A 55940-nucleotide genomic window follows, 5' to 3' on the forward strand; every position below is an offset into this window, starting at 1 on the left:
GCCAGCCATGACGTGTTGGCCGACGGAGACCGTCGCGGTGTTGACGTGCCCGTAGACCGTGATGTCGCCGTTGGCGTGCTGCAGGCGCACCCACATGCCGAATCCGGACGCCGGTCCGGCCGAGATGACGGTGCCGTCCTCGACCGCGTAGATGGGCGTCCCGATCGGGGCGGCGATGTCGACGCCGAGATGCTCCACGCCCCATCGCGCGCCGAAGCCGGAGGTGAAGAGGCCGTTGGCGAACTTCGCGAACATCGGCCGCAGCTTGGCGTTCGCCTGCGCCTGCAGGCTGGCCGCGAATTCCTGGCCGTGCTGCAGGATGTTCTGATACTGGCTCGGATCGGCGACGGGCGCGAGGTCCAGGACCTGCGGCGACTGCCCCTGGCCGGCGGCAGCGGGCGAGGTTGCCGCGATCTGGCGGATCGCGGTCGTCTGTGCATCTGCCGACGCGGTCCGGTGCGATGGGCCCTGGTGTAGTCCGGCTTGGCCGGCGGCGACCACCGCGCCCGCGGCGACCGCGACGACGGCCGCGCGACCCTTGAGCGCCGCGGGCGGTGCGGGCACGCGATGCGCGCCGGCTGCGCGGCGGGCGGCGGCCCGTCCCGTGCGTGGCGCCGGGGCTCCGAGATCGGCCAGCTTGACCGGCTCGTCGTCGGCCTCGGACATCGGATCGTCGTCCCAGGCGTTCCAGTCCTGGTCCTCGGCGGGCCAGGCCTCGCCGGAATCCGCTGGATCCCAATGGTTCAGTACCGGATACTGCCCGGAATTCCACTGATCGTGCGCCGGATCCGGGTGTTCCTGTGCCGCATGCCATTCGGGCGGGGTCGAATTCCACGCCCCGGGTGCGGGGGCATCCCAGGTGTCGGCCTCGGGGGTGTGCCAGGCATCGGCGTGAACATCGCCGGCCGCGGCGGTCTCGGCGCCGAAGGGGCTCTCGCCCCGGGACGGGCCGCCCCCGAAAGAGGAGTGACTGTCGAATCCCTCGGCGTCTCGGTAACGCCGCGCGGGGCGCGCCCGATGTCCGGGTTGAAGAAGATCGGCGCTCATCGCTGAATACCCGAATACAGACGGTGTGACGAGGTGAACGGGTCGCCCGCGACGCGGCTCTTTATCTGCGGAGCGCTGTGCTGCAACAAGCCTGCCGTCCTCCTGTGCCCGTCAGTGGCGGTCGTGGAAATCCAGTGCCATCCCTGTATGGGATACGCCAGGCTACCGCCTGCGGTCTCCGCATTCACGCGGTCTCGTGACCGTGTTGTGACATCGACCTCATTGACGGTAACGAAACGATTTCGACCCGGCAAGCGTTGCAGGTGATCCCGCCGCACATGTGAGATTGATCACACTACATTGCGGGAATATGTGAACTTTCGATGTCCGGCCGACAAGCTACCCGTGAGTAGGTGTGGCCAGGCGTTTTTCCTCCCGGATGCGAGCCCGTGACCTGCGCCACTTAGGCTGTATGCGGCTGATTTCCCGTCGCTGTCAGTGATTAGAGTCCGATCCGACCCGCCCAGGTACGACGGGCCACCAACCAAGTCGTTGTCACCACAACGCAGACGAGACGGTGAGTACATGGATCTCTTCGAATATCAGGCGAAGGAGCTCTTCGTGAAGCACGGAGTGCCCTCGTCGGAAGGCCGGGTCACGGACTCGGCCGAGGATGCGCGTGCGATCGCGACCGAAATCGGTAAGCCGGTCATGATCAAGTCCCAGGTCAAGGTCGGCGGCCGCGGCAAGGCCGGTGGCGTGAAGTACGCCGCGACCCCCGAGGACGCCTTCACCCACGCCCAGAACATCCTGGGCCTGGACATCAAGGGGCACGTCACCAAGAAGATCCTGGTGGCCGAGGCCAAGGACATCGCGGAGGAGTACTACATCTCCTTCCTGCTGGACCGGTCCAACCGCACCTACCTGGCGATGTGCTCGGTCGAGGGCGGCATGGAGATCGAAGAGGTCGCCGCCACCAAGCCCGACCGCCTGGCCAAGGTGCCCGTCGACGCGGTCAAGGGCGTCGACCTGGCCTTCGCCCGCTCGATCGCCGAGCAGGGCCACCTGCCCGCCGACATCCTGGACACCGCCGCGGTCACCATCCAGAAGCTGTGGGAGGTGTTCATCGGTGAGGACGCCACCCTGGTCGAGGTGAACCCGCTGGTCCGCACCCCCGAGAACGAGATCCTGGCCCTCGACGGCAAGGTCACCCTCGACGAGAACGCCGAGTTCCGCCACAAGGAGCACGCGGAGTTCGCCGACAAGGACGCGACCGACCCGCTCGAGCTCAAGGCCAAGCAGCACGACCTCAACTACGTCAAGCTCGACGGCCAGGTCGGCATCATCGGCAACGGCGCGGGCCTGGTCATGTCGACCCTGGACGTGGTCGCCTACGCCGGTGAGAACCACGACGGTGTCAAGCCCGCCAACTTCCTGGACATCGGCGGCGGCGCCTCGGCCGAGGTGATGGCCAACGGCCTGGACGTCATCCTGGGCGACGCGCAGGTCAAGAGCGTGTTCGTGAACGTGTTCGGCGGCATCACCGCCTGTGACGCGGTGGCCAACGGCATCGTCAAGGCCCTCGAGATCCTGGGCAGCGAGGCCAACAAGCCGCTGGTCGTGCGCCTGGACGGCAACAACGTCGACGAGGGCCGCCGGATCCTCGCCGAGGCCAACCACCCGCTGGTGACGCTCGCGCAGACAATGGACGAAGGCGCCGACAAGGCCGCCGAACTGGCCGCGGCCAAGTAAGGAAAAACAGGGCAATGTCTATCTTCCTCAACAAGGATTCCAAGGTCATCGTCCAGGGCATCACCGGCGGCGAGGGCACCAAGCACACCGCGCTGATGCTCAAGGCCGGCACCAAGGTCCTCGGCGGCGTCAACGCGCGCAAGGCCGGGACCACCGTCAAGCACACCGACAAGGACGGCAACCCCGTCGAGCTGCCGGTGTTCGCGACCGTCGCCGAGGCGATGGAGAAGACCGGCGCGGACGTCTCGATCGCGTTCGTGCCCCCGGCGTTCTCCAAGGACGCCATCATCGAGGCCATCGACGCCGAGATCCCGCTGCTGGTCGTCATCACCGAGGGCATCCCGGTGCAGGACAGCGCCTACGCGTGGGCCTACAACGTCGACAAGGGCGCCAAGACCCGCATCATCGGCCCGAACTGCCCCGGCATCATCACCCCGGGCGAGTCGCTGGTCGGCATCACCCCGAACAACATCACCGGCAAGGGCCCGATCGGACTGGTCTCCAAGTCCGGCACCCTGACCTACCAGATGATGTACGAGCTGCGCGATTTCGGCTTCTCCACCGCCATCGGCATCGGCGGCGACCCGGTCATCGGCACCACCCACATCGACGCCATCGAGGCGTTCGAGAAGGACCCGGAGACCAAGGTCATCGTGATGATCGGTGAGATCGGCGGCGACGCCGAGGAGCGCGCCGCGGCCTACATCAAGGCCAACGTGACCAAGCCGGTCGTCGGCTACGTCGCGGGCTTCACCGCGCCCGAGGGCAAGACCATGGGCCACGCGGGCGCGATCGTGTCCGGTTCGGCCGGTACCGCCGCGGCGAAGAAGGAAGCGCTGGAGGCCGCGGGCGTGAAGGTCGGCAAGACGCCGTCCGAGACCGCCGCGCTGGCCCGCGAGATCCTGGAGAAGGCCAGCATCACCGCCTGAGCTCGGCTGCCCCGCCTCTCCGAGATTTCAGCGTGCCGCTGCGTGCCGCGAGATTTGCTTGTCGGGCCGGCGGTTGACGGCCCACTCCTGGTGGGCCCGTCTCCGGTGAGTTACCCATGTGCTTACGAGATCAGTTGTTGCGTGGGCACAGCTTCGGCGGGTGCAGGATCGGGATATCTCTGCTGAAGGCCGCCTTCCGAATTGGGAAGGCGGCCTTCGGCCTTTCCGGTGTGTGCCGCAGGATCCGGGCCGTTCACCTGGTGTATCGCGCACACCGAGCGGTATGCGTTGGCAGTGACCCGGGCGCTCTGGTGCAGTAGCGTCAGGAGGGCATCCAGTTGTGAAGACGAAGGATCCGACAAGGAGACGACAACATGTCCTACCCGTCCGGGGGCTCCGGGTACAACCAGCCCGCGACGCCCTCCTCCGCACCAAGCTTCCCCCCACAACCGGGTAGCTCCACCGGTGCCGCGGCAGGCACCCCGGGATCGAGTACCTCGGGGCCGTCCGCCCTCGCCGGGTCCTCGAACGGCGCGGGCCTGCCGCTCTATCTCACGGTCGGTGTCGCGGTACTGGGCGTCATCAACTTCTTTCTGGGCTTCACGCCCCACATCACCGAGAACAGCCAGGACGTCGGCATGGGTGTGCACACCCAGGAGGTCACCCGGACCTTCTTCGCCTTCCCGGGTGGCGCGGCGCCGCTGATCGTGCTGCTGGCCGGTGGTCTGCTGGCGGCCATTTCGCTACTGCCGAAACAGAATTGGCTCGGTGCCTCGGCGGCCGCGTCGGCGGCCGGTTTCCTGGGACTGTTATTCGTCTCGTTCACCATGCCCGACGGATACAGCGCCGCATGGGGTACCTGGGTGGTTGTCTTCCTGGGGCTGGTGCAGGCCGCGTCGGCGGTGGCGTCGGTGCTGTTCGAGAGCGGGATCGTGGTGGTGCCCGAGCCGAAACCGGCCGCGCCGCAGGCGCCCCCGCAGGGCGGCTACGGTACTCAGGGTGGCTACGGCCAGCAGCCCTACAGCCAGAGCCAGCCGAGTCAGCCCGCCGCGTACGGGCAGTACGGCCAGCAGCCCTCCTACGGTCAGAACCCGCAGGCACCGTCGCCCTACGGCCAGTCCGGCCAGCAGTATCCGCAGTACGGGCAGCAGGCGCAGTCGCCGTACGGCCAGGCCGGCTACGGGCAGCAGTACGGTGTGCAGCCAGGGTACGGCGCGCAGCAGCGCCCGGGTACCTCGGATGCGCCCGGCGACGCGGGTGCCACGCAGCACATCGGCGGCGGCGCGCAGCAGCAATACGGTTCGCCCAGCTACGGCCAGCAGGGCGCGAGCTCCGCGAATCCGTCCGCTCCGGCGGCAACGCCCAAGCCCGCCAATCCGTTCGGCGAGGAGCAGACCTCCAACCCGGCCGCGGATGCTACCCGGGCATTCCGTCCGGGCGAGGACGACAAGTAATCCCAGGTCGCCGAAATCCGTCGGTGAGTCGGGCGTTCCCCATACGGCGCGCCTGACTCCCCGCCGCGGCGGAAGGTGCCACGCTGGGGTGTCGTGGGCGAGCGTCACCAGCGTGTATCAGGCCGTATCCCGGCACAGCCCGGCGGGCCGGTCGAGCGTCACCTCCGGCCGGGCCATCCGAACGACGGGGGAGCGAGATCGTGAAGGCATCTCCGATCCGCTGGGATCCCCGCAACGCGCGCTCGCCGCAGGTCGATCCGGACCACGATCCCGGGCCCGAGGACAACCTCTTCCTTTCGCTGAGCCCCGAGCGCGCCCGGGTGCTGCTCATCGTCGCGGCCCGGGCGACCAGTTTCACCGTCGTGATCATCGTGGCGCTGGTGATTCTCACGCTGCTCGCCGCCAACAGCCCCATGACCGGGGCCTCGGGCGCGATTGCCGCGGGTTGGCTTGCGGTGCACCAGGTTCCGCTCGTTGTCGGCAAGACCACACTGAGCCTGCTGCCGCTGGCGCCCACGGGGCTGGTGCTGTGGCTGACCGCCCGCGATTGCGCCCGCGCGGTCGAATCCGACTCCTCGGGTACGGATCTGGGCTGGATTCTGGGCGCCGCACTGTCGGGTCCGCTGCTGGTCACGGCGGTGTGCCTGGCCGTGGCCGACGATGCGTCGTCGGTCGTCGCGCTGCAGCCGCCGCAGGCCTTGGCCGCCTTCGCGTGGGTGGTCGGGCTGCATCTGCTGGCCGCCGTCGCCGGTATCGCGAGCCGCCCGAATCCACTGCGGGACCGGTTGCTGGCGGAACTCCCGCCGTGGGCAGCGCCCGCGGCCCGGGCGGCCCGGCGCGCGGTGCGGCGCCTGCTGCTGGGCGGACTGCTGGTCACCGCGGTCTCGTTCCTGGTGCACTGGTCCCGAATCGGCGACACCTACCGCGCGGCGGGCAATATCGGCGGCGTGTTCGGCCTGACGCTGCTGTCGCTGGCCTATCTGCCGAACACGGTGATCGGCGCGGCGGCCGTGCTGGTCGGCGCCGACGTGCACATCGGCGCGGGCGGGCTGAGCGTGTTCTCCATCGCCGGCGCGCCGGTGCCGGCACTGCCGGTGCTGGCCGCGGTGCCCGCCGGTCCGGCCGCTGTGTGGTGGCCGGTGCTGCTGCTGGCACCCGCCGCCGTCGGTGTGCTCGCCGGCATGGAGTGCGCCCGCGAGTCCGGCGACCAGGCCCGCCGCCCGTGGGCAACGCTGAGCGCCGCGGGCCTGACCGCGCTGGCGATGCTGGTGGCCGGGGGAATCGCCGGCGGCACGGTCGGCTCCTTCGGCGACATCGGGCCCGGCATGCTCACCTTCGCCGGGCTGACCCTGCTGTGGCTGGCGATCCCCGGATATGTCGGCCTGCTGTGCACGGGGTGGTTCCTGCCCGCACCGGTGGGCGGTCGGCGGGCCGGGGACTACGCGGACAACGTCGACGAATACGACGACGATTACGACCGCGACTACGCGGAAGACGAGTACGCAGAAGACGAATACGACGACGAGTACGACTACGCCGACGACGAGTACGCGGACACCGACGAGGGCTATGACGACGATTACGCCGACCCCGACCGTCCTTACGCTGACGACGATTACGGCTACGACGATTACGACCCACACAACGCCTCCGACCCCGCCACGATCGATGGCGAACTCGTCGAGGAACAGCCCGCCCTCGACACTCGTCATAGGGCCGGCGGCAGAGCCAACGAGACCGACGACATTCTCGACGCCGAAGTGGTCGAGACCGACCCTCCGGGCCGTGGTGCGGCGGAGGGTCGTTAGGTGTCGACATTCTCGCCACCGGGGTGGGGCGGGACAGTCGAGCTTCTTCAACCCGAAGTCATGGAGCCGACCCGCCGGGCAGCGGTGAGGCGGACCGTCGTTGGGTTGCGGCGGATCTGGCGGACTGTGGTGAGGCTGGCCGAAGCGATTTCCGACGCCGAAGCGGTGGAGGCGGACCTGCCGGAAGGTGACGAGGTGGGAGGTCGTTAGGCTCTAGGGCGGCGGTCCTCGCATCCGCCGCAATCCTGCAGTCCCGACGCACAGGGAGTAGAGCGCTGACGACCCCGCCCGCCCAGTTGGTACCCGCGGCCGTGCCCGCGAGCCCGCGGCACGCACCGGCGGGCCCGAAGGAGGCAGCTTGCGTAACCACGTAGGGGACGGCGGGCCGACGGAGGTTGCGGAGTCGGCGGGGTGGGTGAACCCAGGGGACGGCGGGCCGACGGAGGTTGCGGAGTCGGCGGGGTGGGTGAACCCAGGGGACGGCGGGCCGACGGAGCTTGCGGAGCCGGCGGGGTGGGTGAGCTCAGCGCCCTCGGAAGCGCCGCGATCAACTATTGTCGTGCTCGCCTCGGGCACCGGGTCGCTGCTGCGTTCGCTGATCGCGGCGACCGCCGAGCCGGGGTATCCGGCACGAGTGGCCGCCGTCGGTGTCGACCGGGTCTGTGCGGCAACCGATCACGCGGATGCCGCCGGTATCGAGCACTTCCGGGTCGCGCTGGGCGACCACCCCGATCGCGCCGCCTGGGATGCCGCGCTGACGGCCGCGGTCGCGGCGTACGAGCCGGATCTGGTGGTGTCGGCGGGGTTCATGAAGATTCTCGGCCCGGTCTTTCTGGCGCGGTTCGGCGGCCGGATCATCAATACCCACCCCGCCCTGCTGCCCTCGTTCCCGGGTGCGCACGCGGTGCGTGACGCGCTCGACTACGGGGTGCGGGTGACGGGCTCGACCGTGCATCTGGTGGACGCGGGCGTGGACACCGGGCCGATCCTGGCGCAGCAGGCGGTCGCGGTGCTGCCCGGCGATGATGAGGACACCCTGCACGAGCGGATCAAGGTTGTCGAACGGCGGTTGCTGGCGCAGGTTGTCGCGGCCGTCGCGGCGCGAGGCATTGTCTCCGATGGACGAAAGGCAGTTATCCCAGAATGAGCGAGTTGTACGGTGACTGAGCGCAAGCCGATCAGCCGGGCGCTGGTGAGCGTGTACGACAAGTCCGGGCTCGTCGAGCTGGCCACGGGGCTGCACGCCGCGGGCGTGGAGCTGGTGTCGACCGGGTCGACCGCGGCGCGCATCGCTGATGCGGGCATCCCGGTCACGAAGGTCGAGGATCTGACGGGATTCCCGGAGACCCTCGACGGCCGGGTGAAGACGTTGCACCCGCGCGTGCACGCCGGCATCCTGGCCGACCTGCGCAAGCAGGAGCACGCGGATCAGCTGGTCGAGCTGGGCGTGGATGCCTTTCAGCTGGTGGTGGTGAACCTGTACCCGTTCACCGAGACCGTCGCGAGCGGCGCGAGCCCCGACGAATGCGTGGAGCAGATCGATATCGGCGGCCCCTCGATGGTGCGCGCCGCGGCCAAGAACCATCCCTCGGTGGCCGTGGTGGTCGATACGGGCGACTACGACAGCGTGCTGGCCGCGGCGAAGTCCGGCGGGTTCACCCTCGCCGAGCGAACGGCGCTGGCGGCCAAGGCCTTCCAGCACACCGCAAGCTACGACGTGGCGGTGGCGAGCTGGATGACCAACGTCCTGGTTGATGCCGGTGCGCCGGAAGGCGAAGCGGCGCTGAACTTTCCGGAGTGGCTGGGCGGCACCTGGGCCCGGCAGGCCGTGCTGCGCTACGGCGAGAACCCGCACCAGGCCGCCGCGCTGTACGCGAGCAACGGCGGCCAGCCGGGGCTAGCGCAGGCAAAGCAGTTGCACGGCAAGGAGATGTCGTACAACAACTACACCGACGCCGATGCGGCTTGGCGCGCGGCGTGGGATCACACCGCCCCCGCGGTGGCCGTGGTCAAGCACGCCAATCCCTGTGGCATCGCGGTCGGCGCCGACATCGCCGAGGCGCACCGCAAGGCGCACGCCTGTGATCCGGTCAGTGCGTTCGGCGGGGTGATCGCGGCCAACCGGGAGATCACCGTCGAGATGGCCGAGCAGGTCGCGGAGATCTTCACCGAGGTGATCGTCGCCCCCGGCTACGCCGACGGCGCGGTGGATGTGTTGCAGCGCAAGAAGAATGTGCGCATCCTGGTCGCCGACCGGCCCACCCGCGGCGGTGCCGAGCTGCGCCCTATCAGCGGCGGCGCCCTGCTGCAGCAGCGCGACATCATCGATGCCGAGGGCGACGATCCGGCCAACTGGACCCTGGTCTCCGGCGAGGCGGCCGATGCCGCGACGCTGGCCGATCTCGAATTCGCCTGGCGCTCTTGCCGTGCGGTGAAGTCGAACGCGATTCTGCTCGCCCACGACGGCGCCTCGGTCGGCGTCGGCATGGGGCAGGTCAACCGGGTCGACGCGGTGCACCTGGCGGTGCTGCGTGCGCAGGATCGGGCCAAGGGCTCGGTCGCGGCCTCGGACGCCTACTTCCCGTTCCCGGACGGGCCGCAGCAGTTGATCGCGGCCGGGGTGAAGGCCATTGTGCAGCCCGGCGGTTCGGTGCGCGATCAGCTGACGATCGACGCCTGCCGGGAGGCCGGGGTGACGATGTACCTCACCGGCGCACGGCATTTCGCGCACTGAGCGAGAACAACCGGAGAATGTAGTAGAGGCTCTGCGCGGAGCTGCGGTTCCCGCGCAGAGCCTCTATCGTCCGGTCCTCGGGCATTGGACATCCCGAATACCGGGTTTCGTCATCCCGGCGAGCGCCGGGAATCGGCCTGTGTTCCCCCTCTAATGCAGGGAACCTATCACTTCCGAATTGCGCCCGCTTCAGATCGTGACGCTATAAGGCCAGCTCCAGGGCTATTGTGATCGAGGTCACATGATGGGGCGAATCTATGTGGCACTGAGCACCTTTCGATTGCCCAAGGGTTGCTGCAGCGGAATATCGAGCGTGCCGAATACTGCGATCATTGTGCACATCCGTCCCATCGCCGCCGGCAGCTTGCCCGACCGCAGGGCGACCGTGACCGTGCTGCCGGTCTCGGTGGTGGTGGCGTCGACGCCGTAGCAGTCCGGCGAGCCGATCTGGAAATTCACCGCGATCCGATCGGGGGCGATCCGGCTCCAGCTGTCGAAGGGGATCGGCGACGCGCCGACGATCGCCGGATTCGCGGTGAAGGTGCGCCCGGGATTCGGCGGGTTCTGCTCGGTGGGCGCACTCGGGCCCGACGACGTCGCGTCCGCGGCACTGGTGGTCGTATTCGCCTGCGTGTCACCGTGGTTCGCCTGTCCACAGCCCGCGGCCAGCAGGGCCAGCAGCGCCGCGGCGGCCACACCGGCCCGGCGGGGTCCCGAAATCCCGTTCATGACGCCACACCCTACGGGGATGGTGAGCTGACGGAGCTTGCGGAGTCGGCGGGGTGGGTAAATGCAGCGGGATGGTGAGCTGACGGAGCTTGCGGAGTCGGCGGGGTGGGTAAATGCAGCGGGATGGTGAGCTGACGGAGCTTGCGGAGTCGGCGGGGTGGCGGGGGGGTATAACGAATGCGCCCTAATTCGTCCGGTGCGGACTACCACGCAGTATCGTCGGCAAACGATGAGCAAATCCAATCTGTGCCATTGATCAACCGACGAAGCACTTCCCCGAATCCCGAAAGGAAGTTCCCGTGGGCGATACGTTGCACGTAGGCGATGAACTCGGTCTGGGCCAGTCCCTGCAGGGTGGTGCATACGCGCTGACCCTGCAGAACGACGGCAATCTGGTGCTGTCCGAACCTGGTGGCGTGGTGTGGGCGACCAATACGCACGGCCAGGGTGTTGTTCGTGCCGTCTTGCAGGACGACGGCAATTTCGTGGTGTACAAGGATGATGGCGCGGCATGGGCCACGCATACCAACGGCATGGACGCGGATCGCCTGGTTGTGCAGGCGGACCGCAACGTGGTGTTGTTCGGCAGGGACGGCAGCCCGCTGTGGGCGTCGGACACCTTTACCGACAACCCGATCGCGGCCGCCGAGCAGATGAACATGGGTGCGCCGGCCACGCATACTTACACGGTCGCGGCGGGCGACACGCTGTGGGCGATCGCCGAACGCTTCTACGGCGACGGCAACCGGTACATGGATATCGCCATGGCCAGTGGCATCGACAACCCCGACGCGGTCAACGTGGGTCAGGTGCTGACCATCCCGTAATTCGCGAAAACCTCTGGTATACAACGCAAGAGCCCCGACGCCGCTGATCGGCGCCGGGGCTCTTCGCGTCCGGCCGCTATCGGCTGGTGAAGGGGAGCAGCGCCATCTCGCGCGCGTTCTTCACCGCGATGGCGACCTGACGCTGCTGCTGCGGGGTGAGCCCGGTGACGCGGCGGCTGCGGATCTTGCCGCGGTCGGAGATGAACGTGCGCAACAGGTTCACATCCTTGTAGTCGACCACCTCGACGCCGGCGGAAATCAGGGGGTTCTTCTTCGGCCGCCGCGCCTGCTCGGCCCTGATCTTCTTGGACGGTGCTCGCTTGACTGCCATATCAGCATCCTTTCTCGGCATGAGCTCTGATCTCTACGTGGTTACGCAAGTTGCCGCCTCCGAGCCCTGACCGCTCATGCCGGGGTTCCTTACTCGCTCACGAGATCCGGGTGTCTACCAACTCGATTTGTGCACACCGGGCAGCTCTCCGCGGTGGGCCATTTCGCGCACGCGTACTCGGGAAAGTCCGAATTTCCGTAGATATCCACGGGGGCGGCCATCCGTAGTATCCCGATTGCGTAATCGTACCGGACTGGCGTCGCGGGGTAGGCGCTGTAGGGCGGCATACAGTTCGGCCGCGTCCGGCGCGCCGGCGGCCGCGGCTCGGCGCGCGGCCTCCTTCAGTTCGGCACGCCGTTCGGCATGCCGCGCGGCGATGATCCGGCGCCGCTCGTTGCGTGCGATCTTGGATTTCTTGGCCATCAGTGCTCCCGCGTGTTCTCTTGTGCCGCCGGCCTTTTGCCTCGCTGGCCCGGTTTCGGTCCCGGCCGCGCGGTCATCAGCGCTCCTCCCGGAAATCCACGTGGCGGCGCACGACGGGGTCGTACTTGCGCAGCACCATGCGGTCCGGATCGTTGCGGCGGTTCTTGCGGGTGACATAGGTGTACCCGGTACCCGCGGTGGACCGCAGCTTGATGATCGGGCGAATGTCGGTCGACTTCGATGCCATCGGTCAGCTCCCTCAGATCTTTTCGCCGCGGGCGCGCAGCCGGGCGACGACCGCCTCGATGCCGTCGCGGTCGATGACCTTGATGCCCTTGGCCGACACGGTGAGCCGGATGCGGCGGTCCTCGCTGGGCAGGTAGTAGGTCTTGCGCTGGATGTTGGGGTCCCAGCGCCGGTTCGTGCGCTGGTGTGAATGCGAGACGGACTTGCCGAATCCGGGACGGCGCCCGGTGACCTGACAGTGTGCCGACACCGAATCCTCCTGAATTGAAGATGAAAACCGTTTTCGACAACGGCCGTCGAACACTGTAGCGTGAGCCCCCGGTAAATGAAAATGATTGTCGAAAGGGGTTCCGGTGGTGTCAGCTCCCGACCGCCGCACGCCCGTGGTGTTGCTGGCCGGTGCGTCCGTCCAGGCCGGGCCGGGCGGCTCGGTGCACGACGGCATGGATCGGGTCGCGCGCACGATGCTGGACACGCCCGGCACCGTCGTCGTCCGGCACGACCTGACGGCCCTGAACGAGGGCATCGTGCGCCGGACCGTCTGGTACGGCACACCCGTTGATCTCGACCCGCAGCGCGCCGGCCCGACGGACGGCAGTGCCGGGTTCACGGACAACGGTGCGGGGTTCATGGAGCCGGGCCCCGGGGCGCGCGGGAACGATCTCTTCGCGCACCGCGCCGTGACGACCGTGCACGAACTGGCGCACGGCTGCGTCTCCTGCACGCTGCGTGCCGACCTGCTGCCGCTGCTGTGCCTGCTTGCGACGCGAGATTCGGTGCGGCGCATCGTGATCGCTCTGGATCCTAGGTTCGAGGCGGAGGCGGAGGCGGTATGCCACGCGATCGAGCACGTCCCGGTGGTCGGCGTCGCCGGTCGTGTGGACGGGCCGGCGGGGCGCAACGTGCGCATCGGGGCGGTGATCACCGGGCTGGACGCGCAGGCGTGGCCCGTCGACATCCTCGGCGAGGACACCCTCGCGGACCGGGGTCTCGCGGCCGCCGACGACGAGCGCACGGTCGCGCAGGTGGCCGTGGGGCAGGTCGAATTCGCCGACGCCGTCCTGGTTTTCGCGCCCGATGCGCTCGGCGGTGGCGACCGGGCGCGCTTGGCGGCGATCCTGGACCGCCTGGTCCCGCTGGCCCCGGCCGAGTGGCTGGACGGCCCCGCCGGTCCGGACCGCGAACGCGTCGAGGGCCTGCTCGCCCGCCTGCCCGCCGGCGCCCGGCGCGGCCGGATCTTCGATGCGCACGCACCGCTGCTGCGCGGGCGTCCGCCGCTGCAGGCCGAATACGGTGTGCAGCTGGTCGAATTCGCCGCCTCCCGCCCCTTCCATCCGGCGCGCCTGCACGAGGCGCTGGATGTGCTGTTCGACGGCGTGGTCACCGCCCGGGGCCGGGTATGGCTGGCCACCCAGCCCGAGGAAGTGGTGTGGCTGGAGTCCGCGGGCGGTGGCCTGCGGGTGGGCGGCGCGGGCCCCTGGCTGGCCGCCATGAGCCCGGTGGAGTTCGCGGCCGCGGATCCGGATCGCCGCGCGCTGGCCGCGCTGCGCTGGGACGAGCACTTCGGCGATCGCGACGTCTCGCTGACGATTCTGATCTGCGCGGCCGATCCGGACGAGATCCGGCACGCCCTGCACTGGGCGCTGGTCGACGAGGACGAGCTGCGCCAGGTGCGCACCGCGCCCGGACTCGTCGCGCAGTGGGAGGACCCCTTCGGCGAATGGCACCGGGATCCCTGCGACACAACCGAATCCGAGGGCGCGACCGAGGCCGCGCTGCCGCACGACACGCACGAGTAGAAAGGCAGATCCATGAAGGCGGGTATCCACCCCGATTACCATCCGGTGATCTTCGAGGACGTCAGCACCGGCAAGCGCTTCCTCACCCGATCCACCGCGACCGGCACGCGCACGGCCGAGTGGACCGACGGCAACAGCTATCCACTGATCACCGTCGATGTCACGAGCGACTCCCATCCGTTCTGGACCGGCGCGCACCGCGTGCTGGATACCGCCGGGCGGGTGGAGAAGTTCGAACGCAAATATGGCAGGCGCGCGCGTCCCGGCGCCGCGCAGGCCGCCGAGTCCGAAGGCGAGGCACGCTGATGGCCGTTCCCAAGCGGCGCATGTCCCGATCGAATACCCGTAGCCGGCGGGCGAATTGGAAGGCGACGCCGCCCGAGCTGGTTCCGGTCACCGTCGGCGGCGTGGTCTATCGGGTGCCGCGGCGCCTCGTGGCCGCGGTGCGGCGGGGAGTAATCGATCCGGCCCGGCTGTGAGTTGTGCGATGCGCCTAGTTCGGTAGGGGATTTGGTCATCCACTCGCGAGACATTTGTCTGGATTCGGCGACGAGTTGGCAAATGCCACGCAGCGTCCGAGCTGGGGAAGTGTGGCCAGATCGGATCGCGAGGAGGTAGCTGAAAGATGAACTGCGCACTGGGAGTGGGTTATTGGGTGCGAAAAAGTCCGCGCGAAGTGATGTATTCGTGCCCTCGTGCCGGTAACCTCATCCGGGAGGGCGGGTTCCCACTGCAAGTCCGGGAACCCGCTCATCGCCACTTCAGGGGCGGTCGGGCTCGCGGCCCGGCAGGTCCGGCAGCAGCGATTCCAGCCGCGCCACCTGCTCGCCCAGCAGTAGCAGCGCCCCTTCGGCCAGCGAGAGCGGCCACGGCAGGCGGTGCGGCGACAGGTCCCGCACCTGGTGCTCCAGGTCGGCGACAGTTGCCTCCAGATCGCCTATTTCCGTACGCAGTTCGGCGATCTGCGTCAGTGCTGCCGCCAAGGCCTCCACTACTGTCCGGTGCCGCTCGCCGGTGTCGGAGCCCAGTTGCGGCCAGCCGGACAGCTCCGGCCCCCGCAACTGGATCTGGATATCGCGCAGGATGGCCTCGAGGTCGGTGGATGCGGGCGCCGCCTCCCCGTGGCCGGCATCGTCCGGGGCGAATTGCATGGACCCAACCCTAATCGCGAACCCGCCCACCGTGGCCCACCCGGGAGAACCGCGTGACCGCCGGCAGCGTGGACGGCGCGAGAGAGTTCGGCACGCAATTGTGCTGCCGGTGACGGATTTCCGGAGTAATCGTCGTCACATATGCGCACGCTGAGAGTTCGCCGAAACGTTCGCCCCACCCCGTCTTTGTCCAAATTTGCACGCTTTTAACATGAAGGGAATATTTTTGTCGGGTTATTGACGGGGTTTGTTACCGATTCGTAATCTGCACCGGCGAGTCTCTGTGAGGGCTCGAAATTTATGGCTCTGCGCTTCCTGGAGTGAGCGCATCAACTGAGAATCTGATGGGGTTCGTATGAAGAAGATGACGTACGCTGTGTCGCTCGCGACGCTCGCGACGACCGCCGCCGTTGCGCTCGCCACCGGCACCGCCTCGGCCGCCACCCCCGGCGCTGCGGCTCCCGTCGTGGATCCGCACGCCCTGAGCCTGGCGATCGCGCCGGGTGTCCAGTACAACAGCAACACCGCCGACGCCTCCACCGTGCTGAACACTCCGTTCGGCAAGCTGACCACCCTGGGTGGCCAGATCCAGGTCGCCGACGCCGCAGGTAAGACGGTGTACGGCCAGCAGTCCTTCGCCGCCACGCCGAAGGCCGCCCTGCCCGCGGCCGAGGCGGCGTCCGCCCCCGTCGACCCGATCACCACCCACCCGGCGGACGCGGCGATCAAGCCGGTCGACGCCCCCGCCCCGCACGACCCGACGGCCGACTTCAACAGCGCCCTCGGTGTCGCGGCCACTCAGTTCGGCCTGGCCACTGGCGTCGGCGGCATGGTCGGCGGCGTGGGCGGCGCCCTCATCGGCTGCCCGGTCGGCGCCCTCACCGGCGGCACCCTGACCGCGGCCACCGTGATCGGCACCCCGCTCGGCATCGTCGGCGGCTGCCTGCTCGGCGCCTCCACCATCGGCGGCGTCGGCGCCATCGTCGGTGGCGCGACCCTGGGCACCGTGGTCGGCATCGCGAGCGGTGTGCAGATGTACAACACCCTGCACGCCCAGGGCGACGTCTAGACCGAGCCCTGCCGGACGGCAGCGTCCCCTGTGAATTGAATTACCTGGGACACAATAGAATTCGGGCCGGATCACCCGTGTGGTGATCCGGCCCGAAGCATGTGGCGCACCGTTGCGCGGGAACTATCCGACCGGTTCCCGGCGGCGCGTGCCCGCGGGCCGGGTCGGGCGCGTCGGGCGCGGGCGGCGCTGCCGGGGCTTTCTGGGCTCGGGCTGCAGACGCCCGGCGCGGTCGGGGGCGACCAGGACTGCGGTGATCGGGATCGCCAGCGACATCACACCGATCGCGAAGACCGGGATGAAGACTGTGAACAGGTCCTGTCCACCGGGCGGCGGCATGGCCGGGTCGAGATGCACCTGCAGCCCGGACAGGGCCAGATAGTGCATGCCCACGATCGCGGCCGCGTACAGCATCGCCACCCCGAGCAGCGCGACCGTCGCCCGCAACCGCATCGCGTACAGCAGGCCGAACGCGACCACCACCGACAGCACGGTCACCCCGGCGATGATCGCCGGGCTGATCGAGACGGTGCCCTGGACTTCCAGCGCACTCAGTACGAAGTAATTCCCCGCACCCAGGCTCAGGCCCATGACCAGCGCCCCGACCGCCAGCCGCGGCAGCTGCGGGTTCCGTCCGACGATGAGCAGCGCGGCCAGCACCGCTACGGGCACCAGGATCAGGGCCGCCGCCCGGCGCAGCAGGTCGTAATGGACTGTGCCGCCGCCCACTCCGACGCCCAGCAGCGTGACGGACGTGCCCAGATGCGTGCCGATCGCGCCGATGCAGACCGCGGCGGCGGTCAGCCACACCAGGCGGAATTTCGCGGTCACCGACAGCGTGGACTGCCGGATGCAGATCAGGCCTACCAGGGCGCCGGCCACCGCCACACCGAGCGACAGGCCGAGCACCCAGGTGCCCATGGTGAAGTACTGCACGGGTTCCCCCTGGGATCGTATTTGTTCGGGTTCTGTGTTCCCACCCGCCGGTATTTCTATGTCACGGTCGGACAGGATGATTCGCCGCGGGGCCGTGAATTTCATTACGGTTCGGCAACTCTGCGGCCGGGACGGAACGATCTCGGGATCGCTCCGGCAGCCCTATATCGTTGCTGGGCAAACGAGATCGCGACCGGTACCGCCGATTTCCCTGTTGGTAGCCGGATTTCACCGCCGGCTCCGGCAATATGCCTGCCCGCCTGGCTGAATGAATCTGGTTGGTACCTTGTTGCCGCGTTGTCGCGGCGCCGAGCTCAGCGCTGGGCGGTCGCCGCGGGCTGCGAGCCTCCGGTCAGGCGCGCGATCGCGTACTCGGTGACCGCCGCCAGCGACTGGCGCACCTGTGCCGGGTCGCGGGCGTCGATATCGACGATCGGCACACCCTCGCGGATCGACAGCGCCTCGCGCAACTCCGCGGCCGGAAATTGCGGCGAGTCGGGAAAACGATTGACCGCCACCAGGAACGGCAGCTCGCGCGCCTCGAAGAAGTCGACGACCGCGAAGCTGTCCTCGATCCGGCGGGTGTCCAGCAGCACCACCGCGCCGATCGCGCCGCGGACCAGGTCGTCCCACATGAACCAGAACCGGCGCTGGCCGGGCGTGCCGAACAGGTACAGCGTCAGATTGCCGGGCAGGACGATCCGCCCGAAATCCATGGCGACCGTGGTGGTTTCCTTGTTCGGAATGCCCGTCAGATCGTCTACGCCGTCGGAATATCCGGTGACCAGCGCCTCGGTGCGGAGCGGCACGATCTCCGAGACTGCGCCGACAAAGGTCGTCTTGCCGACGCCGAATCCACCGGCCACCACGATCTTTGTCGAGGCGGTTCGGCTTTCGGGCGCGGTGAGCGTGGCGTCAGAGAGCGCGGAGTCCACGCAGGGTCCTCTCCATGAGCGAGCGGCGTTCGTCGAAGGTGGCGTTGTCGCTGAGTGTGGTGTGCACCCGCAGCGTACCGGCCACGACCAGATCGCCGATGACGACACGGACCATTCCCAGCGGGCGCTGGAGGTGGGCGGCGATCTCCGCCACCGACAGCCGCCGGCCACCCAGGCGGAGGATATCGGTGCGGACATCGCCTGCGGGCCAATCGAATCGGCTCGCGTAGGGGAGGGTCTCCACGACCGCCTCCAGCGGGAGGTCGATCGCGGGTTCGGTGCGCCCCGCGGTCAGCGCGTAGGGGCGGACTCGGGTGGTTGGCCGGGGGTCGGCTCCGGAGGAACTGGGCATCGGCTCGGACCGGTCCTGGTCAGACCGCCGCCGACCGGGCGGTGGCCTGCACGACCGCACCGACCCGGTCGACCAGAAGTGCCATCTCGTAACCGATCCGGCCGATGTCGTGCTGCTTGTTGGCCAGCACCGCCAGGTGCGACCCGTTGCCCACACTCATGACCAGGAGATAGCCCCGCTGCATATCGACGACCGACTGCATCACTTTGCCGCCCTCGAACAGCTGAGCCGCACCCGAGGACAGGCTCGCCAGTCCGGCGGTCACCGCGGACAGCTGTTCGGCGCGATCCGAGGGCAGATGCGGGCTCGTGGCCTGCAGCAGGCCGTCGGCCGATACCAGCACCGCATGCGAAACGCCCGGTACCTCGCGGGTGAAGCGAGTGACCAGCCAGTTCAGGTTTTCGTCGGTGGGGGGCTGCTCGGTATCGGTCATACATGTCCTCCGTCTGTGTACTGCGCGTCTTGATACTGGGCCGCGCCGCCGGACCGAGTTCCGTTGTACCCGTTTTCATCCGTGTACGACGTATTGGCTCGTCCGCTGCGCACCCCGCTCAGATGCCTGGACAGGTTGTTGCGGATCTCCTCCGGATCCGGGGCAGCGGATTCGGCGGCCGGGGGCAGGCTGCCGGGAACCAGCTGCGCGCCCGGGGCACGGATCGGCAGGCCGCCCGTGGTGCGGTGGACCGTGGTCGGGCGGCTGGCCTCCGCGGCCGCCGCCCAGCCGTCGTCGGCGGGGGAGGACCAGGCCTCGACCGGCTCGCTCGCCGACGGCTCGACCAACCATTCCGAGACCATCCGCTGATAGATCGGCGATTCGGTGACGGTCTCGCGCGGGGCGGGCTGCTGCACGGGCAGCGTGGCGGTCTGGGCCCACAGATCGGCCGCGTCCGTCGACCAGGACATCGTGTGTTCCGGTATATCCGCCTGCACCGGAACCGATTCCGCGGGCCGGCTCTCCTTCGGAGCTTCCGGTTCCGCCGGGTCGCGGCGCCGAATCGGCTGGGACAGTTGCGATGTCGGCCAGGAGTCGATGGACGGATCGGATTCGGGAATGCGCCACGAGGTGGTGGCCGGGCGGGCCAGGCTCCGCGCCGTGGGCTCGTCCACCTGTGCCCAGTGCTCGGTCTCGGATTCGGTGTCGCCCCAGGATGTTTCGGCGGACTCGTCGTCGTCCTCGCGCGCCTCGTCGAACGGGCGGAAGCCGATTACGCCGTCCCGCACCGGTTCCGGGGCGCCGAGGGCAGGCTCGGGGATCGGCGGCGCCGCGGATACCGAGGATCGTCCCGGCCGGCGCAGCGGCAGTCCGGCTCCGGGCGTGGCGAACAGCGAGCCGGGCTCCGGTGCGTCCGGGTCGGCGGCCACCGACAGGGACCGGCCCGGCGCCGCGGCCGGGAACGGGGCGCCCTGCGGTCCGGCGCTCTCGGACTGCGGGCCCGAGGTGACCAGGGAGGCGGGCAGGTGCACCGCGGCGGTGATGCCCGGCTGCTGCGCCATCGTGGACGTGCGCCGCAGGCTCACCGTGACGGTGTGCCGCTTGGCTAGCCGTCCGACCACGAAAAGGCCCATGCGGCGGGCGGTTTCGACGGTCACCTCGCCGCCGGAGGCCAGCCGGTCGTTGATCGAGCGCAGATCCTCGCCGGACATGCCCAGGCCGCGATCGGTGATCTCGATCAGATAGCCGCCCTCCGAGGCCGGGTTCACAGAGACCGCCACCGGCGTGCTGGGCGGGGAATAGCGCAGCGAGTTGTCGATCAGCTCGGCCAGCAGATGTTCGACATCGACCGCGGGCTCGCCGGCCACGATGCCGTCGGGCACCGCGCCGATCTCGACCCGCTGATAGTCCTCCACCTGGGACACCGCACTCCACAGCATGTCCGACAGCGGCACCGGGGGCAGGTGGCCGCGGCGCAGCGCGGTGCCCGCGAGCACCAGCAGGTTGTCGCCGTTGCGGCGCATGCGGGTGGCCAGGTGGTCCAGGCGGAACAGGCTCTGCAGCCGTCCCGGATTGTCCTCGTCCCGCTCGAGGTCCTCGATCAGCGTCAGCTGCTGCTCGACCAGGGACTGGCTGCGCCGGGACAGGGTCTCGAACATGCTGCTGATCAGCAGTCGCAGCCGCGCCTGGTCGGCGGCCAGGTGCAGCGCCTGGCGATGCATGTCGTCGACCGCGCGGGCCAGCTGGCCGATCTCCTCGGTGGTCTGCACGTCGACCGGGAGAATCTCGGGCGTCGCGCCGCCCTCGCGCACCACCGCGAGCTCGGCGGGCAGGTCGATGTGGGCCACCTGCAGCGCGCCGCGCCGCAGCCGGCGCACCGGGACGACCAGCGAGCGCGCCACCGCCAGCGCCAGCGCCAGGCCCGCGAGCAGCGTCACGACCACGGACGCCACGTCGCGCAGCACGGTGCTGCGGGCGGCGATCGAGGTCTGGGACAGGCCCGAATTGATCAGCTGGACCAGATGACCGGTGGCGTCGGTGTAGGTCGCGGTGCTCAGCTTCAGCGAATCACCGACTCCCGGCAGCGACATCGGCTCGGCGTTGTTCTGGCTCAACGCGTGCAGGCGGGCCTGCTGCGCCCCCAGCAGCACGTCGGGCTTGTACGCCGAGACGGGCTGCACCACCGCGTACTGATTGATCATGGTGAGCTCGGCGCCGGTGGCGGTGAGGGCCTGCGCCAGCATGGCCGGATTGTTGCTGATCTCGCCGCTGCCGATGAGCAGCTGCTGCTGAAGGAACATCCGGCGCGCGATGGTGAGATCGCCCAGCTGCGTGTAGTACCGCTCCAGGACCGTCTCCTGGGGCGTGGTGAGCGTCGAGAGTGCGTTGCTGATGTGCGTGGCGACCTCGTCGGACTGGTTGCCGATCACCAGCGGTGAGCTGCCGTGCAGGCTGTTGCGCAGGCTGCGGCCCGCCGACAGCGCGTCGGTGACCTCCGTGCTCACCTGCTGGTCGACAGGCGAGAGCTGCAGCGCCGATTGCAGATTCGCCGCGGCCTGGTCGAAGCGCGCGGAGACCTGGTCCAGGGCCCGATCGCCGGCGCCCCCGGTGCCGGCCGCGACGGCGAGATCCTCGGCGGCCGAAGCGTAGTCCAGCACCGGCCGGATGATCTGTGCTTGCTGGGCGGCCGCGTTGAGCTGTGCGATGGTGCCCAGCTCGTCCTTGATGCGCAGCACCGCGAAGACCGAGGCCAGGATGACCGGTAGCAGCAGTACGATGCCGACCTTGCTCGTTACCGAGAGGTTGGACAGCGATCGCTGCCATGGTCGCGGTGCAGTGCCCATCCTGCTTCCGTCGCCTCCGCTCGCGCATACGCCCCCGCGGCCCTCATCGCGGGCCCGTGCCCGGGCGGGCGGAGCACCCATGGCTCGCATGCACGTTCGCTCACTGCCGGGCAAATCCGAGCGCTCGAATTTGCGGAAAGTGAACTGACGTCTTACGGGTCCAACCGGCGGAGAACCGACTGCAGGTCTTCTTTTACGGCAGGCAACATACCGTGTGAAGTTGGTGACGGCAATTCGGACCCGGGTCGCGTTTTCCCATTGTTTAATTCCTCCGCGCGCAACATGTTTCGTGCACGGCGCACGTAACCGAGCAAAGCGACTGGTCATAGGCTCGCGGTGCTCCGGCGTGTCGGAGTGGGTCTTCTCAGTGGACTCTCAGTCGGTGCGGTCAGACTGGATCTCATGCGCATTCTGGTAGTCGACGACGACCGCGCGGTGCGGGAATCACTGCGGCGGTCGCTGACCTTCAACGGCTACACGGTCGAGCTCGCCGTCGACGGCGTCGACGCCCTGGACAAGGTGACGCTGCAACGCCCCGATGCGCTCGTGCTCGATGTGATGATGCCCCGCCTGGACGGCCTCGAGGTGTGCCGCCGGCTCCGCAGCACCGGCGACGACCTGCCGATACTCGTTCTGACCGCACGCGATTCGGTCTCGGAGCGGGTCGCCGGGCTGGACGCGGGCGCCGACGACTACCTGCCCAAGCCGTTCGCGCTCGAGGAGTTGCTCGCCCGCCTGCGCGCCCTGCTGCGCCGCACCATCGCCGACCCGGCCGCCGAGGCGTCGGAGACGATGACGTTCGCCGATCTGTCGCTGGACCCGATCACCCGGGAGGTTTCGCGGGGCGAGCGCGCCATCAGCCTGACGCGCACGGAGTTCTCACTCCTGGAGATGCTGATGGCCAATCCGCGCCGGGTGCTTACCCGCAGCCGAATTCTCGAGGAGGTCTGGGGATACGACTTCCCCACCTCCGGCAATGCGCTCGAGGTGTATATCGGATATCTGCGGCGTAAAACCGAGGCCGAGGGGGAGCCCCGCCTGATCCATACCGTGCGTGGCGTCGGATACGTGCTGCGCGAGACGCCGCCGTAGGAGTGTTCGACATCGTGGGAAGGAATGTTCCGCACCCGACCGGACTCGGCGCCAAGGGGCACGGTCCGGCCGGGCGGGGTACGACCGGGCGCGGCGGGAACAGCCGCTCGGAAAGGCGGTCGCGGGAGACGACCGGGCGCGGGCGCGACGGCGCGGCCGGGCACGGCGTCGCCGGGGTCGCCCAGCGCGCCGACCCGCACGATCTGCGCCCCCCGATGCCGCTGACCAGGTCGGTCTCGCTGCGCTGGAGGGTCACGCTGCTGGCCGCCTCGGTGGTGGCGATCGCGGTGGCCCTGACCTCGATCGCCGCCTACGCGATGGTGGCCCGGTCGCTGTACTCCGACGTCGATCAGCAGCTGAAGGCGCGCGCGGAGGTGATGATCAGCCAGAACCTCGACAGCCTCGGGATTCTGCCGACCCTGGCGATCGGCAGCCTGTACTCCAACGACATCGGGATCGCGCTGATCTTCCCGGACATGTACCCGCCGTACGTGCCGCCGCAGCCGACCGATCCGCCGGTCGGGGCGCCGGAGATGGCGGTGGCCAAGGGCCAGTCCTCGTTCTCGCTGCGCACCGCCGCCAACCAGCGGGTGCTGGCCGAGCGCATGAAGAGCGGTGCGACCCTGGTGATCTCGCAGCGACTGCAGCCGACGCAGGAGGTGCTGAACCGCCTGGCCTGGCTGCTGTTCGTGGTCGGCATCTGCGGTGTCGTGGCGGCCGCGGCCGCCGGGGCCGCCGTGGGCCGCACCGGATTACGGCCGATCGCGCGGTTGACCGCGGCCACCGAGCGGATCGCCCGCACGGACGACCTCGCGCCGATCCCGGTCACCGGCGACGACGAATTGGCCAGGCTCACCGAGAGTTTCAATTCCATGCTGCGCGCGCTGACCGAATCCCGGGATCGGCAGGGCCGTCTGGTGGCCGACGCGGGGCACGAGCTGCGCACCCCGCTGACCTCGCTGCGCACCAATATGGAGCTGCTGATCGCCTCGTCCCGCCCCGGCGCGCCGCACATACCCGAGCAGGACATGGCCGAACTGCAGGCCGACGTCATGGCCCAGATCGAGGAATTGTCCACGCTGGTGGGCGATCTGGTGGACCTCGCGCGGGAGGATGCCCCCGAGGCGGTCTACGACCAGATCGATATCGGCGACGTGGCCGCGCGGGCGCTCGAACGGGCGCGGCGGCGGCGCACCACGGTGGAATTCGTGGGGGACCTGCGCCCGTGGTTCGTCTATGGTCACGAGGCCGGGCTCGAGCGTGCGATCCTGAATGTGCTCGACAATGCCGCGAAATGGAGTCCGGAAGGGGAACAGGTCCGGGTGAGCATGCGCGAAACCGGGCCCGGACTCCTGGAATTCGCCGTAGACGATGCGGGGCCGGGTATTGCGCCCGCCGAGAGGGAGCTGGTTTTCGAGCGTTTCTACCGGACCACGGCCTCGCGGTCGATGCCCGGTTCGGGCCTGGGCCTGGCCATCGTCAAACAGGTCGTGACCAAACACGGCGGAACCATCACAATCGACACATCCGATCGCGGCGGTGCGCTCATCCGTATCGTCCTGCCGGGGGAGAGCGGACCATCCGCGAATCCCGGTGAACTGATGGTGAACTGATAGGCACGTCTCAGTCCGCTCTCAGTAGAGGTAACCACGCTGGTCGGCAGACGTGAGGAGAAAGAGAGAAATGACCCAGGACCCGAAGGACAGCCCGGATCCGCAGCAGCCTCCCGCGGGCCTGCCTCAGCCTCCCGGTGCCGTGCCTCAGCCTCCCGGTGCCGTGCCTCAGCCTTCCGGTGCCGTGCCCCAGCCTTCCGGTGCCGCGCCTGTGCCTCCCGCGGCTCCTTCCGCACCGTATTCCGCGGCGCCGGGTGCCGGGGCTGGGCCGTTCGCCCCGCAGCCGCCGATCCCGGGGGCGCCAGGGGGGTCCTACCCGCGTCCGCAGTACCCGACCGAGCAGCTCACCGGGCAGGGCGCGGTGCCCCCGGAGTACATGGCCTGGGCGCCGCGCGAGACGCCCACCCAGCACACCACCCCGATGCCGCCGTACCCGCACGCGTACGGCGGTGGCCAGCAGCCGCCCAGCGGGTCCTTCCAGGCCGTGCCCGGCGCCCCCTACGCGTCCGATCCGAACAACACCGGCGCCTTCGCCGCCGCGCCCTATGCGACGACGACCGCCACCAAGCCGCCGCGTGGCCGGGGCGGCCTGATCGCCGCCGCCCTGGCGCTGGCCCTGGTGGCGGGCGGGGTGGGCGGCGCGGTCGGCGCGCTGGTCGCCAACTCGGGCAGCGGATCCTCCGCCACCAACGCCCTGGACGGCCCGTCCTCCAACGCGAGGAACGCCTCGGTGACCGCGCCCGCCGGTTCGGTGCAGGCGGTGGCGCAGAAGGTGCTGCCCAGCGTGGTCATGATCAAGGTGGTCGGCGACCGGACCGAGGGCGAGGGCTCGGGGGTCATCCTGTCCTCCGACGGCCTGATCCTGACCAACAACCACGTCGCCAGCGGCGCGGGCGCCGACGCCAAGATGCAGGTGCAGTTCAAGGACGGCAGCACCGCCACGGCCTCGGTCGTCGGCGTGGATCCGGTCTCCGACATCGCGGTCATCAAGGCCGCCAACAAGTCCGGCCTGACGCCGATCGACCTGGGTACCTCCAGGGATCTGCAGGTCGGCCAGCCGGTCGTCGCGGTCGGCTCCCCGCTCGGGCTGGCCGGCACCGTGACCACCGGCATCGTCTCGGCGCTGAACCGGCCGGTGTCCACCAGCGGCGAGTCCGGCGGCAACGGCACGGTGATCTCCGCCGTGCAGACCGACGCGCCGATCAATCCGGGTAACTCCGGCGGTGCGCTGGTGGACATGAACGGCAAGCTGATCGGTATCAACACCGCGATCGCGACGCTGGGCGGCTCGGCCGACGGCAGCCAGCAGAGCGGATCGATCGGGCTCGGCTTCGCGATTCCGGTCGATCAAGCCCGCCGCGTGGCCGACCAGCTGACCAAGACCGGGCACGCGACCTACGCCCAGATCGGCATGTCCGTGCTGAACCAGGCGCCGGGCAATGTCGGGACCAGCGGTGCGGTCGTCAAGGACGTGACCGCCGACGGCCCCGCGGCCAAGGCCGGCATTCCGGCGGGAGTGGTCGTCACCAAGCTCGACGATCAGGTCATCGACAGCGGTGACGCGCTCGTCGCCGCGGTGCGCTCGCATCAGCCGGGCGAAAAGGTCTCGGTGACCTATACCGACACCAACGGTCAGAACCCCAAGACCGTCCAGGTGACCCTCGCCGGCGCGCCCGCGGACGGTGGCCGATGACCGAGCGCCGCACCCGCCCCCTGACCCTGCTGGGGGACCGCCGCCGGGACTCCGGGGGAACTGGGTCCTTGTCACCGCTGGACGCTACGGTTAGCGGCATGGAAATGGATGCCCCTGTGGCGGGCCGTGCGCTTGTGGTGGTTGTGGACGACCGTTCCGCCCACGGGGGGACCGATTCGATCGGTCCGCTGGTGGTCGAGCTGCTGTCGGAGGCCGGATTCCTGGTCGATGCCACCGTGCTGGTCGCCGCCGACGAGGTCGAGATCCGCAATGCCCTGAACACCGCCGTCATCGGCGGCGTCGATCTGGTGATCTCGGTCGGCGGCACCGGCATGTCGCCGCGCGATGTCACCCCCGAGGCCACCTCCGAGGTGCTGGACCGCGAGCTGCCCGGCATCAGCGAGGCGCTGCGCGCGTCGGGCCTGTCGGCCGGTTCGCTCGATGCGGGCCTGTCCCGCGGGCTGGCGGGGATCTCGGGCAGCACACTGGTGGTCAACCTGCCGGGCAGCCGCGCCGCGGTGCGCGACGGCATGGCCACCCTCGGCCCGCTCGCCAGCCGCGTCATCGATGAGCTGTCCGGATTGGACGAGTGAGTACGCCCTCGCACGACGACGAGAAGCCCCCCCGCCGGGCCACCGAGGCCACGGCGGGGGGTGCCGCGCGTGCCGCGGCGGCCGATGCCGCGCGCCTGGCGCGCATATTCGGCGATACCCTTCCGCAAACCACCACTGACGAACGCGGCCCCGAGGGAGAATCCGCCTCGTCGCAGAACTCCTCGGACGATTGGTTGCGGGCGCAGGTGCCCCCGCATCACGGGTGAGTCACTCCCCATCACATATGCGTCGCGATGACGTACTCGAGCCGTAACTCGCGACCTTTCTCTTTTCCGAACGCTCACAGCGTTTTTGGCGTTGTCGTGATTTCGCCGGATTCTCGATGTGATTTAGATCACATCGTGTTTACGTCTGCTTACGTTGTCAGCCGGTTGCCAGTGCGTTTAATGTTCGCCTTTGGGCTGTACCACCAGCGGTTCTCCAAGGCCCGGAGATGACGCTTCGGCGTCGGATCCGGCGGAACGTGGCCCGGTTCCGTCAAATCGGTCTGCCGAATGCAGCGGGATTTGCTGTCGGTTACACGACGGCAACACTCCGTTGCAAGGCCGAGTTGGGGTCTTACCCGAACCGTGATTTCAACCCCGGTGGTCGGGGTTGAGAACAGCCTCGGAGGTCGAGGCTGGGGACGCCGTCATCGGTGGTCGATGCCGAAACGCCCAGCGTTGATAGTCGAGGCTGAACTGCAGCTTCGGTGGTCGAGGCTGCCTGCATTAACCTGATGAGGGGAAGTATGAGCGAGAACCGCACCAGCGGTGTGCGTCGCGGTGCCCGGATCGCGGGCATTGGCGCGGCGGCGACCGTTGCGATCGGGCTTCTTTCGACCGGTGCTGCCAACGCAGACGCGTACATTCCGTTGCCGGACGGTACGACGGCGGGTCCCGACGGAGTTGTCATCCACCGCTTCGGCGAGCACGCGACCATTTCGCCATCCCTGGCAGCCAACGGTGCCGGCCGTACTGTCTGGGTCTCTGGTCGCGCCGAGGCCGATGTGCCGAACGCACCCAAAACCACTGTCGGCCCGAACAACGGCCAGCTGAACACGCCGGGGTCGAACAATTCGTCCACCCACGCCAGCTCCCAGATCAACACCGGATACATCATCGGCTGCCAGGTCAACATCGGCACCGACGCGATCTCGGCGGGCATCTCGGGCAGCGTCAGCCTGACCAGCGCCAACGTCGGTGGCTCGATCGGCCTGAACCTGGGCCCCGGCCAGGTGAAGTTCGTCCAGATCGATGACATGGACATCACTCACCCGGGCCACTGGGGCGTCGACTACCAGGACGCGGAGATGAACATCCAGGGTTGCGCGGGCTATGCCCAGGCGCGTGCGTACACGGTTGTCGAAGTTGTCGGCAACAACTACTCGAAGACCACGCTCTACGGGCAGCCGTTCAGCATCGGCTGACGTGGCCGTTCAGCGAACCCATTCTCGCGCATAGCGATTCACCCTCGAGGGAAACAAACATGGACATCCGTAAGACCTTGGCCCGCGCGGCCGGCGTCGGTGCTGTCGCCACCGCCGCTCTCGGCCTGTTCTCCACCGGTGCGGCCAACGCCGACACCTTCGTGCCGCTGCCGGGCGGCAACGTCGTGCAGACCTTCTCCGACGGCACCCAGGTGCACGGCTGGCTGGACCACGAGTCGGCCAACATCAACCCGTCGATGGGCTCGACCCCCGTGCACCGCAACGCCTGGGTGTCGGGTTCGGCGCACGTCCACCTGACCGGTGACTCCTCGGTCAACGGCGGCGCCATCTACCCGGGCTACGTGGTGGGCTGCCAGGTCAACATCGCCGGCGGTGGCGTCAACGCCTCTCCGAGCGTCGGTGGCAGCTGGGACAGCTCGGGCAAGGTCACCCCGTCCGCGGGTGTTAGCACCGGTGGCAACCTGAGCCTCGGCCCCGGCCAGGCGCAGGCGTTCTACATTCTCGACATCGAGAAGAAGGACGACTTCGGTCAGGACCACCACTCGACCCACACGTCCTTCACCGGTAACGACGCCTCGGTGTCGTGGAAGGACGAGACGATCGGCCTGACCGGCTGCGCCGGGTACGCCCAGGCGCGTTCGTTCGTCAGCTACGAAATCAACTCCTCCACCATCCAGGGCTGGGTGACCCTCTGGGGCGCCCCGTTCAGCATCGGCTGATCGGACCAGCTGATCCCGCTCCGGCCAATTGCGGCCGGGGCCAAGGGAATTGATTCCGGCATCCCCTTCGCTGGAATCACGGGAACTCGGTAGGAGGGTGGGCCCGGTGCCGTGTGCGCCGGGCCCACGCTTACCGGCTGCCGCGTGGCTCAGAACTCGTGACGTCCGCCCGAGCTCTGATTGACCTCGGCGAGCAGATCGCGAATCTCGGTGAGCCGCGCGAGTTCGGTGGCCTCCGGATCTTCCGCCTTACCCCAGCGCTTCCTGGCGTGGGAGGCCGGAAGTACCAGGACGAAATACACCACGAGTGCGATGAGAATGAAGTTGATCGCGGCGGTGATGATCGGTCCCATCGCCACGTAGGTCGCGGGTTTGTCGGAGACGAGCCGGAATCCCAGGCCCAGATCGCCCGTGCCGCCGAAGATATTGATCAACGGCGTGATGATGCCGTCGGAGAATGCCTTGACGATCGCGGTGAATGCCGCACCCATCACGACCGCGACCGCCAGATCGAGCACATTCCCCCGGAGTAGAAAGTCCTTGAAACCCTTCAGCATTGCTGCTCCTGTCTCATCTGGTTCACCCGCTTCGCGCCGAAACCTCTCGTCATGGCGTGGGGCGCCCACGTTGGGGCCGGGTGTCGAGGATGCTAGATGATCATGCGGCAAATACTTGGCAACCGGGATGAACTCTACTGAAAAACCACGGTGAGCGCGGTACGCAGGGATGCGGCGGCGACCGTCGTGGCGTGTGCGGAATCCAGGGCGATCAGCACGATGCGCTCGCTCGCGGCCCCGGATCTGTCCGGACTCGCGCGCTCCCGCCCGGACTTCTCGCCGCCCGGGACCGACACGACGACCGCGCCGACGGCCAGGGGTTGCGGCGAGGACACCGCGGACTCGGGGTCGGCGGCGACCACGTCGACCCGGTCTCCCGACCGCAGGATGTCGGCTACGGCGTTGTCGGCCAGGCGAATCGGCACGATCCGGGCGCCGGCCACCCCGGTCGCGGCGGCCGCGAGGCGCGGGCCGACGATCCGCACGTCGGTGAAGATCTCCCCGGCCCGCATGGCGGTGGTGAGGGTGGCGCCCTCGAGCGGGGCGAGTTCGTGCAGGGCCCCGGCCGGCAGTGCGCCCGCGGCGAATTCGGCGCGGCGCAGGTCGGCCGCGACGATCGTCTGACCGGGCGCGAGATCGTGCGCGGCCACGACGGCCGGGATGCGGTGGGACGCCGGATCGCCGCGGAGAAGCAGGTATCCGGCCAGCGCGGTGAGGGCGGCGGCGAGGATCCGGCGGGCCAGCACCGCATCGGCCCAGGCCGGGCGCCGGTCGAGCAGCGCTTCCCAGCGCGGCGCGCGCCCCAGGTCGCGGTCGCCGCCGCGGTCCGCGCCCAGGCGATGGATGCTCGGCATGCGCTTGGTCATGCCCGGCACGCTACGGCCGGGCGCGCCCGCCGCGGCTCAGGAAAACGCTGGTCGACATCGGGCTGTGGATAACGTGAGAGCTGTGGACAACTCGCGCGCAGGCGCAATCCGCCGGAGTCCGCGCGAGTACTGTCCGTGTTCGATGGGGATGTGCGCGCTCGAAGCGCCCAGCAGCGGTCGGTCGAGGGCTATGACACCTCGCCGGGCCGCTCAGGCGGCCGAGTTGCTTGCGGTGCTGCTGCTCGACGACGTGCTGCTCGACGACGACGAACTCGAGGCGGAGCTGCTCGAGGAGCCGTTGGAGGAGGAGCTGCTCGACGACGATTCGGCCTTGGCGGGCTCGCTGGCCGTGCTGGAGCCGCCCCGGCTGTCGGTGCGATAGAAGCCGCTGCCCTTGAAGACGATGCCGACCGAGTTGAAGAGCTTGCGCAGCTTGCCGTCGCACTTCTCGCACACGGTCAGGGTGTCGTCGGAAAACGACTGGACGATGTCGAACTTATCGCCGCACTGCGTGCACTGGTACGAGTAAGTAGGCACAGGAACCTCCACAGTCTCCGTCGTTAGCACTCTACAGCCGACAGTGCCAACGATGCCAATCGGCGGATAATTCCCGGTCAGCGGGGGATGGTGGCGGAGCTTACGGGTCGGTCAGCCCAGCTGGGTGAGGCCCGCCCCGGGCGTCAGCGCCCAGCCCATGCGGACGTCGTGCGGTTCCTCGGGCAGCAGGTCCAGTACTTCCTCGTCGCGGACCACCGCGATCAGCCGGGCCCCGGGCCGGGCCGCTGGCAGCGTCCGGTCGTAGTATCCGGCGCCGCGGCCCATCCGGACGCCGCGGCGGTCCACGGCCAGTGCGGGCACCAGAATCGTGTGTGCCCAGCCGACCGCGGCCGGCGACAGTCTGGCCCCCGACGGTTCCCGCAGCCCGTAGCGGGCGCGCTGCAGGCCCTGCTTGCCGGTGTATTCGGCCCAGTCCAGCGGCCCGGGCGGGCCGGTCAGTGGCAGTAGTATCCGGGCCCCGGCGGCGCGCAGTTCGTCGAGCATCGCCGTCGAGCCGGGCTCGCCGCGCACCGGCACGTACGCGGCCACCCAGATGTCGCCCGCCGCGGCCAGGGGGAGCCGGGCCAGCGTCGCGGCCAGGGCCGTTGCCTCGGCCTCCCGCACGGCCGGGTCCAGGGTGGCGCGGCGGGCCAGCAACTCGGCGCGCCAGTCCTGTTTGTTCGGATGAACTGCGCTGTCCACGGTGATCCCGGCCTCCGCTTCGCTCGTGTCGCCTCCGGTTATGTTCGCTCTGCACGAGCGTAGCCGTGGTTTCCGATTCGGTGTGACGGGGAATTGCTGCAAGCATGCTGGGCGGCGGCGAAATCGGCTGGACCGCCCGGGGTGCGTCTCACCGCGCGGCCGTGCGGGCCGCCGCCTAGGCTTCCCGGTGTGCCGGGGCCGAGCGGAGCCGGTCCGGCCGACAGGACTGATGGATAGGGTGTGCTTTATGACAGCATCGCGCAGCGATTCCGTGAGCGACGGTCGGACGGGTGGTCCGGTGTCCTGCTTCCGTACCGCGGTGGTGCCCGCGGCCGGACTCGGGACGCGGTTTCTGCCGGCGACCAAGACCGTCCCGAAGGAACTGCTGCCGGTCGTGGACACGCCCGGTATCGAGCTGGTCGCCGCCGAGGCCGCCGAATCGGGGGCCGCCCGCCTGGTGATCGTGACCTCGCCCGGTAAGGACGGCGTCGTCGCGCACTTCGTCGAGGATCTGGTGCTCGAGGGCACCCTCGCCGAGCGCGGGAAGTTCCAGCTGCTGGAGAAGGTGCGCAAGGCGCCCGGGCTGCTCGATGTCACCTCGGTCATCCAGGAGGAGCCGCTGGGCCTCGGGCACGCGGTGGCGCAGGCCGAGCAGGTCCTGGATCCCGACGAGGATGCGATCGCGGTGCTGCTGCCCGACGATCTGGTGCTGCCCTCGGGCGTGCTGGATGTGATGAGCCGGGTGCGGCGCAAGCGCGGGGGATCGGTGCTCTGCGCGATCGACGTGCCCAAGGACGAGGTCAGCGCGTACGGCGTCTTCGATGTCGCGACGGTGCCCGACGCCGCCAATCCGAATGTGCTGCGCGTCAACGGCATGGTGGAGAAGCCCGATCTGGCCGACGCGCCCTCGACCTACGCCGCGGCCGGACGCTATCTGCTCGATCGCGCGGTCTTCGACGCGCTGCGCCGCATCGAGCCCGGCGCCGGCGGCGAATTGCAGCTCACCGATGCGATTTCGCTGTTGATCTCCGAGGGGCATCCGGTTCATGTTGTGGTGCACCGTGGGTCGCGCCACGACCTGGGCAACCCGGGCGGTTATCTTCGAGCTGCGGTCGATTTCGCTTTGGAGCGGGAAGAATACGGTCCCGCTCTGCGCGAGTGGCTGCAACGGCGCCTGGGTCCCGACTGGGATCCACAGCGGACCTCGTCGGAGTAGATCCGGCGAGCGCTGCGGCAGCCTGCGGCGAAACCGGCCGGGACCGGCGGGATCGCCGTATTGGAGACGGAGAGAGTAGGAAGGGCTGCATGCGCTCGGTGGAGGATCAGCAGATCAAGGTGACCGCGGCGGCCGTTGCGCCGCGGCCGGTCCGGGTCGCGATCTCCGAGGCCCAGGGCCTGCTGTGTGCCGAGGATGTGGTCACCGAGCGCCCGCTGCCCGGTTTCGACCAGGCGGCGATCGACGGCTACGCGGTGCGCAGCGTGGATGTGCAGGGCGCGGGGGCCGACATCCGGGACGAGGCAGGCGATCCCGTCGATCTGACGCTGCCTGTGGTGGGCGAGGTCGAGGCGGGGTCGCGGCAGCCGATCCGGCTGCAGCCCCGTCAGACCGTGCGGGTCGACACCGGCGCGCCGCTGCCCACCCTGGCCGATGCCGTACTGCCGGTGGACTTCACCGACGGCGGGCGCGCCCGCATCAAGGTCTACGAGCCGGTCCGCACGGGCGATTACGTGCGGCGCATCGGCGACGACGTGCAGCCGGGCGATGTCGCGGTGCGCGCGGGCACCATCATCGGCGCGGCGCAGGTGGGCCTGCTTGCCGCGGTGGGCCGGGACAAGGTGCTGGTGCATCCGCGCCCGCGGCTGTCGGTGATCTCGATCGGCGGGGAGCTCGTCGACATCGATCGCACACCCGGTCCGGGCCAGGTGTACGACGTGAATTCCTACGCGCTCGCGGCCGCGGCGCGCGACGCCGGCGCGGATGTGAACCGGGTGGGGATCGTCAGCGCCGATCCGGGACGGCTGCGCGATGTGGTGGAGGGGCAGCTGGTTCGTTCGGAGGTCGTGGTGATCGCCGGTGCGGTCGGCGGGTGGGCCTCGGCGCAGATCCGCGAGGCGCTCGAGGGTCTGGGCGAGCTCGAGATCGACCGTGTGGCAATGCATCCCGGGTCGGTGCAGGGTTTCGGCCGGCTGGGCCGCGACGAGGTGCCGACCTTCCTGCTGCCATCGAATCCCGTTGGCGCGCTGGTGGTTTTCGAGGTGATGGTGCGGCCGCTGATCCGCATCGCCCTGGGCCGGCGCCATCCGATGCGGCGAATCGTGCGGGCGCGCACCATCATGCCGATCAGCTCCATGGCGGGCCGGCGCGGCTATCTGCGGGCCCAGTTGATGCGCGACGAGCAGACCGGCGACTATCTGGTGCAACCGCTCGGGGTGAACGGCTCGTCGCATCTGCTGTCCACCCTGGCCGAGGCGAACGGCCTGATAGTCCTGGAGCCCGATGTCACCGAGGTCCGCACCGGTGACGAGGTTCAGGTCGCTTTCCTCGCGCAACGCGGCTGAACACCATGGATATGAACGTCTTCCGATCCGCGCAGCATCCGGGCTGGCCCGCGCATCTGGGTCCGGTGCGGGTGGCCGGCGGGCAGGTCTCGCTGCGGCCGATCCGGCTGCGCGACGCGTCGGCGTGGGCCCGCATCCGGGTGCGCGATCGCGAGCACCTCGAGCCGTGGGAGCCGACCGGGCGCGGGGCGTGGGAGGCGCGCAACCATCCCTCGAACTGGCCCTCGCTGTGGTCGAGCCTGAAGGCCGAGGCCCGTCGCGGGGCGATGATCCCCCTGGTGATCGAGGTGGACGGGGCGTTCAGCGGGCAGCTCACCATCGGCAATATCGTGCGCGGAGCGCTGCGGTCGGCGTGGATCGGCTACTGGGTCGCCAAGGATGCCGGCGGGAAGGGCGTGGCCACCGCCGCGCTGGCGCTGGGGCTGGACCACTGCTTCGGGCCCGTCGGGCTGCATCGGGTGGAGGCGACCGTGCGCCCCGAGAACGAGCGCAGCCAGGCCGTGCTGCGCAACGTGGGCTTCCGCGAAGAGGGCATGCTGCGCCGATATCTCGACGTCGACGGCGCCTGGCGGGACCACCTGCTGGTCGCCATGACCGTGGAGGAGGTTTCGGGGACCGTGGTCGAACGTTTGATCCGCTCCGGACGGGTAATCAATCCCTGACACTTGTTACTAGTGTGACGGATGTGGACGGCGCGCCTTGCGGATATTCACTCGGGGTCCTACTAGCCTACGCACGTCGGTGGTGCGTCCCGCATCGCCGGAAGGGAGCCGGTGCAGTGGCCCGACGAGGCGGCATGATTCTCGCCGCGACGCCGGGATATGGCATCGGTGGCACGGAGGGCCGGCGGGGACGGAGGTGTGAGCGCGGTGCCGAATTCGATCTTGTGGATCGGTCTGGTGGTGCTCTGGGTCTTCGTGCTGTTTCCGTTGCTCGCCGCGCGGTATCCGCGCATCCGGCGCACGACCGACACCGCTCTGGCCACTCGGGTGTTGCATCGCGGCGGCACCAGCAGCCAGTCGAGGCCCGCCTCGGGGCACGATTCCGATCCGGACTGGGTACCCAGGCGCGTGCAGAGAAAGCTATTTCACGGCGATGATGCGGAGGATCGGATGACGACTTCGGCCGATGAGCCCGTCACCGAGCGCGACGACGAAAGCGGTACCCGCGGCGTGACCGGCGAGGGCGAGGTCATCGAGGCCGAGGTGGACGAGTTCGACGACGCCGAATGCGCCGGGGAGAGTGTGATCGACGAGGCGGGCATCGAGGACGCCGAGATCGAAACTGGCGACCTGGAGGCGGCCGATCCGGCCGCCGACCACGACGACATGGGAGACGGCGAGGCGCGGGGGAGCGCCGCGCCCGGCGACTACGACGAATCCGAGAAGTCCCCGCGCCACGCCGAGCCGCGCCGCGCGGCCCCGCCGCGGGAGCCGGACGACTTCGCCGAGCCGGAGGTCGAGTACGCCGACCCAGAGACCGGGGATTCCGAGTTCACCGTGGGCCGCATCGTGCCCATCCGGCGCGGTCGCGGCGGGTACGACCCCGAGGCCGACGCGGTGGCCCGCGCCGCCCGCTATCGCTTCCGGCAGCGCACCACGCTCGGATTGGCGTTGAGCGCCTTGCTGTTCGGTGCCTTCGCGGTCGCGGTGACGCGGATGCTGTGGTGGGGCTGCGGCGCCTCGGTGCTGGTGCTGGTCGCCTACCTGATCTATCTGCGGCGGCAGGTGCGCATCGAGGAGGACATCCGCCGCCGCCGCACCGCGCGGCTCTCGCGCGGCGCCCGTCCCTCGGCCGCGAAGGCCGAGCCGAGTGACGCGCGCGCCCCCGAGGCTCCGTCGATGGACCGCGAGACGGCCAGGGACCTGCGTCGCCGGGCCGTCGTGCTGGATGTCGACGACGAGGACCCGTCCTTCGATTTCCTCGAGACCTTCGACGCGACCGTGGCCCGCGCCACCCGCGCCGGTGGCGGGGAGATCCGTCGCGCCGCGGGCGAATAGGGACGCGCGAAGTGGCCCGGGATCCGCCGCGCGGGAGCAGAATCGGATTCAGGCGGTTGGTCGTCCGGGCGTTATCGACGTCGCTCGGCCGGTGAACCGATGGGGCGCCATTGTCGTAGTACAACCATGTGGGCGGACGAGTTGCCCGCGGGCACGGTGCGCGGCAGATGCGCATTCGGGCCCCTGCACGCCAGTAGCCGGGTTCGTGACGGACCCGCCGGCAGACCTCTCAGCTAGGGGAATGACATGATCGAACGAACCTTGTTGTGCTGTGCCGTGGCCGGACTGCTCGCCGCGGCGACCGCCTGTTCCTCCTCGACGACGTCCAGTTCCTCCCCCTCGGCCGCACCGGCTTCGTCGGCCTCGCCGTCCGCGACGGCCCCGCTCCACCTCGCCACCATGCCCACCGGCACCGTCTCGCTGACCTGGAATTCCGCGACGAAGGAGGTCACCGCGGCGGTCGATCTGTGGGGCCTCACCCCGGGCAGCTCCCATGCGATGCACATCCATCCCGGGGTCTGCAAGGACCAGACCAAGCCGCCCTCGATTCCGTTCCCCGATATCACCGCCGACGCCATGGGTGTGGCGAAGCAGACGTTGGTCAGCAAGCCCGCCCCCGCCGGGATTCCCACCGGCGCCTACATCAACGTGCACCTGGCGCCGATGGCGACCGTCGGTAACCCGGGGGATGTCAGCTTCACCTCGATCGCGTGCGGCGACATCGCCGCCGGGACGACCGCGGCCGGTCCGGTGACCGTCAAGATGAGCGCGCCGCCGACGAAGGGCGTGACCCCCGCCGGAACGGTCGCGCTGGCCTATGACGCCGCGAAGCACAGCCTGCACGTGGATCTCACCGCGACCGGCCTGCCCGCCAACTCCGCCCATGCGGTGCATATTCACAAGGGCACCTGCGCCGCACAGGGCGATGTGGTGTATCCGCTGCCCGATCTGCAGGCCGATGCCTCCGGCAAGGGCACGGTCAGCACGACGGTCCAGAATGTGACCACGGCCCCGCCGGCCACCGGCTGGTATGTCAACGTGCACATGGGACCGATGTCGCAGATCCTCGCTGGGGACAAGCCGACCATGCAGTTCGCGCCTATCCTCTGCGCGAATGTGAAGGGCTGAGCCAGCGGTCGACGGTATGCCGTGCACGCCCGGCCGGTGCACGAACAGCATCGGCCGCACGACGGTTCGCCCAGGTCCGCTCGGATAGCAGGTGAAAATGCCTGCGGCCCTTGATGCGCGCACGATGTCGCATCAAGGGCCGCGGTATTTCGTTGGGAGCTAACGCTTTCCGTCCACTCGCTGGGGTACGTCCCACGGGTTGGCGTCCCGCAGCGGTGCGGGCAGCAGCGCCTCCGGGAAGCCCTGCCAGGCCACCGGACGCAGGAAGCGGTCGATGGCCGCGGTGCCCATGGAGGTGAACTGCGGTGTGGTGGTGGCCGGGTAGGGACCGCCGTGCTGCTGGGCCCAGGACAGGGTGATCCCGGTGGGCCAGCCGTTCCAGATCAGGCGTCCGGCCAGCGCGGTCAGCCCGGGTAGCAGGCTCTCGACCAGCTCGGCGTCGGACTCCTCGGCCTGCAGCGTGATGGTCAGGCCCGGCTCCAGCTCGCGCAGGATCGCCCGGAGCTGTTCGGGGCCTTCGTATTCCACGATCAGCGAGACCGGGCCGAAGCATTCTGCATCCAGCGATTCCGAATGGTGCAGGAAATCGGCGCCGTTGACTCGCAGCAGCGTCGGGCCGAACTCCGCGGTATCCGGGGCGGGCGCGGGGGGCACCTGGGAAGGTGTGTCGGTTGAGCCCGCGGAGTCGGCGGATGCCGAAAGCGCCCGGGACGGTGTATCTGTTGAGCCTGTGGGATCGGAAAGCACTGCGACGGCCGGATGTTCGGTCAGCCGCTCGAGTCCCGCGCGGTAGCCATGTGCGATGCGTTCGTTGAGCATGTGCTGCGCCGGGATCGCCGCGACCGCCGCCCGCAGTTCGTCCTCGAGGCCGTGGCCCGCGGGCAGCAGCAGCAGACCGGGCTTGGTGCAGAACTGCCCCGCGCCCAGGGTGAACGAACCCGCGTACCCCGTGGCGATTTCCACGCCGCGCGCCGCCACCGCGGCCGCTGTGACGACCACCGGATTCACGCTGCCGAGCTCGCCGTAGAACGGGATCGGCCGCGGCCGGGCGTTGGCGATGTCGAACAGCGCCCGCCCACCGGCCTCGGACCCGGTGAACGCGGCCGCGGCGATGCCCGGATGCCGCAGCGCCGTCACACCCGATTCCAGGCCGTAGATGATCCCGACGGTGCCCTCGGGCGCGCCCGCCTCGGTCAGCGCCCGCGCCAGGATCTCGAAGGTGCGCTCCGACAGCTCGGGATGTCCCGGGTGCGCCTTGATGACGACCGGGCAGCCCGCGGCGAGGGCGGCGGCGGTGTCGTGTCCGGCCACGCTGAGGGTGAGCGGGAAGTTGCTCGCGGTGAAGACCAGCACCGGCCCGATGGGCACGGTCATCCGCCGAATGTCCGGGCGCGGGCCCATCGGCCACTTCGCGTCGGCGTGATCGACTGCGGCCCTCAGGAATTCGCCGTCGGTGAGCACCTGGCCGAACAGTCGCAGCTGAAAGACGGTGCGCACCATCTCACCCCGCAGACGCGGCTGCTCGGGCAGATGAGTCTCCTTGGCCGCCAGCGTGACCAGCTCGTCGGAGGCCTTCTCCAACGCGTCGGCCGCCGCCTCGAGCAGGCGGGCCCGCTCGACGGGGGTCGTCGCCGCGAGCCGGTCCGCGGCATGCACCGCCGCGGAGACGATGCGATCGATGTCGGCCGGGGATGTCTCGGCAGTCACTGTGTCCTCCACCAGGTGTCGTCGGCATGTGTGGGCCCTCTCAGGCCTTCAGCTCGTATTCGTCCACGGACCAGGCGCGGGCCTGCTCGCTGAGCGTCACGCCCAGTCCAGGGCGGGCGGACAGGTGCATCCTGCCGTCCCGGATCTCGAGGCGCTCGTTGAACAGCGGGTCGAACCATTCGAAATGTTCCACCCAGGGCTCGATCGGATACGCCGCGGCCAGATGAACGTGCACCTCCATAACGAAATGCGGTGCCAGCTGTAGATGTTCGCGCCCGGCCAGGGCCATCACGTCCAGGAAGCGGGTGATGCCGCCGACGCGCGGCGCATCGGGCTGCACGATATCGATTCCGGCCCGGATCAATTCGGCGTGCTCGGCGACGCTGGTCAGCATCTCGCCGGTCGCGATCGAGGTGTCGAAGGTCCGCGCCAGCTGCGCGTGCCCGGCGAAATCGTAGGCATCCAGGGGTTCTTCGATCCACACGAGCTGTAGCGGATCGAACGCCCGGCACATTCGGCGCGCGGTCGGGCGGTCCCACTGCTGGTTGGCGTCGGCCATCAGCGGTACGGCGTCGCCGATCTTCTCGCGCACGGCGGTGACCCGGGCGATGTCCACAGCGTTGTCCGGATGCCCCACCTTGATCTTGATGCCGCCGATGCCCGAGGCGAGCGATTCGCCCGCACGCTCGAGCACCTCCTCGATCGGCGCGTGCAGGAAACCGCCGGAGGTGTTGTAGCAGCGCACCGAATCGCGATGTGCGCCCAGCAGTTTGGCCAGCGGCAGCCCCGCGCGCTTGGCCTTGATGTCCCACAGTGCGACGTCGAACGCGGCGATCGCCTGCACGGACAGCCCGCTGCGGCCCACCGAGGCGCCCGCCCACATCAGCTTGTCCCAGATCTTGGCGATATCGCTGGGATCCTCGCCGATCAGGACCGGGGCGATCTCCCTGGCGTGCGCGAACTGGCCGGGGCCGCCCGCGCGTTTGGAGTAGCCGATGCCGATGCCCTCGAGCCCGGCCTCGGTGGTGATCTCGGCGAACAGCACCGCCACCTCGGTCATCGGCCGCTGCCGCCCGGTCAGGACCTTGGCGTCGCTGATGCCGGTGGGCAGCGGCAGGGTCACCGAGGAGAGCCTGACGCCGGTGATCCGGTCGAGCACCGCGGGGCTGAGATTCTGTGTCATGCGTCGATATCCCTGTCAGGCAATCGTTTTCACAAGTTCGGTCAGCTCGGCGAGCTCGTCCGGCGTCAGATCGGTCAGCGGTGGGCGGACCCGGCTCGACGGGCGGCCGACGGCGGTCAGGCCCGCCTTGATGATGGACACCGCGTAGCCCTTGCGCCGGTCGCGGATGTCCAGATAGGGCAGCACGAACGCGCGCAGATGCCCGTAGACCGCCTCGCGATCGTGCGCGCGCACGGCCCGGTAGAACTCCAGCGCGAACTCCGGGGCGAAGTTGAAGATTGCCGAAGAGTATGTGGTGACGCCCATTTCGGTGTACGGCAGCGCGAAGGTCTCCGCCGTGGGCAGCCCACCGATGTAGGTAAGGCGCTCGCCCATGCGCGCGTAGATGCGGGTCATCGTCTCGATATTGCCGACGCCGTCCTTGAATCCGATGAGATTCGGGCACCTCTCGGCCATCCGGGCCACGGTCACGTCGTCGATCTGCGCGTTGGCGCGGCTGTAGAAGATCACCCCGAGCGAGGTCGCCGCGCACACCGCGGCCACGTGCTCGACGAGCCCGTCGGGACCGGCCTCGGTCAGGTACGGCGGCAACAATAGAATGCCCTGTGCCCCACCGGCTTCGGCATTGCGCGCCTGCTCCGCCGCGACCGCGGTCCCCGCGGTGGCGGGCGCGATGACGGGCACCCGCCCGCCGGTCTCGGCGACCGCGGCGCGCACGACCCGGTCGATCTCGGCGGTGGTCAGCGAGAATCCCTCACCCGTGCCGCCCGCGGCGAACAGCCCGGCCACGTCGTGCTGCGCCAGCCAGCCGATGTGGTCCCGGTACGCGGCCTCGTCGAAGGCCAGCTCCGCATCGAAATGCGTGATCGGGAACGACAGCAGCCCGCGCCCCAGGGCGGGGCCGAGATCTTCGGCGGATATCTCTGACACGGGGTTTCCTCCTCGGGAACGACCTATCGGTGCCGGGCTCTACGGGGACGGTGAGCCGGCGGAGCTTGCGGGGTGGACAGGGTTGGCGGCCGGCCACGTCTCCAGCAGATCGATGACGCGGCGCAGCGCCGGATTGGCCGGGTGCCGCCGCCAGACCGCGTACAGCTCGACGGGTTCGCGCACCTCCATCAGCGGGCGATAGCACACCCCCTCGGGGTGCAGGTGGCTGGCGGTTTCGGGAACCAGCGCCAGGCCGCGTCCGGCGGCGACCAGCGCGAGCATGGTGTGCACCTGGGTGAGCCGGTCGGCGGTGTCGTAGGAGACCCCGGCCAGCATCCTGGTCATGAGTTCGGCGAAATACCGGGCCGGGCCCGGCGCGTAGACCAGCAGCCGCTCGCCCTCCAGCTCGTCGATCTTCATCGGCCGGTCGGTCGCGAGCCGGTGTCCGTCGGGCACCGCGAGCACCAGCGGTTCGCGGTGCACCAGCCGGCCGTCGAATTCCGCGCGGTCGAACGGCGGCCGGGCGAAGGCCAGATCCAGTTTGCCGCTGGACAATTCGTCGAACTGCGCCGCGCTGACCTGCTCGGCCAGGGCCAGCTCGATCTCGGGCAGCGCCCGGGAGATCTGGTTGAGGAACCGGCCCAGGAAACCGAAACCCGCGGTGGCGGTGAAGCCGATCCGGACGGTGCCGGTGTGCCCCGCGGCGACCAGTCGCGCGGTGCTCGGCGCCGCCTCGGCCAGGGCCAGCAGGCGTCGCGCCTCGGCCAGGAAAACCGCACCGGCGGGGGTCAATTCGACCTGCCGCTGGGTGCGATCCAGCAGCAGCACCCCGATATCGCGCTCGAGCTTCTGCACCTGCCGGCTCAGCGGCGGCTGGGTCATCTGCAGTCGCTCGGCGGCACGCCGGAAGTTGCCCTCCTCGGCCACGACCACGAAGCCGCGCACCTGCTCCAGGGACAGCATGGCCGACAGCTTGCCGTCGTTCATGTGTGCTCCTGGGGTGCGCGGGTCGGTATGCAGGGGTTGTTCGTCCATCGGTTTCCTTTGCAGGCTAGGGCCCGTAACTGATACCAGTCCAACATCAGTTGAGCATCACCACATGCTGAAGAGGTATCAGTATAGTTTTCATATATATGAATTAGTTCGGTAAACCGGAGATATTCAGGATTGAGAATGCTTGGATGCCTGGTTAGCCTGGCGAACCAACGATGGTCGGCGGTAGCCGCCCCAGCGTGTGAGGAGTGTCATGCAGAGCCGCGGTCAGGTCGATCGCCGTACCGATGTCGAGCGGGTGACCGGGGATGCCCGGGCCGAGGCCGCGAGCGGGGTGAAATCCGCGCGGCGCGCGATCGCGCTGCTCGAGGTGTTCGCGGCGGACCGGTCCTGGTTGTCGCTGTCGGATATGCACGACGCCACGGGTTTTCCGCGTTCGAGCCTGCACGGCCTGCTGCGCACCCTGCGCGATGCCGGCTGGATCGAGGCGGACGAGTCCGGCGCGCGGTTCCGGCTGGGCGTGCGGGCGCTGATCTGCGGCACCGCCTACCTCGACCGCGATCCGGTGATGCCCTTCGTCACCGAAACCCTGGAACGCCTGCGCGAGGAGACCGGCTTCACCGTCCACTACGCGCGGCTGGCCGGTGCGGAGGTGGTCTATCTCGAGACCCGGGAATCGCGCACCTCCGGACATCTGATCTCGCGGGTGGGCCGGACGCTGCCCGCGCACGCCACCGCGCTGGGCAAGGCGCTGCTGGCCGAGCTGTCCGATGCGGAACTGGCCGCGCTGCTCCCGGCCCGGCTGGCGCCGCTCACCGAGCACACCCTGACCGATCGCGACGCCCTGCACGACGAACTGGGCGTGGTGCGCGACCGCGGATACGCGACCGAGCGGGAGGAGGGCACCGTCGGGCTGGCCTGCGCCGCGGCCGCGGTGCCCTATCGGATCCCGGCCACCGACGCGCTGAGCTGCTCGATGCCGCTGGAGCGGGTGACCGAGGCCGAGCAGCACCGCATCGGCGCGGCGCTGCACGAGGCGGCGACCCTGCTGGCCATGCGGCTGCGCCGCGCCGGAATCCGTTGACCCGCGCGGCTTCTCATCACCGGATAGACCAAGGAGTTTCACCATGCCTGATCAGCGCGTTCTCGTCACCGGCGCCGCCGGCATCCTCGGCAGGCTGATGCGCACCCGCCTCGCCCGCCCCGGCCGGGTGCTGCGGCTGCTGGACATCGCGCCGCCCGACCCCGCCGCGCCCGGTGAGGCGGTCGAGATTCTGACCGGCTCGATCACCGACGCCGCGGTGATGGCGGGCGCCTGCGCCGACGTCGACGCGATCATCCATCTCGGCGGAATCAGCCGGGAGGACGCCTGGGACCGGATCCTCGAGGTCAATATAGACGGCACCCGCACCGTGCTCGAGGCCGCGCGCGCGGCGGGCGTGCCGCGGGTGGTGCTGGCCTCGAGCAACCACGCCGTCGGATTCCGCACCATCGGCGAGGCGGGCCCCGACGGCCTGCCCGGCGACAGCAGCCCGCGCCCGGACACCTATTACGGGGTGAGCAAGGCGGTGATCGAATCCCTTGGGAGCCTGTACCATTCGCGATTCGGGATGGACGTGAGCTGCCTGCGCATCGGCAGCTGCTTCGAAGAGCCCGCCGACGTGCGCCAGCTCTCGCTGTGGATGTCCCCGGACGACTGCGCCCGGCTGCTCGAGGCGTGCCTGGCCACCGACGAACCCGGATATCGTGTGCTGTGGGGCGTTTCGGCCAATACCCGCGCGGTGGTGTCGCTGCGCGAGGCGCGGGAAATCGGGTATCGGAGCCTGGACGACGCCGAGCGGTACGCCGATCGGGTGCCCGCGGGCGAGCTGCCCGGGTACATCGGCGGCGCCTTCTGCGACATCCCACTGGGACAACACAATCCGCTGTAACCGGCCCTGTCGTCGCCGACCTGGGTCACCACAGGCGGGTCTATCGGGCAGGGGTTGAGGCTGCGACGAGTTCACATATATGAATGCATGACGCAATACCGAATGAGCATCGGGATGTGTATTGCGTTCGCCTATTGAGCATGTGACCCTGAGCACACTCGCTTGGTAGTAAGGAAGCTTCACATGCAGCAGTCGGCAGCGGCGCCCGGGCGGGGGCGCCGGATCAGCGTCTCCTACCTGTACTTCTTCGGGGCGCTCGGGGGGATCCTCTTCGGTTACGACCTCGGGGTGATCTCCGGGGTGCTGTTGTTCATCAACCCGCTCTGGAAGCTCGGCTCGTTCGCCCAGGGCGTCGTCGGCGGCAGCCTCGCCGCTGGCGCGGTCTTCGGCGCGATCTTCGCCGGACGGATCACCGAGCGCTGGGGGCGGCGGCCGTCCATCATGGTCGCGTCGGTCGTCTTCGTCCTGGGCGTGCTGGGCTGCACGTTCTCGCCCAGCTTCGGGGTCCTGGTGGTGGCGCGCTTCATCACCGGCGTCGCCGTTGGATGCTCCTCGGCGACCGTGCCGACCTACCTGTCGGAGCTCGCGCCCACCCGGGCGCGTGGACGGCTCTCGACGCTGAACCAGCTGATGATCGTCTCGGGCATCCTGATCGCCTACGTCATCGACTGGGCGCTGTCGGGTGCGGGCTCGGCCAACTGGCGAATCATGTTCGCCATCGCCGCGATTCCTGCGGTGATCCTGTTCTTCGGCCTGATGATCATGCCGGAGACCCCGCGCTGGCTGGTGAAGGCCGGGCGCGAGGACGAGGCGCGCGCGGTGCTGCAGCAGACCCATCGCGACGACGACATCGAGGCCGAGCTCGGCAGCATCCGCGAGGTCATCCGAATCGACACCCAACAGCGTGGATCGCTGCGCGAGCTCATCGCGCCGTGGGCGCGCCCGGCCCTGGTCGTCGCGCTGATCCTGGCCATCGGTCAGCAGTTCGCGGGCACCAACGCGGTGAACCTGTACGCGCCGACCATGTTCAAGCAGCTGGGCCTTGCCACCTCGGGCTCGCTGCTGGCCTCGATCATCATGGGCGCGGTCAAGCTGGTGTTCACCGCGTGGGTGTTCCTGGTGGTGGACCGGTGGGGCCGCAAGCCGCTGCTGCTGATCGGCAACGTGCTGATGGCACTGTCGCTGATTCTGCTGGGCATCGTCGTGATGGAACTGCACAAGGGCACCGGCACCGGAATCGTTGCGCTGCTTCTGCTGTGCCTGTACTGGGTCGGGTACGAGCTCGGCTGGGGCGCGGTGGTCTGGGTGATGATGGCCGAGATCTTCCCGCTGAAGATCCGCGGCGTCGGCATGGCCACCGGCAGCACGGTGCTGTGGGCGGCTACATTCGCCATCACCTTCCTGTTCCCGGTGATGAGCGACCATCTGGGCCTGGGGTGGTCGGCGTACATCTTCGCCGCGGTCAGCGTCGTACTGTTCGTGCTCGTGAAGCGGTATGTGCCGGAGACCAAGGGGCGCAGCCTGGAACAGATCGAGCTGGATCTGCGGGGCCGGGTCGGCGGTGCGGTCGCTCCGGTAGACGAGGCGGCGCCGGAAACGGCCGCGCCGACGGGGACCGCCGCGGCGGAGTCGGCGTGAGACGACGCGCGCCGCGGGCGCACGGAGAGGATGAGACATGACGACGGTCGTCTACGTGTCCAACGCCGACAGCGCGGAGATCGCGGTGCTGCGGCTCGGCGCGGACGGCACGCTGCGGCCGGTGCGGCGGGTGCGCGTCGGCGGCGCGGTGATGCCGCTGGCGGTCAGCCCCGATCGCCGCTACCTCTACGCCTCGCTGCGGTCGCGGCCGTATGCGGTGGCCTGCTTCGGAATCGACTCCGGCACCGGGGATCTGACCGAGCTCGCCACGGTCCCACTGCCGGACAACATGGCCTACCTGTCCACCGACCGCACCGGTCGCTACCTGCTGGCGGCCTCCTACACCGGCAGTGTCATCTCGATGAACGCCATCGCCGGGAGCGGGATCGTCGCCTCCGAGCCGATCGAGGTGCTCGCCACGCCGCCGCATGCGCATTCCATCGTGACCGATCCCTCGAACAGGTATCTGTTCGCGGCGGTGCTGGGCGGGGATGCGATCCTGCAGTACCTGTTCGATCCGGCCACCGGGCTGCCGACGCCCAACGTCCCGGCGTTCGTCTCCACCAAACCCGGTGCGGGGCCGCGGCATCTGGTGTTCCATCCGGACGGGCGGTTCGTCTTCGCCGCCAACGAGCTCGACGGAACGGTCGGCAGCTACGAATTCGACTCCGGGACAGGGAATCTGCTTCCGATGGACACGTATTCCGCGGTACCCGAGGGGTGTTCGGAACCGTGGGTGGCCGAGCTGCGCCTCACCCCGGACGGCCGGTACCTCTACGTGTCCGAGCGGCGGTCCAGCACGATCGCGGGATTCCGGGTGGACGGCACCGGTGCACTGTCGCCGCTCGGGCATACCGCGACCCAGGCATGCCCGCGCGGCATGGGAATCGACCCGAGCGGGCGGTATCTGCTTGCCGCGGGCCAGGAGTCGGATGCGCTCACGGTGTACGCGATAGATCCGGACACCGGGGCGCTGACCCCGCGCGGTGAGCAGGCCGTGGGCCGCAATCCGAACTGGGTGGAGCTGGTGGAGCTGCCGTAACCGGGGTTGTCTGCGGTGCGGGGGTAGGCTGCGGACGGGCCGATGAGGGCCGGTTCGCGGCGTGTTTCGCTGCGGCGAATCCCGGCCCCGGCACGCCGGACGACGTTCCGGTACTTCGCTGACAGCGTTCGGCAGACATGGAGGTGAACTGTGGCGCAGGAGGACTCGGTGACCGACCACGAACTGGATCTGAGCGCGGGCGCCGCGCGGCTGACGGTGAACGCCGCCACGGGCAGGATCGCCCGGTTCCGGGTGGGGGAGGCCGACGTGCTGCACACGGGCGCGCATTTCGGGTGCTTCCCGATGGCGCCGTGGTGCGGGCGGATGCGCGAGGGCGTACTGGAGTTCGGCGGCCACACATATCAGCTGCCGCGCAACGCCGAACCGCACGCGATCCACGGCACGGTGCGGGACCATCCCTGGGAGGTCGTGCGGCACAACGACACCGAGCTGGTACTGGCGCAGGACCTGCGTGCCCCGTGGCCGTTCGCCGGACGGGTCACGCAGTCGTTCGCGCTCGACGCCGATTCCGCCGCGTTCGCGATGACGGTCGAGGCCGCGTCGGATTCCTTTCCCGCGCAGGCGGGCTGGCATCCCTGGTTCAACCGGCGGCTGCACGCCGGCGGCAAGGACGTCGAGATCGCCTTCGCGCCGGCCTGGCAGGAGCAGCGGGGCGAGGACTACCTGCCGACGGGTCACCGCATCGCGCCGCTGCCCGGTCCGTGGGACGACTGCTTCGGCATGCCGGACGGGGTGGACGTCACGCTCACCTGGCCCGGTGCGCTCGAGCTGACGATCGCCAGCCCGTTGCGGTGGGTGGTCGTCTACGACCTGCCGCCCGACACGGTGTGTGTGGAACCGCAGTCCGGACCGCCCAACGGGCTCGAGACCGATCCCGCGGTCGTCGCTCCCGGCGCACCGCTCGCGGCCGAGATGTCTTGGAGCTGGCGGGGTCTGGCCTGAGCCGGATTCAGTGCACGCGCGAGGAGTCGGGCACCAGGTGCCCGGACTGGATGAGCGTGCGCACCGCGGCCCGGCGGCGCGGGCACTCGTCCGTATGGCAGTCGAGATGCATCTGCATGATGGAGTGCGCTCGTTCGGGGGTGAGCCCAATGGGTTCCACCCAGCACGTACTGAACCTGTCCACGGCTACGGCCTTCCTGTGTCCCCCGGCGACACCAACACGCACAAATCAAGAGTAGGGACCGTTTACGGGAAGCCAGAATGTGACGAACGGACCGAATATTGGTAATTTCGGACGGTGGTTGCCTTCGGTAGTCCGTTCGGCGCGCTCCCTCGCAGCGGCGCCACTGTCCGGATGATGATCGGTGTCGGGCGGGCGCACGGTCTGGACGATGCAACGTTATTAGCGGACACAGGAATTACGGCGGAGAAGCTGGCCGACGAGTTCGCGCAATTCTGGCCGGATCAGGAATACGTTCTAGCACGCAACCTGCTTCGGCGCCTGGGGGATCGGCCCGGACTGGGTGCGGAGACCGCGCGCGGCGCCACCCTCGGCAATGCCGGACTGGCGGGTCTCGCGGCACTGGCCAGTGCCACCGCGGGTGCGGTGATCGCCACCGCCATCCGCTATCAGGCGCTGGTCCCGGTGGCCGCGCGGTATTCGCTCGAGGACGAGGGCGGGCCCGAGATCGCGATCGTCGTCGACGGTTCCGCGATTCCCGAGGATGTGCGAGCCTTCTTCGTCGAGCGGGACGTCGCGGTGGTCTTCATGGCCGGCGACAGCCTGGGGATCAATTTCCCGGTCACCGAGATCGAGCTGGAGATACCCGCCGCGCGTGCGCGGGAACTGGCCACGCACCCGCCGTTCGACCGGTGCCCGGTGCTGGCCGAACGGCCGCGCAATCGGCTCATCGTCTCCCGGTCCCTGCTGAAACTGCCCATGCCGCACGCCGATCCGCAGACCGCGGCAATGGCGGAGCGTCAGCTCGCGGAGACCCTGCGGCAGCTAGCCGGCACCGGTCGCGGACTGGCCGCGGCGGTCCGCGACCGCCTGCTGCGCGATTCGGGCATGGTGCCCACGATGACCGAGGTCGCCTCCGAGCTGCACATCACGGTGCGCACTCTGCGCCGCCAGCTCACCGACGAGGGGGTGAGCTTCCGCGGCCTGCTCAACGGCGCCCGGGAGACCAGGGCCGCGGAGCTGTTGCGGGGTGGATCGACGATCGAGGAGGTCGCGCGGCTGCTGGGCTACGCCGAGACCGCGAACTTCACCCACGCCTTCACCCGCTGGCGCGGCATGTCGCCGCGGGCGTTCCGGCAGTCGATGCTGCGGCGGGATTTGCCCGCGCCGCGGACCCGGACGCCGTCGGCGCCCGAGTAGCACCGAACCCTTCGATACGGCAGTATTTCGGATCGGGTGGGCGGATTTCGGCCGATGCGCCCGAGGCGCATTTCTCCACCCTTCCGTTCGGCAGGATTTAAAAAGGGCGTCCAGTACGCTAATTGGTTAGCGACGGCACATATTGTGATCCCGGCCGTCCTTTATGTGCCGGCATCTCCGAGTAGATCCCAGCGGTTGCCGGAAATGTCCAGAAAGACGGCGACCCGGCCGTAGGGCTCGGTGCGGGGTTCGGTCACGAATTCCACACCCGCGGCGGTCATCCGGCGATGTGCGGCCGCGAAGTCGTCGACCCGGAGAAAGAATCCGACGCGACCGGCCGCCTGGTTGCCGATCGCCGCGCGCTGCCGATCGCCGTCCGCGCGGGCGAGCAGGATGCCGGTGGATGCGCCCGGGGGGCGGACCACGACCCACCGCTTGGGGCGGCCGTCGTTGGTGCGGGACGGCGTGTCCTCGATCAGATCGAACCCCAGGGTCCGGACGAAGAATTCGATGGCGGGGTCGTAGTCCTCGACCACGATCGCGATCAGTTCCAGGTGCACGCGTCGAGCGTAGGCGCGCCGTGCGGTGTTGGGAGGGCCCGCAGCAAGATATTTTCCTAGTAAAATATCTGCTAACCTTTTCGAGTGCCTCCGACTTCCTCCCCGACGCCGCACCTGGTCGATCGTTCGACCGGGTGGCTGCGGCGCGCCGGGCGGATGTTGTCACTGCAGGGGGTGTTCCGGCTGCGGCCGGTCGTCGACACCTGGCGCCGCTCGGCGGCCAGCGGGCTGATCGCGCTGGGGGTGCCGGAGGTGGCGCTGCTGGTCACCGGGCATCTGCAGCTGGCCTTCTTCACGTGCGCGGGCGGGCTCTGCGCCCTGTACGGGCACGGGCTGCCGTACGCCGCGCGGGCCCGGGCGCTGGCGTGGGTGGTGTTCGGAATGGTCGCCGGCACGGGCGTGGCTCTGCTCACCGCGGCGTCGACCACCTCCGCCGTCGCGAAGGTGCTGGTTCTCGCGCTGCTCGCGGGCGTATACAAGCTGGTCTGCGACGCGTCCCGGGTCGGCCCGCCCGGCAATATCATCTTCACCTTCATTGTCTCGGCGGCCGGATTCCTGCCGATCCGCCTGGCCGAGGTGCCCTCCCGCCTGCTTCTCGTGCTGTGCGGCGGCGTGCTGGCCTGGCTGGTCTGCCTGGCCCCGGCCCTGATCCGCCCGCACGACCCGGAACGCTTCGCCGTGGCGCGGGCGCTCGCGGCGACCGCGCGCCTGATTCGCCTGGCCGCCGGGGCCGGAAGCGCTGCGCAGGTCGGTAGCGCCGTGCAGACGAGTGGCGCCGCGAGAGCCGGGAAGACGGTGTGTGCCAAGGATCTCGCCCGCGCCCGATACGACGCCGCAGCCGCGACCCACGCCGCCTGGCACACCGTGCGCCTGGTTCCGGCCCGTAGCGTGGCCCGCGCCGCCGAGCTGTCCGCCCTGATCCGCCTGCTTGTGCGCGCCGAATCCCTGGCCACCGCCACGTATTCCAGCGCGGACGTTGCGGGATCCGCTGCGCCGCGTGGGTTCCGGCCGCCCGGTGGGGCGGAACTCAGCCGTGTGTACGTACCGCCGGGGTGGGAACAAGCGATACCGGTGGTCGGCACGCACACCTACGGGCCTCGAGGGTTGCAACCTGGGGTGCGGGCCGTCCGGTTCGCCGGTGGGCAGATCCAGTGCCGGACCGCGATTGCCGAGTGGGCCGGCGCCCTCGCCCAGCCTTCGGCGCACGAATCCGAGTCCGTGGCATCGCAATCCACAGGGGCCGACGTCGTCGACGAGTCCGCGCAGTCGATGCGGATCAGCCGTCGACTTCCGGTGGCCGATTCCGATTCCGGTGCGGTGGAATCCGGCTGGGCCGGTCTGCCGGACGAGTGCGCGCGGCAAGCGCGGTCGGGGCGGCTCGAGTCCGCTCGCTCCTGCGGCTCCCCGTCTCCGGTGGCCGACTCCGATTCCGGTGTGGTGGGATCGGGTTGGGCTGGTCTGCCGGACGAGTGCGCGCGGCAAGCGCGGTCGGGGTGGCTCGAGCTTGCTCGTTCTTCCAGCTCACTATCTTCGGTGTCCGCAGTGGACTCCGATTCCGGTGCAGCACAGTCCGATCAGGCGGATCTGCTCGACGACTGGGCGCGGGGATTGCGGTCGGGGCGGGCGGTGCCGGTGGTGGACTGCGATGTTGCCGAGGAGGATGAGCTGCGGGGGATCGCGATGCAGCGTGCGGTCGGGGCGCCGAGCGGACTGCGACGGGTAGCCGGGCCGTTTCGTCCGGGGTCGGCCGGGTTCCCGGTCGCCGTTCGTGTTGCGGTTGCGGCCGCGGTGGCGGGGCTGGTGTCGGTGTTGCTGGGGGTGGACCGGCCGTACTGGGCGGTGATGACCGCGGGTGTGCTGGTGGTGGCCAATACCGCGCAGTCGTGGCATCGCACCGTGCAGCGGGTGGTCGGCAATCTCGTCGGCCTGGGGTTGTTCACGGTGCTGGTGCCGGTGACCCACAGCCCGGTGGGCCTGGTGGCTATGGCTCTATGCTGTCAGCTCGTGGTCGAGGCGACGATTTCGCGGAACTATTGGGTGGCACAGATATTCGTGACGCCCATGGCGCTGGCGATGGTCGAGTTCGCCGGACCGCTGTCCACCGGGCGGCTGGCAGTGGATCGCTGGCTCGACACCTGTGTGGGCGCGCTGGTGGCCGTGGCGATCTGCTTCGCGGTACCGAACCGGCGCGCGGCGGACCGGGTGGCGGTGGCGCTGCGCGAACTCGATGCGGTCGGTGCGCGGGCCCGGGCGGCGCTTGCCTCGGGGATCGCGGATCGTGGTGTGCGCGAACGGCTTGCGGCCGCACTCGTGGAGCTGCGCGAGTCCGCCGACGTCGCCGCGGGGGAGTGGTGGAGCACGGAGGTGGCCCAGGATCGAGTGGTCGCCTCCGAGCGCGCGGGTCATCAAGTGCTGGCCCAACTTCCGGTCCGGCTCGCGGCGGTGTCCCGATGAAGTCTCCGAAAGACGTTGTTGCACAGCAGGATGCCTCGGTCCCAGAGGATGCCGTCGCGGGTGTGCTACGGCAATGGGCGGCCGTGCGGCCCGACATGGATTTGGCGCCGATTGCGGTGCTGGGCCGCATCAATCGCTGTGCGGCACTGCTGCAGCGGGTGACCGACGGGCCGCTGGGGCGGGCCGAGCTGAGCCGCCCGGAATTCGATCTGCTCAGTGCGCTGCGGCGGGTCGGCGGCGAGCTGACGCCCAGCCGCCTCGCCCGCGAAACCTTCGCCTCTCCGGCCGCGGTCACCAAGCGCGTGCGCGGGCTCGAGCAGCGCGGCCTCGTCGAGCGCCGCGCCGACAATCGCGACCGCCGGATCGCGCATCTCACGCTCACCGATGCCGGTCGCGACCTCATCGATCGGATTATGCCGCAACAACTCTCGTACGAGCGCGCGCTGCTGTCCCGCCTTCCCGGCCCGGAACAGGCCGACCTGGCCCGTATTCTCGGGGACCTGTTGCTCCTGCTCGAGGGCCAGCTCGGCAGCTTCGATTACTAGGCGTCCTCGAGGATCTCGGCGAAGGCGATCACCACGCCCCCGGTGGCGTGCTCCTTGGTGGCCTTGACCAGCGGACCCGCCTCGGCCGCGGCGCTACTGGCCGAGGCGTAGTCGGCGAAGTACAGGTCCAGCAGGCGGTAGGCCGGGGTCGGGCCGCCGTCCTCCTTGGGCCAGACCTTCGATTCCTGCAGCCGGGTCAGGCCGGGCAGTTTGCGTGCGAGCGTGAGCTGCTCGGGGTAGGCCGCCTCGAAGGCGTCGGGGTCGGTGGGGTTGGAGTAGACAAAGCTGATCTTGGTGGGGTTACCTGATGCCGTCACGGCACACCTCTCTCGATTGATCTGCGGGGGATATCAGCGACCGCTGACGGTTGTCGACGTTAATTCAGAGAAGTGGGTAGCGACCATGACCGTTCCGCCGGGAAAACTTGCCGATCGTCCAGTGCCCTCCGAAGCGGAGAGCCGTCCCGACGACCTGCTCTCCGAGCTGCTCCACACCGTCCGCCTGACCGGAGAACGGGTAGCCGCATATCGTCCGCCGCAGTCCTTCTCGATCGGCTTCGCCGATACCGGCAGCCTGCACATGATCGAGGAGGGCGAGCTCGAACTCCGGTTCGAGGGAGACGGGCGCGTCGAGCGCGTGGGCCGCGGCGACGTCGTCCTGTTCCCGCGCGGCGACTCGCACCGCGTCCGCGACGCGGGCGCCGCTGCGGCCGGAACCGACGCATCCGAGCCGGCGCGGTGGCTCTGCGGCACCTTCACGATCGGCGAGCCGCGCGCAAGCCATCTGCTCGCGAGCCTGCCGCCGGTGATCATCCTGGGCGGCGGCCGCGCGCCGGCGCCGGAGGGGCTCGAGGTCGCCCGCCGCATGCTCGTCATCGAGATGCAAACGCCCTCACAGGGGTCGGCGGTGATGATCTCGCGCATCCTGGATCTGATCTTCATCCAGGTGCTGCGTGCCTGGGCCGCGGGCAAGGACGCCGAGCCGAACTGGCTGGCCGGTGCGTTCGACCCGCAGATCGGTCTGTCGCTCAGTGCCATCCACCGGAACCCCGCGCACGACTGGACGGTCGAGGAGCTGGCCCGCGGGTGCAACCTGTCCCGGTCGGCGTTCGCGGCGCGGTTCGCCGCCCGGGTAGGGATGCCGCCGGCCGCCTACCTGGCCTATGTCCGGCTGGACGCGGCCACCGTCCTACTCCGCGACACCTCGCTGCCGGTCTCGCTCATCGCGGAACGGGTCGGCTACACCTCCGAGGCGGCATTCAGCCGCGCATTCCGGAATCGCTACCACACGCCGCCGGCCCGGTGGCGACGAGATCTGCTGGGCCGCTGACGATTCGATGCGGCACGGCGCGGATCCGCACCCGTTGCAGCGAGCGGCAGCGGGTGTGGATCCTCGGTATGGATCAGTGGTTGATGGCGAAGGACAGGGCGCGGGCCGCGGGGTCGTAGATCTCGACCGGGCGGGATTCGAGGGCGGCATGGTAGGCCTTCTCGTACCCGGCGCCGAGGTGGCCGACCGCGAAACGCTCCATGACCCGGCGGCGGCAGGCCAGCGGGTCGATCTTGCCCACCTCGGCGATGGCCGCCGGCAGTTCGGCGGGGTCGTCGCAGATGATGCCGGTCACGCCGTCCTCCAGCACCTCCTCGACGGCGCCGCCGCGCAGCGCGACGACAGGGGTGCCGCAGGCCATCGCCTCGATCATGACGATGCCGAACGGCTCCTCCCAGCGGATCGGGAACAGCAGGCAGCGCGCGGACGAGAGCAACAGGCGCTTGGCCACCGCGTCGGCCTCGCCGAACACGCAGTCGCGCTGGGTCAGCAGGGGCCGCACCGCCGAGTTGAAATAGTCCTTTTCGGGCTGCTCATTCATTTTCGCAGCAAGCACGAGTGGAATATTCGCCGCATGGGCCGCGTGCAAGGCCAGATCCGGGCCCTTGTACGGGGCATAGCGACCCAGGAACAACGCGAAGTCCTGCTTTTTTGTCTGTAAAGGGAATTCGATCGGACGTACCGCATTGTGTACTCGCCCAATCCAATTCAGGTCGGGTGCGAGCGCGCGCTGCCGGTCGCTGATGGCGACCAGCTGCGCGGAATCATCCAGCTCCCGATAGTATTCCTGCGCCTCCCCGTCCACCGGGCCGTGCACCGTGACGACCGTCGGGATTCCCAGCGCCGAAAACATCGGCGCATTCAGGGGGCCGGCGAAGGTATGGTCGTGCACGATGTCGATGTGCTCGGTCCGCGCCAGCTCGGTGATGATGCGTCGGACCTTCAGCGCGTGCAGGACCTCGGGAAACGGTTCGCCGAGGCGCTCGGCGAGGATGTCGTCCCAGACCTTGATGAAACGCCCGGTGGTGCCGGGCCGCCCTGCTCCGAGCAAGGTGACACGGTGTCCGCGTGCTGTCAATGCGTCGGTCAACTGTGCGACCACCGCTTCGACGCCGCCATATCCCGACGGAGGGACTTCAAAATACGGCGGTGCCACCATGACGATATTCAGTGGGGTGCCGGACTTGCGAAATCCCAGAATCCGCGACTCGGAATTGGACGGGATGGTGCTCATGGTACTGCCTCCTCAACGTGTGAAGCTGCGACCAATGGGCGAGAGGCGAGTAAAATGAACGCCTCTCGGGAGCCTGCGGCTCCATTCGGGTCGTGCGCCTGCCTACTCGTTCACGGGGGCACGGACCCACACGGGAATATACCCAGCATCCTTCTGGTTAACCACGGTCAAAGGAAACTTTACTAAGCGATGCTGGTAACGCCCGGAAAGCAGGAGACTCCCAAATCGCCCCGTCTACACCGAGCTGGTCAGCCGATCATTTGCCCGCACGGTCAACGAAACAACCACGGCAACAACGATGTTTGCCGCCAGCGCGAACAGCCCGCCGTTGACTCCCCACAGCGGATCCTGGCCCGCGGCGTGCAGGCCCAGCACGATCGCGGTGCCCGTGACCAGCCCCGCCGCCGCTCCGGCCGCGGTCAATCGCCGCCAGTACAGGCCGAACAGCACTGCCGGAAGCAGCTGGGCGATTCCCTCATAGGACAATACCGACAAATTGACCAGCAGCTTCGGGTAGCGCAGCGCGCCGGCCAGCGCGATGGCGCCCGCGATCAGGCAGGTCAGTCGCGACCACCCGCGCTGCCGATCCCCCGGATCTCCCGCCCGCGCCGAACCGGCCAGCCCGCCGCCGAGTATCGTTCTGCCCCACAGTGTTCCGATCGAGACCAGGAATACGCTCATCGGCACGATGGCCGAGAGCGCACCCGCGATGCCGATCACCGCCACCACCGCGGGCGGGAGCGATCTCGTCACCAGGTCGTACAGCGCCAGATCCGGATCGGACAGCTTCGGCACCACGAACA

57 protein-coding genes (2 of these 57 cut by a window edge) are annotated in these 55940 nt (G+C 69.2%); 32 read left to right on the forward strand and 25 right to left on the reverse strand.

From position 1 onward, the window contains the following. Positions 1–1047: the 5' portion of a M23 family metallopeptidase gene (locus KO481_RS07930; protein ID WP_215916334.1), read on the reverse strand. Its footprint begins 144 nt before the window's first position; the window shows 1047 of its 1191 coding nt (coding positions 1–1047); it begins with the start codon at positions 1045–1047; the stop codon falls past the left edge of the window. A 525-nt stretch (positions 1048–1572) separates the two neighbouring features. Here KO481_RS07930 and sucC point away from each other — a divergent pair. The 6 genes from sucC (at position 1573) to purH (ending at position 9664) form a co-directional block, all read left to right on the forward strand. Beyond that, on the forward strand, positions 1573–2739 hold the full coding sequence (sucC, locus tag KO481_RS07935; protein WP_215916335.1) for an ADP-forming succinate--CoA ligase subunit beta: 1167 nt from the start codon (positions 1573–1575) through the stop codon (positions 2737–2739). Positions 2740–2753: 14 nt separating this feature from the next. Further along, positions 2754–3668 (forward strand): succinate--CoA ligase subunit alpha, encoded by a 915-nt coding sequence (gene sucD, locus KO481_RS07940; protein ID WP_215916336.1) that lies wholly within the window; start codon positions 2754–2756, stop codon positions 3666–3668. A gap of 374 nt (positions 3669–4042) precedes the next feature. Beyond that, positions 4043–5122 (forward strand): DUF5336 domain-containing protein, encoded by a 1080-nt coding sequence (locus KO481_RS07945; RefSeq protein ID WP_215916337.1) that lies wholly within the window; start codon positions 4043–4045, stop codon positions 5120–5122. A 200-nt stretch (positions 5123–5322) separates the two neighbouring features. Further along, positions 5323–6930, forward strand: a complete 1608-nt coding sequence (locus KO481_RS07950; RefSeq protein ID WP_308166420.1) for a cell division protein PerM — start codon at positions 5323–5325, stop codon at positions 6928–6930. 517 nt (positions 6931–7447) lie between these two features. Then, entirely contained in the window at positions 7448–8077 is a 630-nt protein-coding gene (gene purN, locus KO481_RS07955; RefSeq protein WP_215916678.1) for a phosphoribosylglycinamide formyltransferase, read from the forward strand. Positions 8078–8089: 12 nt separating this feature from the next. After that, entirely contained in the window at positions 8090–9664 is a 1575-nt protein-coding gene (gene purH, locus KO481_RS07960; RefSeq protein WP_215916338.1) for a bifunctional phosphoribosylaminoimidazolecarboxamide formyltransferase/IMP cyclohydrolase, read from the forward strand. 255 nt (positions 9665–9919) lie between these two features. Here the strand turns inward: purH and KO481_RS07965 are convergent, their stop codons facing one another. Then, positions 9920–10393 carry a hypothetical protein gene (locus KO481_RS07965; RefSeq protein ID WP_215916339.1) on the reverse strand — a complete coding sequence of 158 codons (474 nt, stop codon included), beginning with the start codon at positions 10391–10393 and terminating at the stop codon, positions 9920–9922. 299 nt (positions 10394–10692) lie between these two features. On the opposite strand from KO481_RS07965, the gene KO481_RS07970 reads away from it, so the two are divergent. Then, a complete protein-coding gene (locus KO481_RS07970) occupies positions 10693–11220 on the forward strand; it encodes a LysM peptidoglycan-binding domain-containing protein (protein WP_215916340.1) in 528 nt (175 codons plus the stop codon). 76 nt (positions 11221–11296) lie between these two features. Here the strand turns inward: KO481_RS07970 and rpsR are convergent, their stop codons facing one another. The 4 genes from rpsR to rpmB form a co-directional block, all read right to left on the reverse strand. Next, entirely contained in the window at positions 11297–11551 is a 255-nt protein-coding gene (rpsR, locus tag KO481_RS07975; RefSeq protein ID WP_215916341.1) for a 30S ribosomal protein S18, read from the reverse strand. A gap of 114 nt (positions 11552–11665) precedes the next feature. Continuing rightward, positions 11666–11974 (reverse strand): 30S ribosomal protein S14, encoded by a 309-nt coding sequence (gene rpsN, locus KO481_RS07980; protein ID WP_215916342.1) that lies wholly within the window; start codon positions 11972–11974, stop codon positions 11666–11668. Between the two features lie 76 nt (positions 11975–12050). Then, the gene (gene rpmG / locus KO481_RS07985; protein WP_215916343.1) at positions 12051–12221 is read right to left on the reverse strand and encodes a 50S ribosomal protein L33; all 171 of its coding nucleotides are present in this window, start codon (positions 12219–12221) and stop codon (positions 12051–12053) included. A gap of 12 nt (positions 12222–12233) precedes the next feature. Next, on the reverse strand, positions 12234–12470 hold the full coding sequence (gene rpmB / locus KO481_RS07990; RefSeq protein ID WP_215916344.1) for a 50S ribosomal protein L28: 237 nt from the start codon (positions 12468–12470) through the stop codon (positions 12234–12236). Positions 12471–12573: 103 nt separating this feature from the next. On the opposite strand from rpmB, the gene mrf reads away from it, so the two are divergent. The 3 genes from mrf to rpmF are packed head-to-tail and all read left to right on the forward strand — an operon-like array spanning position 12574 to position 14498. Further along, the gene (mrf, locus tag KO481_RS07995) at positions 12574–14019 is read left to right on the forward strand and encodes a ribosome hibernation factor-recruiting GTPase MRF (RefSeq protein ID WP_372451947.1); all 1446 of its coding nucleotides are present in this window, start codon (positions 12574–12576) and stop codon (positions 14017–14019) included. Between the two features lie 12 nt (positions 14020–14031). Continuing rightward, the gene (locus KO481_RS08000; protein ID WP_215916345.1) at positions 14032–14325 is read left to right on the forward strand and encodes a type B 50S ribosomal protein L31; all 294 of its coding nucleotides are present in this window, start codon (positions 14032–14034) and stop codon (positions 14323–14325) included. Then, entirely contained in the window at positions 14325–14498 is a 174-nt protein-coding gene (rpmF, locus tag KO481_RS08005) for a 50S ribosomal protein L32 (RefSeq protein WP_215916346.1), read from the forward strand. The genes KO481_RS08000 and rpmF overlap by 1 nt, the downstream gene beginning before the upstream one ends. Positions 14499–14780: 282 nt before the next feature. On the opposite strand, the gene KO481_RS08010 is transcribed toward rpmF, so the two are convergent. Next, entirely contained in the window at positions 14781–15170 is a 390-nt protein-coding gene (locus tag KO481_RS08010; protein WP_215916347.1) for a hypothetical protein, read from the reverse strand. Positions 15171–15534: 364 nt separating this feature from the next. On the opposite strand from KO481_RS08010, the gene KO481_RS08015 reads away from it, so the two are divergent. Further along, positions 15535–16239, forward strand: coding sequence for a hypothetical protein (locus KO481_RS08015; protein ID WP_215916348.1), 705 nt, complete (start codon positions 15535–15537; stop codon positions 16237–16239). A gap of 123 nt (positions 16240–16362) precedes the next feature. Here the strand turns inward: KO481_RS08015 and KO481_RS08020 are convergent, their stop codons facing one another. The 5 genes from KO481_RS08020 to KO481_RS08040 all read right to left on the reverse strand — a co-directional run bounded on the left by KO481_RS08020 (position 16363) and on the right by KO481_RS08040 (position 21738). Continuing rightward, positions 16363–17175, reverse strand: a complete 813-nt coding sequence (locus KO481_RS08020; RefSeq protein WP_215916349.1) for an MHYT domain-containing protein — start codon at positions 17173–17175, stop codon at positions 16363–16365. A 314-nt stretch (positions 17176–17489) separates the two neighbouring features. Then, entirely contained in the window at positions 17490–18110 is a 621-nt protein-coding gene (locus KO481_RS08025) for a GTP-binding protein (protein ID WP_215916350.1), read from the reverse strand. After that, entirely contained in the window at positions 18091–18462 is a 372-nt protein-coding gene (locus KO481_RS08030; RefSeq protein ID WP_215916351.1) for a DUF742 domain-containing protein, read from the reverse strand. Before KO481_RS08030 ends, KO481_RS08025 begins: the two co-directional genes overlap by 20 nt. Positions 18463–18481: 19 nt before the next feature. After that, positions 18482–18895 carry a roadblock/LC7 domain-containing protein gene (locus KO481_RS08035; RefSeq protein WP_215916352.1) on the reverse strand — a complete coding sequence of 138 codons (414 nt, stop codon included), beginning with the start codon at positions 18893–18895 and terminating at the stop codon, positions 18482–18484. Beyond that, positions 18892–21738, reverse strand: coding sequence for an ATP-binding protein (locus KO481_RS08040; protein ID WP_215916353.1), 2847 nt, complete (start codon positions 21736–21738; stop codon positions 18892–18894). Before KO481_RS08040 ends, KO481_RS08035 begins: the two co-directional genes overlap by 4 nt. A gap of 402 nt (positions 21739–22140) precedes the next feature. Between KO481_RS08040 and KO481_RS08045 the strand changes: the two genes are divergently transcribed. The 7 genes from KO481_RS08045 (at position 22141) to KO481_RS08075 (ending at position 28898) form a co-directional block, all read left to right on the forward strand. Then, positions 22141–22830 carry a response regulator transcription factor gene (locus tag KO481_RS08045; protein ID WP_215916354.1) on the forward strand — a complete coding sequence of 230 codons (690 nt, stop codon included), beginning with the start codon at positions 22141–22143 and terminating at the stop codon, positions 22828–22830. Positions 22831–23045: 215 nt separating this feature from the next. Then, on the forward strand, positions 23046–24443 hold the full coding sequence (locus KO481_RS08050) for a sensor histidine kinase (RefSeq protein ID WP_215916680.1): 1398 nt from the start codon (positions 23046–23048) through the stop codon (positions 24441–24443). A 70-nt stretch (positions 24444–24513) separates the two neighbouring features. Continuing rightward, the gene (locus KO481_RS08055) at positions 24514–26136 is read left to right on the forward strand and encodes a S1C family serine protease (protein WP_215916355.1); all 1623 of its coding nucleotides are present in this window, start codon (positions 24514–24516) and stop codon (positions 26134–26136) included. A gap of 98 nt (positions 26137–26234) precedes the next feature. Further along, positions 26235–26729: a MogA/MoaB family molybdenum cofactor biosynthesis protein gene (locus KO481_RS08060; RefSeq protein WP_215916356.1), complete on the forward strand. Its 495-nt coding sequence runs from the start codon at positions 26235–26237 to the stop codon at positions 26727–26729. Continuing rightward, positions 26726–26956 (forward strand): hypothetical protein, encoded by a 231-nt coding sequence (locus KO481_RS08065; RefSeq protein WP_215916739.1) that lies wholly within the window; start codon positions 26726–26728, stop codon positions 26954–26956. The genes KO481_RS08060 and KO481_RS08065 overlap by 4 nt, the downstream gene beginning before the upstream one ends. 524 nt (positions 26957–27480) lie before the next feature. Next, positions 27481–28158, forward strand: a complete 678-nt coding sequence (locus KO481_RS08070) for an MspA family porin (protein WP_215916357.1) — start codon at positions 27481–27483, stop codon at positions 28156–28158. Between the two features lie 59 nt (positions 28159–28217). Then, positions 28218–28898: an MspA family porin gene (locus tag KO481_RS08075; RefSeq protein WP_215916358.1), complete on the forward strand. Its 681-nt coding sequence runs from the start codon at positions 28218–28220 to the stop codon at positions 28896–28898. 149 nt (positions 28899–29047) lie between these two features. Here KO481_RS08075 and mscL read toward each other — a convergent pair whose 3' ends face one another. The 4 genes from mscL to KO481_RS08095 all read right to left on the reverse strand — a co-directional run bounded on the left by mscL (position 29048) and on the right by KO481_RS08095 (position 31560). Continuing rightward, positions 29048–29455 (reverse strand): large conductance mechanosensitive channel protein MscL, encoded by a 408-nt coding sequence (gene mscL / locus KO481_RS08080; RefSeq protein ID WP_215916359.1) that lies wholly within the window; start codon positions 29453–29455, stop codon positions 29048–29050. Positions 29456–29589: 134 nt separating this feature from the next. Next, on the reverse strand, positions 29590–30321 hold the full coding sequence (locus KO481_RS08085) for an SAF domain-containing protein (protein ID WP_245400542.1): 732 nt from the start codon (positions 30319–30321) through the stop codon (positions 29590–29592). A 210-nt stretch (positions 30322–30531) separates the two neighbouring features. Next, complete coding sequence (locus tag KO481_RS08090) at positions 30532–30858, reverse strand: FmdB family zinc ribbon protein (protein ID WP_215916360.1); 327 nt, start codon at positions 30856–30858, stop codon at positions 30532–30534. Between the two features lie 111 nt (positions 30859–30969). Continuing rightward, positions 30970–31560 carry a 5-formyltetrahydrofolate cyclo-ligase gene (locus KO481_RS08095; RefSeq protein WP_372451949.1) on the reverse strand — a complete coding sequence of 197 codons (591 nt, stop codon included), beginning with the start codon at positions 31558–31560 and terminating at the stop codon, positions 30970–30972. Positions 31561–31807: 247 nt separating this feature from the next. On the opposite strand from KO481_RS08095, the gene KO481_RS08100 reads away from it, so the two are divergent. The 4 genes from KO481_RS08100 to sepX all read left to right on the forward strand — a co-directional run bounded on the left by KO481_RS08100 (position 31808) and on the right by sepX (position 36119). Beyond that, entirely contained in the window at positions 31808–32776 is a 969-nt protein-coding gene (locus KO481_RS08100) for a UTP--glucose-1-phosphate uridylyltransferase (protein WP_215916361.1), read from the forward strand. A gap of 89 nt (positions 32777–32865) precedes the next feature. Further along, positions 32866–34119: a molybdotransferase-like divisome protein Glp gene (glp, locus tag KO481_RS08105; protein ID WP_215916362.1), complete on the forward strand. Its 1254-nt coding sequence runs from the start codon at positions 32866–32868 to the stop codon at positions 34117–34119. Between the two features lie 11 nt (positions 34120–34130). Next, positions 34131–34781: a GNAT family N-acetyltransferase gene (locus tag KO481_RS08110; protein WP_215916363.1), complete on the forward strand. Its 651-nt coding sequence runs from the start codon at positions 34131–34133 to the stop codon at positions 34779–34781. 207 nt (positions 34782–34988) lie between these two features. Next, a complete protein-coding gene (sepX, locus tag KO481_RS08115) occupies positions 34989–36119 on the forward strand; it encodes a divisome protein SepX/GlpR (protein ID WP_215916364.1) in 1131 nt (376 codons plus the stop codon). Positions 36120–36352: 233 nt separating this feature from the next. Here sepX and KO481_RS08120 read toward each other — a convergent pair whose 3' ends face one another. Continuing rightward, entirely contained in the window at positions 36353–36520 is a 168-nt protein-coding gene (locus tag KO481_RS08120) for a hypothetical protein (protein ID WP_215916365.1), read from the reverse strand. Here KO481_RS08120 and KO481_RS08125 point away from each other — a divergent pair. After that, positions 36519–37247 carry a CHRD domain-containing protein gene (locus KO481_RS08125; RefSeq protein WP_215916366.1) on the forward strand — a complete coding sequence of 243 codons (729 nt, stop codon included), beginning with the start codon at positions 36519–36521 and terminating at the stop codon, positions 37245–37247. The two genes, KO481_RS08120 and KO481_RS08125, sit on opposite strands and share 2 nt — an antisense overlap. Positions 37248–37406: 159 nt before the next feature. On the opposite strand, the gene KO481_RS08130 is transcribed toward KO481_RS08125, so the two are convergent. Genes KO481_RS08130 through KO481_RS08145 form a run of 4 tightly spaced genes read right to left on the reverse strand, consistent with a single transcriptional unit; the run spans position 37407 to position 42102 of the window. Beyond that, positions 37407–38954 carry an aldehyde dehydrogenase (NADP(+)) gene (locus tag KO481_RS08130; RefSeq protein ID WP_308166423.1) on the reverse strand — a complete coding sequence of 516 codons (1548 nt, stop codon included), beginning with the start codon at positions 38952–38954 and terminating at the stop codon, positions 37407–37409. A 40-nt stretch (positions 38955–38994) separates the two neighbouring features. Beyond that, positions 38995–40137, reverse strand: a complete 1143-nt coding sequence (locus tag KO481_RS08135; protein WP_215916368.1) for an L-talarate/galactarate dehydratase — start codon at positions 40135–40137, stop codon at positions 38995–38997. Positions 40138–40152: 15 nt separating this feature from the next. After that, complete coding sequence (gene kdgD, locus KO481_RS08140; RefSeq protein WP_215916369.1) at positions 40153–41067, reverse strand: 5-dehydro-4-deoxyglucarate dehydratase; 915 nt, start codon at positions 41065–41067, stop codon at positions 40153–40155. Between the two features lie 39 nt (positions 41068–41106). Beyond that, entirely contained in the window at positions 41107–42102 is a 996-nt protein-coding gene (locus tag KO481_RS08145; protein ID WP_245400544.1) for a LysR substrate-binding domain-containing protein, read from the reverse strand. Positions 42103–42313: 211 nt separating this feature from the next. On the opposite strand from KO481_RS08145, the gene KO481_RS08150 reads away from it, so the two are divergent. From KO481_RS08150 to KO481_RS08175, 6 genes are all read left to right on the forward strand, one after another. After that, positions 42314–43144: an IclR family transcriptional regulator gene (locus tag KO481_RS08150; RefSeq protein WP_215916370.1), complete on the forward strand. Its 831-nt coding sequence runs from the start codon at positions 42314–42316 to the stop codon at positions 43142–43144. A 43-nt stretch (positions 43145–43187) separates the two neighbouring features. Beyond that, positions 43188–43991: an NAD-dependent epimerase/dehydratase family protein gene (locus KO481_RS08155; protein WP_215916371.1), complete on the forward strand. Its 804-nt coding sequence runs from the start codon at positions 43188–43190 to the stop codon at positions 43989–43991. 183 nt (positions 43992–44174) lie between these two features. Further along, positions 44175–45629, forward strand: a complete 1455-nt coding sequence (locus KO481_RS08160) for a sugar porter family MFS transporter (RefSeq protein WP_215916372.1) — start codon at positions 44175–44177, stop codon at positions 45627–45629. 37 nt (positions 45630–45666) lie between these two features. Then, positions 45667–46671: a lactonase family protein gene (locus KO481_RS08165; RefSeq protein ID WP_215916373.1), complete on the forward strand. Its 1005-nt coding sequence runs from the start codon at positions 45667–45669 to the stop codon at positions 46669–46671. 168 nt (positions 46672–46839) lie between these two features. Beyond that, positions 46840–47634: an aldose epimerase family protein gene (locus KO481_RS08170; protein ID WP_215916374.1), complete on the forward strand. Its 795-nt coding sequence runs from the start codon at positions 46840–46842 to the stop codon at positions 47632–47634. 298 nt (positions 47635–47932) lie between these two features. Further along, the gene (locus tag KO481_RS08175) at positions 47933–49015 is read left to right on the forward strand and encodes a helix-turn-helix transcriptional regulator (protein WP_215916375.1); all 1083 of its coding nucleotides are present in this window, start codon (positions 47933–47935) and stop codon (positions 49013–49015) included. Positions 49016–49176: 161 nt separating this feature from the next. On the opposite strand, the gene KO481_RS08180 is transcribed toward KO481_RS08175, so the two are convergent. Beyond that, the gene (locus KO481_RS08180) at positions 49177–49575 is read right to left on the reverse strand and encodes a VOC family protein (protein ID WP_215916376.1); all 399 of its coding nucleotides are present in this window, start codon (positions 49573–49575) and stop codon (positions 49177–49179) included. An 84-nt stretch (positions 49576–49659) separates the two neighbouring features. Here KO481_RS08180 and KO481_RS44270 point away from each other — a divergent pair, with 84 nt between their 5' ends. Continuing rightward, positions 49660–52029 (forward strand): FUSC family protein, encoded by a 2370-nt coding sequence (locus KO481_RS44270; RefSeq protein WP_215916377.1) that lies wholly within the window; start codon positions 49660–49662, stop codon positions 52027–52029. Beyond that, positions 52026–52574: a MarR family winged helix-turn-helix transcriptional regulator gene (locus KO481_RS08190; RefSeq protein ID WP_215916378.1), complete on the forward strand. Its 549-nt coding sequence runs from the start codon at positions 52026–52028 to the stop codon at positions 52572–52574. The genes KO481_RS44270 and KO481_RS08190 overlap by 4 nt, the downstream gene beginning before the upstream one ends. Here the strand turns inward: KO481_RS08190 and KO481_RS08195 are convergent. Then, positions 52571–52891 (reverse strand): EthD family reductase, encoded by a 321-nt coding sequence (locus tag KO481_RS08195; RefSeq protein WP_215916379.1) that lies wholly within the window; start codon positions 52889–52891, stop codon positions 52571–52573. The genes KO481_RS08190 and KO481_RS08195 overlap by 4 nt on opposite strands. A gap of 85 nt (positions 52892–52976) precedes the next feature. Between KO481_RS08195 and KO481_RS08200 the strand changes: the two genes are divergently transcribed. Beyond that, positions 52977–53903 carry an AraC family transcriptional regulator gene (locus tag KO481_RS08200; protein WP_215916380.1) on the forward strand — a complete coding sequence of 309 codons (927 nt, stop codon included), beginning with the start codon at positions 52977–52979 and terminating at the stop codon, positions 53901–53903. 73 nt (positions 53904–53976) lie between these two features. On the opposite strand, the gene KO481_RS08205 is transcribed toward KO481_RS08200, so the two are convergent. Beyond that, positions 53977–55137, reverse strand: a complete 1161-nt coding sequence (locus tag KO481_RS08205) for a glycosyltransferase family 4 protein (RefSeq protein ID WP_215916381.1) — start codon at positions 55135–55137, stop codon at positions 53977–53979. 234 nt (positions 55138–55371) lie between these two features. Beyond that, positions 55372–55940: the end of a sodium:solute symporter family protein gene (locus KO481_RS08210; RefSeq protein ID WP_215916382.1), read on the reverse strand. Its footprint extends 892 nt past the window's final position; 569 of the gene's 1461 nt are visible here — the last part of the coding sequence; its start codon lies beyond the right edge, outside the window; the stop codon is at positions 55372–55374.

This window comes from Nocardia albiluteola (genome assembly GCF_018860155.1).
Classification (GTDB): domain Bacteria; phylum Actinomycetota; class Actinomycetes; order Mycobacteriales; family Mycobacteriaceae; genus Nocardia; species Nocardia albiluteola.

Excerpts from the sequence above, each read along its gene's own strand:
- KO481_RS08035 (WP_215916352.1), bottom strand. The coding sequence starts at position 18,895 with ATGACCGATACCGAGCAGCCCCCCACCGACGAAAACCTGAACTGGCTG.
- glp (WP_215916362.1), top strand. The coding sequence starts at position 32,866 with ATGCGCTCGGTGGAGGATCAGCAGATCAAGGTGACCGCGGCGGCCGTT.
- KO481_RS08120 (WP_215916365.1), bottom strand. The coding sequence starts at position 36,520 with ATGGTGGCGAGGTGGAGCGGGGCCGTCGCGGACGGCGAGGCCGACGAA.
- KO481_RS08190 (WP_215916378.1), top strand. The coding sequence starts at position 52,026 with ATGAAGTCTCCGAAAGACGTTGTTGCACAGCAGGATGCCTCGGTCCCA.
- mscL (WP_215916359.1), bottom strand. The coding sequence starts at position 29,455 with ATGCTGAAGGGTTTCAAGGACTTTCTACTCCGGGGGAATGTGCTCGAT.
- KO481_RS07945 (WP_215916337.1), top strand. The coding sequence starts at position 4,043 with ATGTCCTACCCGTCCGGGGGCTCCGGGTACAACCAGCCCGCGACGCCC.
- KO481_RS08110 (WP_215916363.1), top strand. The coding sequence starts at position 34,131 with ATGAACGTCTTCCGATCCGCGCAGCATCCGGGCTGGCCCGCGCATCTG.
- KO481_RS08030 (WP_215916351.1), bottom strand. The coding sequence starts at position 18,462 with ATGCCCAGTTCCTCCGGAGCCGACCCCCGGCCAACCACCCGAGTCCGC.
- KO481_RS08205 (WP_215916381.1), bottom strand. The coding sequence starts at position 55,137 with ATGAGCACCATCCCGTCCAATTCCGAGTCGCGGATTCTGGGATTTCGC.
- KO481_RS08150 (WP_215916370.1), top strand. The coding sequence starts at position 42,314 with ATGCAGAGCCGCGGTCAGGTCGATCGCCGTACCGATGTCGAGCGGGTG.
- KO481_RS08010 (WP_215916347.1), bottom strand. The coding sequence starts at position 15,170 with ATGCAATTCGCCCCGGACGATGCCGGCCACGGGGAGGCGGCGCCCGCA.
- KO481_RS08045 (WP_215916354.1), top strand. The coding sequence starts at position 22,141 with ATGCGCATTCTGGTAGTCGACGACGACCGCGCGGTGCGGGAATCACTG.
- KO481_RS08070 (WP_215916357.1), top strand. The coding sequence starts at position 27,481 with ATGAGCGAGAACCGCACCAGCGGTGTGCGTCGCGGTGCCCGGATCGCG.
- rpmG (WP_215916343.1), bottom strand. The coding sequence starts at position 12,221 with ATGGCATCGAAGTCGACCGACATTCGCCCGATCATCAAGCTGCGGTCC.
- KO481_RS08055 (WP_215916355.1), top strand. The coding sequence starts at position 24,514 with ATGACCCAGGACCCGAAGGACAGCCCGGATCCGCAGCAGCCTCCCGCG.
- KO481_RS08135 (WP_215916368.1), bottom strand. The coding sequence starts at position 40,137 with ATGACACAGAATCTCAGCCCCGCGGTGCTCGACCGGATCACCGGCGTC.
- KO481_RS08060 (WP_215916356.1), top strand. The coding sequence starts at position 26,235 with ATGGAAATGGATGCCCCTGTGGCGGGCCGTGCGCTTGTGGTGGTTGTG.
- rpsR (WP_215916341.1), bottom strand. The coding sequence starts at position 11,551 with ATGGCAGTCAAGCGAGCACCGTCCAAGAAGATCAGGGCCGAGCAGGCG.
- sucC (WP_215916335.1), top strand. The coding sequence starts at position 1,573 with ATGGATCTCTTCGAATATCAGGCGAAGGAGCTCTTCGTGAAGCACGGA.
- KO481_RS08155 (WP_215916371.1), top strand. The coding sequence starts at position 43,188 with ATGCCTGATCAGCGCGTTCTCGTCACCGGCGCCGCCGGCATCCTCGGC.
- KO481_RS08100 (WP_215916361.1), top strand. The coding sequence starts at position 31,808 with ATGACAGCATCGCGCAGCGATTCCGTGAGCGACGGTCGGACGGGTGGT.
- KO481_RS08000 (WP_215916345.1), top strand. The coding sequence starts at position 14,032 with ATGAAGGCGGGTATCCACCCCGATTACCATCCGGTGATCTTCGAGGAC.
- KO481_RS08075 (WP_215916358.1), top strand. The coding sequence starts at position 28,218 with ATGGACATCCGTAAGACCTTGGCCCGCGCGGCCGGCGTCGGTGCTGTC.
- KO481_RS08200 (WP_215916380.1), top strand. The coding sequence starts at position 52,977 with ATGACCGTTCCGCCGGGAAAACTTGCCGATCGTCCAGTGCCCTCCGAA.
- KO481_RS08125 (WP_215916366.1), top strand. The coding sequence starts at position 36,519 with ATGCCCACCGGCACCGTCTCGCTGACCTGGAATTCCGCGACGAAGGAG.
- KO481_RS08040 (WP_215916353.1), bottom strand. The coding sequence starts at position 21,738 with ATGGGCACTGCACCGCGACCATGGCAGCGATCGCTGTCCAACCTCTCG.
- rpsN (WP_215916342.1), bottom strand. The coding sequence starts at position 11,974 with ATGGCCAAGAAATCCAAGATCGCACGCAACGAGCGGCGCCGGATCATC.
- KO481_RS08165 (WP_215916373.1), top strand. The coding sequence starts at position 45,667 with ATGACGACGGTCGTCTACGTGTCCAACGCCGACAGCGCGGAGATCGCG.
- KO481_RS08050 (WP_215916680.1), top strand. The coding sequence starts at position 23,046 with ATGCCGCTGACCAGGTCGGTCTCGCTGCGCTGGAGGGTCACGCTGCTG.
- KO481_RS08085 (WP_245400542.1), bottom strand. The coding sequence starts at position 30,321 with ATGACCAAGCGCATGCCGAGCATCCATCGCCTGGGCGCGGACCGCGGC.
- rpmF (WP_215916346.1), top strand. The coding sequence starts at position 14,325 with ATGGCCGTTCCCAAGCGGCGCATGTCCCGATCGAATACCCGTAGCCGG.
- KO481_RS07965 (WP_215916339.1), bottom strand. The coding sequence starts at position 10,393 with ATGAACGGGATTTCGGGACCCCGCCGGGCCGGTGTGGCCGCCGCGGCG.
- sucD (WP_215916336.1), top strand. The coding sequence starts at position 2,754 with ATGTCTATCTTCCTCAACAAGGATTCCAAGGTCATCGTCCAGGGCATC.
- KO481_RS08145 (WP_245400544.1), bottom strand. The coding sequence starts at position 42,102 with ATGGACGAACAACCCCTGCATACCGACCCGCGCACCCCAGGAGCACAC.
- KO481_RS08015 (WP_215916348.1), top strand. The coding sequence starts at position 15,535 with ATGACGTACGCTGTGTCGCTCGCGACGCTCGCGACGACCGCCGCCGTT.
- KO481_RS08160 (WP_215916372.1), top strand. The coding sequence starts at position 44,175 with ATGCAGCAGTCGGCAGCGGCGCCCGGGCGGGGGCGCCGGATCAGCGTC.